General features: G+C 67.7%; 28 protein-coding genes (2 of these 28 running past the window's edge). 22 read left to right on the top strand and 6 right to left on the bottom strand.

The window, feature by feature from the left end; translation table 11 throughout:
- Positions 1–1,520, bottom strand: partial view of a hypothetical protein gene (locus HV826_RS01935; RefSeq protein ID WP_176415305.1) — the 5' portion only. Its footprint begins 49 nt before the window's first position; only the first 1,520 of its 1,569 coding nucleotides appear in the window; the start codon lies at positions 1,518–1,520; its stop codon lies off the left edge, out of view.
- A 174-nt stretch (positions 1,521–1,694) separates the two neighbouring features.
- On the opposite strand from HV826_RS01935, the gene HV826_RS01940 reads away from it, so the two are divergent.
- Positions 1,695–2,063, top strand: a complete 369-nt coding sequence (locus HV826_RS01940; RefSeq protein ID WP_176415306.1) for a metallothionein — start codon at positions 1,695–1,697, stop codon at positions 2,061–2,063.
- Here the strand turns inward: HV826_RS01940 and HV826_RS01945 are convergent.
- From HV826_RS01945 to nadA, 3 genes are all read right to left on the bottom strand, one after another.
- Positions 2,056–2,802, bottom strand: coding sequence for a class I SAM-dependent methyltransferase (locus HV826_RS01945; protein WP_176415307.1), 747 nt, complete (start codon positions 2,800–2,802; stop codon positions 2,056–2,058). The genes HV826_RS01940 and HV826_RS01945 overlap by 8 nt on opposite strands.
- Positions 2,803–2,928: 126 nt before the next feature.
- On the bottom strand, positions 2,929–3,528 hold the full coding sequence (locus HV826_RS01950) for a hypothetical protein (RefSeq protein WP_176415308.1): 600 nt from the start codon (positions 3,526–3,528) through the stop codon (positions 2,929–2,931).
- Between the two features lie 82 nt (positions 3,529–3,610).
- Entirely contained in the window at positions 3,611–4,543 is a 933-nt protein-coding gene (gene nadA / locus HV826_RS01955; RefSeq protein WP_176415309.1) for a quinolinate synthase NadA, read from the bottom strand.
- Between the two features lie 354 nt (positions 4,544–4,897).
- Here nadA and HV826_RS01960 point away from each other — a divergent pair, with 354 nt between their 5' ends.
- From HV826_RS01960 to HV826_RS02055, 20 genes are all read left to right on the top strand, one after another.
- On the top strand, positions 4,898–7,312 hold the full coding sequence (locus HV826_RS01960) for a hypothetical protein (RefSeq protein WP_176415310.1): 2,415 nt from the start codon (positions 4,898–4,900) through the stop codon (positions 7,310–7,312).
- Positions 7,309–8,097: a methyltransferase domain-containing protein gene (locus HV826_RS01965; protein WP_176415311.1), complete on the top strand. Its 789-nt coding sequence runs from the start codon at positions 7,309–7,311 to the stop codon at positions 8,095–8,097. Before HV826_RS01960 ends, HV826_RS01965 begins: the two co-directional genes overlap by 4 nt.
- Positions 8,094–11,006: an ATP-binding protein gene (locus tag HV826_RS01970; RefSeq protein ID WP_176415312.1), complete on the top strand. Its 2,913-nt coding sequence runs from the start codon at positions 8,094–8,096 to the stop codon at positions 11,004–11,006. Before HV826_RS01965 ends, HV826_RS01970 begins: the two co-directional genes overlap by 4 nt.
- 155 nt (positions 11,007–11,161) lie before the next feature.
- Positions 11,162–12,550: a peptide MFS transporter gene (locus HV826_RS01975; protein ID WP_176415313.1), complete on the top strand. Its 1,389-nt coding sequence runs from the start codon at positions 11,162–11,164 to the stop codon at positions 12,548–12,550.
- 1,088 nt (positions 12,551–13,638) lie between these two features.
- Complete coding sequence (locus HV826_RS01980) at positions 13,639–14,109, top strand: hypothetical protein (RefSeq protein WP_176415314.1); 471 nt, start codon at positions 13,639–13,641, stop codon at positions 14,107–14,109.
- Between the two features lie 21 nt (positions 14,110–14,130).
- On the top strand, positions 14,131–14,874 hold the full coding sequence (locus HV826_RS01985; protein WP_176415315.1) for a thioesterase II family protein: 744 nt from the start codon (positions 14,131–14,133) through the stop codon (positions 14,872–14,874).
- Positions 14,875–15,088: 214 nt separating this feature from the next.
- Positions 15,089–17,614 carry an amino acid adenylation domain-containing protein gene (locus tag HV826_RS01990; protein WP_368670819.1) on the top strand — a complete coding sequence of 842 codons (2,526 nt, stop codon included), beginning with the start codon at positions 15,089–15,091 and terminating at the stop codon, positions 17,612–17,614.
- 35 nt (positions 17,615–17,649) lie between these two features.
- Entirely contained in the window at positions 17,650–29,529 is an 11,880-nt protein-coding gene (locus tag HV826_RS01995; RefSeq protein WP_176415317.1) for a non-ribosomal peptide synthetase, read from the top strand.
- Between the two features lie 59 nt (positions 29,530–29,588).
- Positions 29,589–30,860, top strand: coding sequence for a coproporphyrinogen-III oxidase family protein (locus HV826_RS02000; protein ID WP_176415318.1), 1,272 nt, complete (start codon positions 29,589–29,591; stop codon positions 30,858–30,860).
- Between the two features lie 63 nt (positions 30,861–30,923).
- Positions 30,924–32,534: a B12-binding domain-containing radical SAM protein gene (locus HV826_RS02005; protein ID WP_176415319.1), complete on the top strand. Its 1,611-nt coding sequence runs from the start codon at positions 30,924–30,926 to the stop codon at positions 32,532–32,534.
- A gap of 42 nt (positions 32,535–32,576) precedes the next feature.
- Positions 32,577–36,710, top strand: coding sequence for a non-ribosomal peptide synthetase (locus HV826_RS02010; RefSeq protein WP_176415320.1), 4,134 nt, complete (start codon positions 32,577–32,579; stop codon positions 36,708–36,710).
- Between the two features lie 340 nt (positions 36,711–37,050).
- On the top strand, positions 37,051–37,299 hold the full coding sequence (locus HV826_RS02015; RefSeq protein ID WP_176415321.1) for an acyl carrier protein: 249 nt from the start codon (positions 37,051–37,053) through the stop codon (positions 37,297–37,299).
- Positions 37,296–38,057, top strand: a complete 762-nt coding sequence (locus HV826_RS02020; RefSeq protein WP_176415322.1) for a bifunctional 2-polyprenyl-6-hydroxyphenol methylase/3-demethylubiquinol 3-O-methyltransferase UbiG — start codon at positions 37,296–37,298, stop codon at positions 38,055–38,057. The genes HV826_RS02015 and HV826_RS02020 overlap by 4 nt, the downstream gene beginning before the upstream one ends.
- 18 nt (positions 38,058–38,075) lie before the next feature.
- Positions 38,076–39,338 (top strand): cytochrome P450, encoded by a 1,263-nt coding sequence (locus HV826_RS37955; RefSeq protein ID WP_176415323.1) that lies wholly within the window; start codon positions 38,076–38,078, stop codon positions 39,336–39,338.
- Positions 39,335–46,714, top strand: a complete 7,380-nt coding sequence (locus HV826_RS02030; RefSeq protein ID WP_176415324.1) for a non-ribosomal peptide synthetase/type I polyketide synthase — start codon at positions 39,335–39,337, stop codon at positions 46,712–46,714. The genes HV826_RS37955 and HV826_RS02030 overlap by 4 nt, the downstream gene beginning before the upstream one ends.
- 30 nt (positions 46,715–46,744) lie before the next feature.
- On the top strand, positions 46,745–48,124 hold the full coding sequence (locus HV826_RS02035; RefSeq protein WP_176415325.1) for a condensation domain-containing protein: 1,380 nt from the start codon (positions 46,745–46,747) through the stop codon (positions 48,122–48,124).
- A 212-nt stretch (positions 48,125–48,336) separates the two neighbouring features.
- Entirely contained in the window at positions 48,337–49,686 is a 1,350-nt protein-coding gene (locus tag HV826_RS02040) for an MFS transporter (RefSeq protein WP_176415326.1), read from the top strand.
- On the top strand, positions 49,683–50,396 hold the full coding sequence (locus HV826_RS02045) for a spermidine synthase (protein WP_176415327.1): 714 nt from the start codon (positions 49,683–49,685) through the stop codon (positions 50,394–50,396). The genes HV826_RS02040 and HV826_RS02045 overlap by 4 nt, the downstream gene beginning before the upstream one ends.
- Positions 50,393–51,133 carry a thioesterase II family protein gene (locus HV826_RS02050; RefSeq protein ID WP_176415328.1) on the top strand — a complete coding sequence of 247 codons (741 nt, stop codon included), beginning with the start codon at positions 50,393–50,395 and terminating at the stop codon, positions 51,131–51,133. The genes HV826_RS02045 and HV826_RS02050 overlap by 4 nt, the downstream gene beginning before the upstream one ends.
- A gap of 54 nt (positions 51,134–51,187) precedes the next feature.
- Positions 51,188–51,760 (top strand): DUF2087 domain-containing protein, encoded by a 573-nt coding sequence (locus tag HV826_RS02055; RefSeq protein ID WP_176415329.1) that lies wholly within the window; start codon positions 51,188–51,190, stop codon positions 51,758–51,760.
- Positions 51,761–52,020: 260 nt separating this feature from the next.
- On the opposite strand, the gene HV826_RS02060 is transcribed toward HV826_RS02055, so the two are convergent.
- Together HV826_RS02060 and uvrA are read right to left on the bottom strand one after the other, a co-directional pair.
- Positions 52,021–53,475 carry a POT family MFS transporter gene (locus HV826_RS02060; RefSeq protein ID WP_176415330.1) on the bottom strand — a complete coding sequence of 485 codons (1,455 nt, stop codon included), beginning with the start codon at positions 53,473–53,475 and terminating at the stop codon, positions 52,021–52,023.
- A 354-nt stretch (positions 53,476–53,829) separates the two neighbouring features.
- Positions 53,830–56,736, bottom strand: coding sequence for an excinuclease ABC subunit UvrA (gene uvrA, locus HV826_RS02065; RefSeq protein WP_176415331.1), 2,907 nt, complete (start codon positions 56,734–56,736; stop codon positions 53,830–53,832).
- A gap of 396 nt (positions 56,737–57,132) precedes the next feature.
- On the opposite strand from uvrA, the gene HV826_RS02070 reads away from it, so the two are divergent.
- A protein-coding gene (locus HV826_RS02070) for a choice-of-anchor D domain-containing protein (RefSeq protein ID WP_176415332.1) crosses the window boundary here: on the top strand, positions 57,133–57,671 show its 5' portion. It continues 2,407 nt past the right edge of the window; 539 of the gene's 2,946 nt are visible here — the first part of the coding sequence; it begins with the start codon at positions 57,133–57,135; its stop codon lies beyond the right edge, outside the window.

A 57,671-nucleotide genomic window follows, 5' to 3' on the forward strand; every position in this document is an offset into this window, starting at 1 on the left:
AGCTCGGACTGGAGTCGCGGACCGAACACTCGCGACGGCGGCGCGCCGCGCACGAGGAAGTGGTCGTACCAGACGCCCTGCCGCGCGTAGTCCAACTGCTGCGGCCGCCACTCGGAGGGGAAGGTGGGGGGCTCCTCGCCGGTGTAGCGCAGCGGGGAGTGCGGCGTGGACGCGAAGGTGAAGTTGGGCACGCCGCCGCGCGCCCGGGCCAGCACCGCCGCGCTGTGGATGAAGACGGGCTGTCGCACCACCCGGGAGCCGGGGTCGAACATCAACCCCATGACACGTGGGCGCGGGGCGGTGGCGGCCACCAGCGGCCCCCATTCGGCCTGCGCCTCGCGGGAGAAGGCGCGGTAGCCGCGCACCATGACGAAGGCCAGCACCACCGCGCACGCCAGGGCGGCGACGCGCAGGGGCCTCCGCCACGCGGGAATGGCCGCTGGGACGGTGGCCACCAGGAGCGCGGCGGCCAGGTGCGCGTAGCGCGTGTTGAGGTAGTAGACGTAGCCGCGGATGTCGAAGGGCAGCAGGAAGTAGAGCGCCAGGGCCAGCAGCCCCAACCCCATCAGCCGCGAGCGCGCCACCAGGCCCTGCGTATTGGCGCGCGCTGGCCGCAGCAGTCCCGCGGCCCAGCCCGCCACCGCCACCGCGCCCACGGCGTACAGCGCCCACCGGTCCGAGCCATCCCGGAAGGTGTTGGCGAGCACCTGGAAGAGCTCGGCGCGGTTCTGCTCGAAGGCCTTCCACGCCAGGTTCTGCGGAGAGAAGGTGGGGCCCCACGCCTTCCAGGGCACCCCGGGCTGGATGTCCGCGGGCTCGCCGAAGCGCAGCACCACCCAGCCGAGGAACAGCGCGACGCCGGGCACCACCCCCAGCAGCGCGGGCACGCGAGGCCGCAGCCGCGCGGCGAGCCCACTGGCTTGTGCGTCCTCGGTCACGCGCGTGGTGAGCAGCAGCCAGGGCAGCCCGAAGGCGAGGAATCCGAAGGCCTGCACGTGGAAGAGGAGCACCGCCACCAGGCACACCGCCAGCCCGCCGCCCCACGTCCGGCGGCGAGGCGTGTCCTCCAGCGTGCGCACGAAGAGGCCGCAGCACAGCAGCGTCAGCGGCAGCGCGGCGCAGTAGTTGATGAAGCCCCAGTTGAAGCTGTCGCCGTAGGCGAAGGGCAGCGCCAGCAGGGCGGGCCAGGTGGGCCGGCCCAGGCTGCGCAGCAGGAAGCCGAGGCTGAGCGGCAGCCCCACCACGTAGGCGGAGAGGAAGACGCGGTTGGCCAACTCCAGCGGCAGCAGCCAGTTGAGGCCGCTGACCAGGTAGTAGTAGCCCAGGTACGGCGTCAGCGCGTGACGCGCGGCGAACAGCTGCGGGTACAGCGTGGTGGGGTCATCCAGCCGGTGCAGGACGGAGATGAGGTACAGGTGCTGGGGCAGGTCCACCAGGGGCAGGTGGCGCGACACCCACAGGGGGAGCACCCCCAGGACGAGCGCGGCGGTATGGACGAGGCGGGAGTGTCGGGGCGTCACGGAAGGCGCGGACTGTACGCGGCGCCTCCCGGCACGGCGAGCCGCCCGTGCAGCCCGGCCAGCGCCTGTGTCCCAGGTAGACAAAGGTATGGCTGTCGGCCTTGGCAGGCAAGGAGGGCTGCGGTATAGGCGCCAGTCGAGCAGGGGCGCCTGGAGCGCCCCGAGGAGAGCACCATGACGCGCATCGGAACGTGGGTGGCCGGAGGGCTGATGGCCAGCGGCCTGCTCCTGGCACCGGGCGCGGCGGAGGCCTGCGAGGCCCACCGGCGTCCTGCCCCGGAAGTGACGCCCGCGAAGGCCACGCCGTCGGACGCCGAGCCCTCCACCCGCGGCGTGGAGCGCCCGTTGGATGTGCTGGACTCGCTCATGGCCGCCAAGTGCCAGTGCGGCAGCAAGGCGGACTGCACGTGCAAGAAGGGCTCGTGCGATTGCGGCAAGTGCAAGAAGCCGAAGCGGCGGGTGATGGACGCGCTGCGCGGCCAGCCCGCGAACCTGAAGCTCGACGAGGCGCGCTACGACGCGTCCGCGGGCATCTTCATCTAGGCGTCTGGGCGGAGCCCTTCTCCGCCTTCACCACCAGCAGCGACGGCAGGGCCACGCGCTCGAAGCGCACGAAGCCGGCCGCCGCGGCCTCCCGGCGCAATTCGGCCTCCCCCCGTGGATGCAGGCCCACGCCGCGGTGGAGCAGTGCCCGGGGCGCTCCCGGCGCCGCGTAGGTGCTGGCCACCCAGCGGCCTCCGGGCCGCAGCACGCGGTGGACCTCCATCATCATCCGGGGCAGGTCCGCGACGAAGGGCAGCGCGTCACTCATCAACACCGCGCCCAGCACCCCGTCCTGGAAGGGGATGTAGGGGGCTTCGGCGCGCAGGAAGTCCACGGCGACGCCGGCCTCGCGCACCTGGGCCACGCCTTCTTCCAGCATGGCGCGGGACACGTCGAGCGCGGCCACGGGCGGCGCGTCGGGCTCATGCGCCAGCCGCCGCGCGAGCTGTCCCGTGCCGCAGCCCACGTCCAGCACGGGGCCTCCGGGGGTGCCCAGGAGGCTGCGGTAGAGGACGAACTCGCTGTCGCCATCCAGCGGCTGACGGGTGAGGGCGCGCTGGAGCACGGGGCGCATGTAGCGCTCATAGGAGCGCGCCACCCAGCGCTGCTCCATGCCGCGCTGCAGCGGGCCGGACGCGGCGGGGTCCACCACCAGGTCGGCGACGCCCTCGGCCACCGGGTGGCTGGCGCCGCACGTCTGGCAGCGCAGCGGACCGAAGAAGAGTACCGGGGCGTCCACCTCCGGCTGGAGGGCGCCACGCCGGCACCGGGGACACCGCAGGAGAGGAACGAGCGCGCGCCGCATGGGGCCGGCAAGGGTACCGTCCCCCGTGCGGCGCGAGAACCTGTTTTCCGCCGGACGCCGTCAGGCCGAGGGCTGCGTGCGTGGCACGCGCTTGTCCTCGGCCACCAGCACCGGCCAGCCGCGGGCCATGGCCTCGCGGAAGAAGGCGGCCAGCTCCCGGCGGCTGTGATTCACCGCGCCCAGGAACGGGTCGATGAGGGACTCTTCGCCCAGGCTGCGCGTGGCCGCCAGCTCCACCGGCGTGCCGCAGCGCTCGCAGCGGATGGACACCTGACGCACCAGGGCCACCGGCACCGCGTACCGGGCGCCGCAGTCTCCGCACTTCCACACCAGGGCGCGCTCACCCGCCTCGCGGCGCGCCAGGTTCTCCAGCTCGTCCGCCAGCCGCAGCAGCGCCGGGAGGTCCTGGGGAGGTTGCGCGAAGACGGCGGACGGGCCGTAGCCCGCCTCGGGCGCGCCCAGCGACGGGGGCCGGTCCCCCTGCAACAAGGTGCGCAGCCTGTCCTTGGCGCGCGTGTCTCGGAACTCAGCGCCGGTGAGCGCACGCTCCACCGCCTCATGGACCGGAGGCAGCTCCGGCTCGAGGCGCTCATCGTCCGGCAACGCCTGGGGGAAGTTCACCAGTCGGTGCGCGGGGACTGCGAGGAATCGGAAGGCCACGGTGGCTCCATCGCATTGTGCTTCGTGGGGTGCAAGACGCGAGTTGGCAAATGTCCGCTGCCGCGGGTTATCCACGGACTGTCTACTGAGACCAGTCCAGCATGCGTTGCAGCGGCGCGCGAGCACCCTCGCGCAGGTCCTCGGGCATGGTCAGCTCGGGCGTGCGCTCCTTCATGCACCGCCAGAGCTTCTCCAGCGTGTTCAGCCGCATGTACGGGCACTCGTTGCACGCGCAGCCGTTGTCCGGCGGCGCGGGGATGAACGTCTTGTCCGGCGCGGCCCGCTTCATCTGGTGGATGATGCCCGCCTCCGTCACCACGATGAACTGCCGCTTCGGGCTACGCACCGCGTAATCCAGAATCGCCTTGGTGGAGCCAATGAAGTCCGCGTGGCGCAGCACCGCCTGCTCACACTCGGGGTGGGCCACCACTTCCGCCTCCGGGTACTCCACCTTCAGCTGCACCAGCTTCTTCTCGCTGAAGATTTCGTGGACGATGCAGCTGCCCGGCCACAGCACCATGTCGCGGCCCGTCTGCTTCATCACGTAGCGGCCCAGGTGCTGGTCCGGCGCGAAGAGAATCTGCCGGTCCTTCGGCACCTGGTTCACGATTTTCACCGCGTTGGACGACGTGCAGATGACGTCGCTCATGGCCTTCACCGCGGCGGAGCTGTTGACGTAGCTCACCACGAAGGCGTTCGGGTGTTTGTCCTTGAACGCCTTGAAGGCCCCCGGCGGGCACCGGTCCGACAGCGAGCAGCCCGCCTTGAGGTCCGGCAGCAGCACCTGCCGGGACGGGTTGAGGATTTTCGCCGTCTCCGCCATGAAATGGACGCCACAGAAGACGATGACGTCTGCCTTCGTGCGCGCCGCGGCCTGCGCCAGTGCCAGGCTGTCGCCCACGAAATCCGCGAGGTCCTGAACTTCGCTCTCCTGGTAATAGTGCGCCAGGATGACTGCGTTCATGGAACGCTTGAACTCCTGGATTTCCTTCGCGTAGTCGACTTCGGCGCCCATGGCACCTCCCGAGTCCCACATTTAACCGGGACTGGAAGTGCCGGCCAGGGTGCGGTTTGCCCCACTTCGTTCATGCCCGGGTGGTCGCGAATCAAGCGGGCGGCCCTTTTCCAACATCCGCCCTGTCCTCATGCTGGGGCACTCCCTTCCCCATGAGGTCCGGTAAGATGGTGAGCCGGGCCGGACGCCGCGCATGCGGTTCGGCCATTGCATCTGGGAACTTCGAACCACGGGGGGAATGTGAGGGGGCGCCGTCGGAAGGTCCGGCGGGGCGGTGGCGGCTGGCGGTCACATTCCGACCCGTGAAGTGGTTCATCCGGGAGCAGGCGGCTCTGACCCGGTGGAGGAGGACATATGACCGTGACGACGCGCGCAGTGCTGGTCGTGCATCCGGAGGCGGAGCGTCGAGGACGGCTCCGCGCCTTGCTGGATGGCTACGAAGTGCTCGAAGCCTCCAACCGGCAGGAGGCGGTCGAATTCCTCTCGAAATCCGCTCCCGCGCTGGTGTTGACGCATCCGGACATCTTTCCCCGGTTGTTGAAGGACCTGGAGCGCTACACGCCGCGCTCCATCCGCGCGGTGCTCTGCCCCAGGGACAACGCGCAGGCCCACCACAGCCTGGTGGACGTGGCCGCCGCGGGGCACATGTTCTTCACGCTGGAGGATGACCCCAGCCCGGCGCTGCGCCGCGCCGTCCAGGAGTTGCTGGAGCTGCGCGAGTCCGAGCGCCGCGAGCCGCACGGCGTCCTGGAGGCCTGCTTCACGGCGGATGGCACGACGTTCCGCGCGCGGCTGCTCGACGTGGCCACGGGGGGGCTGGGCCTGCGCCTGGAGTCCAGCGTGCGCATCGAGCGGCTCACGCCGGGCACGGAGCTGGAAGGGCTCCAGGTGCTGCGCGGCGACACGCTGGTGCTGCGCGCCGGCCACGCCACGGTGCGCATGGTGCGCCCGCTGCGCGCGCACGAAGGCCAGGGCTTCCACCTGGGCGTGTCGCTGGAGCGCCCCGTGGAGCACGCGCGCTCTTCCGCCGCGCCGCTGCTCAACGACTCGGTGCGCATCCGCGGCCTGCTGCGCCGCGCCGTGCGCGCGGGGGTGGGCTTCGGGCTGCGCACGCACGAAGGCAACCGGTTGGTGGACTTCTCCCGCGCGGAGGTGCTGCCGGAGGAGTCCCGCCTGGTGCTGAGCGAGCAGTCGCAGCCGGGCATGCTCTTCCATCCGGGCGACGTGGTGCGGCTGTGCCTGGACTTCGGCGGCGTGTGCCACGTGGGCACCACGGCGGTGCTGGCCTCGGAGCCGAACCAGGTGGAGGTGGCCCTGCCGCGCACGCTGAGCCTGCACCACCGCCGCAACAGCCTGCGCTTCCGCTCCTCGGCGGAGCGGCCCTTCGCGGTGTCCTTCAACTCGCCGCTGACGGGGGAGGCCATCGTCCGCCCGCTGCTGGACCTGCACACCGGCGGCTTCGCCTTTCCCTTCGACGCGGGCCGGGAGGCCTTCCCGCCGGGGCTGGTGCTGGACGACGTGATGCTGCAGCTGCCGGACGGCACGCGCTCGCGCTGCCGCGCGCAGGTGCAGGACACCGGGCAGCTCACGGTGACGGAGGAGGGCGCCAGCATGAGCCGCCCGCGCCGCTGCGGCCTGCGCATCCTGGAGCTGGCGCCGGAGGCCCGCGCCGCCATCCTGGACGCCTTCATCAAGGCGCGGTGTCCCGATGCGCGCGACGCCTCCGAGCTGCCCTTCTCCGACGTGTGGGACTTGTTCCGCTCCGCGGACGTCCGATTTCCCGACTACCCCTTCCACGAGACGGCGACGCCCGAGCCGCTGGTGGACGCGCACCAGCGGCTGGGCAACGGCATCCACGGCCTGTCCAAGGCCATCGTCTATCAGCGCGAGGGCCGGCTCTACGGCCACATCTCCGGGCTGCGCATCTACTCGCGCACCTGGCTGTCGCAGCACCTGGTGGTGCGGCCGGGCTACCACCGGCACGAATCCATCTCCCAGGAGCTGGTGGCGCTCGCGGCCGACTACGCGGAGAGCCTGGACGACGTGGAGTACCTGCGCGCGCTGTGGCGCTGCCGCAACCGGTGGACGTCGCGAATCTACGGCGCCATCGCCAGCCGGTTGGAGCGCCCGGGCTTGAGCTGCCTGCATGCCTTCACGCCGTGCCGGCTCCCCGTGGACGCCGCGCTGCCGCCGCCTCGGACGGATTTGCGCGTGCGCCCCGCGGAGACGTCCGATTTGCGCTGGCTGGAGCAGCACCTGCGGGAGACGCAGGACGTGGTGCGCCTGCGCAGCTCGGACCTGGTGGAGGGCGAGATGACCATGGGGACGCTGGGCGGGCGCTACTCGGACGCGCGGCTGCGGCGCTCGCGCGGCATCGCCCTGGTGGAGGGCAAGGACGGGCCCCAGGGCTTCGTCCTCATGGAGGACTCGTCGCCCGGGCTCTTCTGGGCGGAGTGGTACAACGCCTTCTCGCTCGTCATGGTGGAGCCGGATGCGGGGGAAGCGGATGCCGTGCGCCAGGCGCTGGTGACGCACGCGGTGGCGGACTCGGCCCGGCGGGGTCGCTCCACCGCGGAGTGCCTGGCTTCGGACGCGGACCTGCCCGCCCTGGAGACCCTGGGTTTCCACAACCTGGGCAAGGTGATGGAGTTCACGGCCCACCGCCGGCTCGTGCGTGATTGGAACGCCTACCTGCTCGCCGTCTTCGAGCGGCTGGCGGCCCATGGCCGGGGTGGTGGCCGGGTGGATGACAAGGACATCGCGGCATGACCTACCTGATGGAGTCGGCCCAGGAGGTGCACCGCCTGCAAGCGCAGGCGAGCGCCACCTCCTACGCGGACCGGCTGAGGCTCACCGGACTGAGGTCTGGGGACGCCGCACTGGATGTGGGCTGTGGTCCCGGCGTCATCACCTCGGAGCTGCTGGACGTGGTGGGGCCGCAAGGCCGCGTGGTGGGCATCGAGCCACAGGCCGAACACCTGGCGGCGGCCCGGGTGCTGCTGGCGGGCAGGCCCAATGTGGAGCTGCGTCAGGGCGCGCTGCCGGACACACGGCTGCCCGCCGACCACTTCGACTACGTCTGGTGCCAGTACGTCTTCGAGTACCTGGGAGAGCCGGGCCCCGCGCTCGCGGAGCTGGTGCGAGTCGTCCGGCCGGGTGGGCGCGTGGTGGTGGCGGACATCGACGGGGTGGGGCTGTGGAACTGGCCCTTTCCGGAGGACCTCCAGGCGGAGAGCCAGAAGCTGCTGGCCGCCCTGCGCGCGGCGCGCTTCGACCTGCACGCGGGCCGCAAGCTGTTCCACCTGTTCCGCAAGGCCGGGCTCGCGGACGTGCGCGTGCACATCTCCCCGTTCTACGTGGCGGCGGGCGCGGTGGACGCGCGGCTCCACGAGGACTGGGTCATTCGCTTCCGGACGCTGCGCCCGCTCGCTGAGCCCTTTTTCGGGGGCGCCGGCCCCTATGACGCATTCTGTGAACGCTTCCTCGCACTCCTGGACGACGCCGACACCCTCAAATATGCGATGGTGTTGACGACCGAAGGAGTGAAGCGTTGACCGTCCCCGCGGAACTGGCCTCCGCACCGTCAGCACCCGACACACCCGAGCTGAGTGTCCGGATGCTGCGCAGCGTGATGCTGTACTACGAGCGGACCTACGGCCGGGACCGGCTGGTGCGGGTGTGGCAGCGCGAGGAGCTGCCGCTGACGTTGGCGTACGTGGAGACGCTCACCAACTTCGTCTCCGTGGGGTTCACCGAGCGGCTCTTCGACGTGCTCGACAAGGACTCCGGCGATCCGGACTTCATGACGAAGGCGGGGCGCAGCATCGCCAGTCCGGAGGCGGTGGGCTTCCTCTATTACATGATGAAGGCGCTGGCCACGCCGCGCAGCGTCTACGAGCGCGCGCTGGAGCTGGACCACACGTACAACCGCGTGGGCGGCTTCCACATCGACACGCTCACCGACTCGCGGGTGCAGGTGCGCTACGTCAGCCGCATCCGCGAAAGAGATCGCAACTTCTGCCGCGCGCGCCAGGGCAACCTGTCCGCGTTCCCCGCCATCTGGAACCTGCCCCTGGCGGAGGTGAAGGAGCTGCGCTGTCAGGTGGATGGCGCGGACTGCTGCGAGTACGACATCCGCTGGCAGAGCCTGCCGCCCCTGGCGTGGCGCTACATCGTGGGGGGCATGGCGGGCATGGTGGCCGGCCTGCTGTCGGGCACGTTGAACCTGGCGCCGCCCATCTTCGCGGTCAGCTCCCTGGGCATGGTGGGTGTGGCGGCGGGGGCGTGGCTGGACACGCGCGCGGCCCTGCTGCGCAAGGACGAGAAGCTGTCTGAGCAGCACCAGGGACTGCAGACGTCCCTGGAGGACCTGCAGCTGCGCAACGAGGAGATCTTCGCCGCCAACAAGGCGCTTGAGGACCGCGTGGCCGAGCGGACGCAGGAGCTGTCCGAGGCCAATACGAAGTTGGAGGCGTCGCTCTCGCGGCAGCAGGAGCTGGACCGGCTCAAGAGCGAGTTCTTCGACAACGTGAGCCACGAGCTGCGCACGCCGCTCACGCTCATCCTGCTGACGCTGGAGGCGCTGGCGAAGCAGGCGGAGTCGCTGCCGTCAGAGGTTCCTCCGCTGGTGACGAACATGGAGCGCAGCGCGCAGCGCCTGCTGCGGCTCATCAACAACCTGCTGGACCTGGCGCAGTTGGAGTCGGGCAAGGCGCGGCTGCGCTACCAGCCGCTGGAGCTGTTCGGCTTCCTCAGCACCGTGGTGCCGCCCTTCCACACCATGGCGGACCGGCAGGGCGTGACGCTTCGGCTGGAGGGCGCCACGGTGACGCCCATCCATGTGGACCACGAGCGCATGGACATCGTCTTCCAGAACCTGCTGGGCAACGCGCTGAAGTTCACCCAGAAGGGCGGGGTGACGGTGCGCGTGCGCGAGGACGACTCGGACGTGCACATCGAGGTGGAGGACTCCGGCCAGGGCATTGCCCCGCAGGACATCCCCGTCATCTTCGACCGCTTCTCCCAGGCGGACAACAGCGGCACCCGGCGCTTTGGCGGCTCGGGCATTGGCCTGGCGCCGGTGAAGGAGACGCTGGAGCTGCACGCGGGCGGCATCTCCGTGACGAGCGAGCTGGGCCAGGGCTCCACCTTCCGTGTGCGGCTGCCCAAGGGCACGGCCCACATCCGCGAGGACCTGCGCGAGCGCCGCCAGGCCGTCATGCCCGTGCGCCGGGAGCGCCGCATCTCTGGGGCCTTCCCCTCGCTGGAGCCGACGGGCCAGGACGTCCTGGGCGCCGCGCCTCCGCCGGCCAGGGACCATGCGGGGCCGGGGCCCGAAGCGGCGCGCATCATGGTGGTGGAGGACGACCCGGAGATTCGGAGCTTCCTCGCCAGGATGCTGGCCCAGCACTATCGGGTGCTGGAGGCCATCAACGGCGATGACGGGCGGCAGCGCGCGCTGCGCGAGCGGCCGGACCTCATCGTGTCGGACGTGATGATGCCTGTCATGTCTGGCCTGCAGATGCTGGTCGCCCTGCGCAATGATCCGCAGACGGTGGACATCCCCGTCATCCTCCTCACCGCGCGTCAGGAGGTGTCAGCCAAGGTGGAGGGCCTGGGCACCGGGGCGAATGACTATCTGGGCAAGCCCTTCAGCCCGAACGAGCTGCTGGCGCGCATTGAAACCCAGCTGCGCCTGCGCGAGGCGGCGGTGCGCGCCGCGGAGAACGAGCGGCTGGCGGCCATCGGTCTGCTCACGTCCGGCTTCGCGCACGAGGTGCGCAACCCGCTCAACGGGCTGATGAACGCCCTGCTGCCGCTCAAGGATATGTTGACGGCCGGAGGCTCGGACGTGGAGCTGAGCAAGGCCATGCTGGAAGTCGTGGAGGAGTGCGGCCAGCGCATCCGCCACCTGGCCGAATCCCTGCTCTCCTTCACGCGGACCAGTGAGACGCCGGTGGTGCTGTCCCTGGATTCGTCGCTGGACTCCACGTTGAGCGTGCTGGCGTGGAAGGTGCCGCCGGGCGTCAAGGTGGAGCGCGCGTACCACTGTGGGGAACCGGTGCGAGGCAATCCGGGCGCCCTGAATCAGGTCTGGCTCAACCTCCTGGACAACGCCCTGCGCGCGGTGGGGGACAAGGGCCGCGTGCGCATCTCCACGGCCAACACGGCCGACGAGGCCATCGTCACCATTGGTGATGACGGGGTGGGCATCCGCCCGGAGGACATGGAGCGGCTCTTCCAGCCCTTCTTCTCCACCCGCGCGGCGGGCGAGGGGACAGGGTTGGGGTTGGCGCTCAGCCGCCGCATCATCATCCAGCACGGCGGGAACATCGCTCTGAGCAGTGCTCCAGGGGAGGGCACGCAGGTGGAGGTCCGCCTGCCGCTGCGCCCTGTGGCGCCCCGTGTCACGGGGGGCATGCCCGACCTCGCGTCCGAGCCGCGCGTCGGCCGCCTGGGCTGACGCGGGACGCAAAGGCCCCGCCCGGGCCCACGGCGTCCGGGCGGCAAAGAAGGGGAATTCCCCATCCACTCAGGTGTCCTCCTGGGCTCGGCCCTCGTGTCTGCTACAGTCACGTCACTTTTTCGTCGCACCTCTCCTTTCAAGGAAACCACGGCATGCAAGGCACCGTAGTCGCGGGCGATGCCCGCAAGGGGCACCCGCGAGGGCTCTACCTCCTGTTCTTCACTGAGATGTGGGAACGCATGTCGTATTACGGCATGCGGGGCCTGCTCGTGCTCTTCCTCACGAGCAAGGTCAACGGAGGCTTTGGCTGGTCCACCGCGGACGCGCTCAGTCTCTACGGCACCTATACGGGCCTGGTGTACCTGACGCCCATCGCCGGCGGCTTCATCGCGGACCGCTTCATGGGGCAGCGCCGGGCGGTGGTGCTCGGTGGCGTGTTGATGATGATAGGCCACCTCGTCCTGGCCCTGCCCAGCGTGACGATGTTCTACGCGGGCCTGGGCTTCCTCATCATCGGCAACGGCTTCTTCAAGCCGAACATCTCCACCATGGTGGGCGGGTTGTATGCGCCCGGTGACGGCCGCCGCGACAGCGCCTTCACCATCTTCTACATGGGCATCAACGTGGGCGCGGTGCTCGGCAACTTCATCTGCGGCACGCTGGGTGAGCGCGTGGGCTGGCACTGGGGCTTCGGCGCCGCCGGCGTGGGCATGCTCCTGGGCCTGATTGCCTTCCTGTCGCTGCAGCGCAAGCTGCTGGGGAACGTGGGCCTGGTGCCGGAGAAGATGGTGGCCGCCGCCGAGGCGAAGCCGGGCACCCCGGAGAAGTCGGGCTTCAGCCGCGACGAAATCGATCGCATCGTCGTGATTTTCATCATTGCCCTCTTCGTCGTCGCCTTCTGGACGGGCTTCGAGCAGGCCGGCGGGTTGATGAACTTGTACACGGACGCGAAGGTCAACCGCACCATCCTGGGCTGGGAGATGCCGACCACCTGGTTCCAGAACTTCAACGCCGTCTTCATCGTCGCGCTGGCGCCGATTTTCGCGGGCCTCTGGAGCAGGCTGGCAGCGCGGGGGAAGGACCCGAGCATCCCCGTGAAGATGGGCCTGGGCCTGATGTTCCTCTCCACCGGCTTCCTCTTCATGCTGGGGGCCTCCAGTGAGAGCGCGGCGTCGGGCAAGGCGGCTGCCTGGTGGGTGGTGATGGCCTATCTGTTCCACACGATGGGGGAGCTGTGCCTGTCGCCCGTCGGCCTCTCCATGGTGACCAAGGTCGCGCCAGCGCGCATCGTCTCCGCGATGATGGGCGTTTGGTTCCTGGCGAACGCGGCGGCGAGCAAGCTGGCCGGCGTCCTCGGTGGCTACTCCGAGCAGATGGGCGAGTTTGGCGTGTTCCGCGCCATTGCCATCGCGACGGGCGCCGCCGGCGCCGTGCTGCTCCTCGTCGCGCCCATCCTCAAGCGAATGATGCACGGCACGGACGAAGTGAAGCCCGCCGCGCCGACCTCCGAGTCGCAGGGCGGCTCGGTGGCGGCGGCCTGAGCCGCTGCCCCAGCATCAGTGACTGACGTCGACACGCCGGCGTACCTCAGGGTACGCCGGCGTTCGTGTTTGTGCGCCCACCGCGGGCTTGGGGCACAGGACTGAAGCGCGCCGCGGGCCCGGGAAGCAGAGGCTCACGTCTCCGTGGCCGGGCACGCCTGCGCCTCAATGGGCACCCGGGCCTGCCGCGATGGCTGCCATTCTGTTGTGGCCTCGTCGACGGGGAGGTGGCTTTCTCCAGGGCGATGCACGACGCATCGCGTCGCTGTCGTCATGGGGGATGGATGGGGCGGCGGAGGCCATCGCGCGCGAGAACGCATCAGGCCTGGGCCAAGGCCGACGCGGGGCTGGTGGGTGACGAGACGCGTGCCTGGCTGACCTGGCATCGGCGCAGCCTGCCCCATTCGAAAATTCCATGCGGGCGTTGCTCATCCATCCGGCGTGGTCTTCACGGACGACGCTCGTCCGCTCCTGCGCACAGGAGGCACGAGCTCTCTTTCTGGCGCTTCGGCGGCGTCACCACCAAGACGTCACCAGGTGTTGCCATGACCGGGCTCGTCGCGCATGGCCCGAATTGAAAATTTATGGTTTCTCCATCCAGGGAGAATTCCTGACGGTGTGCGTTGTGAGTGGTTGGCTTCGTTTTCGCGATTCTGTTCGAGCCCGCTTGAGAGTGTAATGGCAACTGGATTTGGCATAAGGGTTTACCGCTAGTGTCTTTGAGTGGAATTGGCACAGTGGGACTGTTGGCGGGCATGTCTGTGGATTGGCGATTTTCAGGTTGCGCTGCGGGGTATGCATTGGCTATCTTTGGACAGACTCCCCCCGCCCTTGATGAACGCCTTGCGGCGTGAGTTGCCCGCGGTGTGTCTTGCGTCTGGTTGGCTTTGTCGCCGCGGTTCTGTCCTGTCCAGATGGGTGAGGTAGTGGCAAACGAAAAGACCGACAGCCCGGTTGAAGACCACGACGAGTTTGTCTTCCCGTGGAATATATTTGAATCACGACGGGATTCCTTGGCTGTGCCCTGGACGTGTGTTCGTTCGCGACCGCGTTGGGAAAAGAAGCTGTGTCGCCTCCTGCGCGCTCGGATGATTCCGTACTACATGCCGGTGGTGATTCGGCAGACGTACAGCGGGCGCAAGCTTCGCGACTCCTCGCTTCCTCTCTTCCCTGGCTTTGTCTTCGTCAAGGGCAGTCACACCAAGGGGGCGTTCAAGGATACGGGGTGTGTCGCGAGCGTCCTGAGCCCTACCTCTCAGATGGGCATCGCGGAGCTTGATAGCCAGATCAGGTCGGTACGTCTCATGCTCGGTCTGGGACGGCCCGTGGTCCTGACTACGAAGTACGAAGTCGGAGAAAAGCTTACGATTGATTCCGGGCCGCTGCGGGGTGTTTCGGGCACGGTCACCTCGACAGCGAACGCAAAAAGGCTCGTGCTCTGGGTCGACATGCTGGGGGTTGGTGCCGCCGTCGAGCTTGGTTGCGATACGACTCTGGCGAGGTCGGGCGCCGGACCGACCCGTGACTTCCAGCTGAGTTCGGCGAGTTCCACGGGGTAGGACCGCTCGGAGGCCGCCACAATGAGTTCTACTTGGTTCCCATTCCGACTCAAGCGTCCCGCACCCGAGCTGCGGTTGGTGTGCTTGCCACCAGCGGGGAAGGGCGGCAGTGTCTTCCGCACCTGGCAGGCGTCGGCGCCAGACTCAATGGAAGTGCTTGCAGTGCAGCTCCCGGGCCGGGAGACGCGCATGCAGGAGCCGCCCATCGACGACGTCGAGTCCTTGGCGGACAAGATCTCCGAAGCGCTGATCCCCTTTTTGCGGCAGCCGATCGCCTTGTTCGGTCATTGCTACGGGGCGGTCGTTGCTTTCGAGGTGGCGCGGCGCCTCCCCGAGGACTTCGTTAGCCTCCTCGGCGTCTCGAGCTGCAAGGCGCCTCACCTGCTGACTCCGGCAGGCTGGTCCACGGAGCGCCGCTCCAACGTGGAGACCGTACGCGAGGCATACGGCGACGCCGTGGCGGACCTGCCCACGGAGCTCCTCGACGAACTCATGCCAGGACTGCTCGCCGACCTGGTCGCGCTGGACCATTACAGTTGCGATCAGTCGCTCAAGCTCACCTGTCCGATACATGTCTTCGTGTGGGAGCAGGACCACACCGTTCGCTCCGCGGACGCACAGGCGTGGGCGCAGTACACCCAGTCAAGGTTCACGAGCACGTTGCTGAACGCCAACCGGGAGGTCCTGGCGCCTCAAGGCGAGGCGATCGCGAAGGCGATCTTCAGCGACCTGGCTCAGGGCGGGGAAGGGCCTCGGCTGGAGTAGGTATCGGCTCGGCCTCCGAGCCGGAAGCCCGGTGCCGCGAGGCAGCCCTCGGAACCGCTCAGGTCACTGACGGCTCTGGCGCGTGAGGCTCGCTTCAGATGCGTGCTGGAGAACTTTCCATTGCTTGCGCGCAGGGGCGAGTGTGGGGGGCGGCGCCGTCGCCGGCCGCCACCCCGGCTGTCAACAACGTGCTGGCACTTCGGCTGGAGGGGCTGTGTTGAACCTTCCGATGGACAAGCCGCGCCCGCCAGAAGGCCGCCGATGCGGCGCGATGATTCTCCGACGCCTCGATGCGCGAACCGAGGACCGGCTGCGACATCTGGCGCTCTCAGAGGGCTGCGGCGCGGAGACGGTGCTCCTCGCGGCCTGGCTGTGTCTGCTGTCGCGCTGGAGCGGTGAGACGTGCGTCGTCGTCGGTCTGCCAACCCATGCCCTCACCCGGCAGGAGCCGAGCCAACGAGCCAACTCCTGCTCCGACACGAGCATGCTCCGTGGTGACCTCTCGGACGATCCCAGCTTCCGTGCGTTCCTGAGGCAAATCGGGGACGCCGTCCCGGTGGGGCGTACGCGCCTGGAGGGCCCTGTCGAACTGCTCGCGGCTGGGCTCGCTCCTGACGCCAACGTGTCGCGTTGCGAGGTGCTGTTCGCCAGCCAGGACACGTCGGTCGAGGCGCCGCGGTTCGCTCCGCGGCATGACCTCGCGCTCATCGCGAGCGAGGCGGCCGGCCAACGAAGCTTCCGGTTCGAATATGCCGCCGAGCTCTTCACAGATGGAACGATTGATGGCCTGGCCGACCAGTTCCTCGTGCTCTTGCGCGGCGTGGTCGAGGCGCCGGACACGCGCGTCTCTTGCCTGCCGCTGCTCGACGCGCGAGAACGCGCTGCGCTCGAGTCCTTGTGGCGCGAGGCCCAGGTCGGCGCGCCGCCCCGGCAGTGCCTGCATGAGGTCGTCTCCGAGCGGGCCCGCCACAGCCCGGAGGCGATCGCGCTCATCTGCGGGGAAGAGCAGCTCTGCTATGGTGAGCTGGACCGGCGCGCGGATTGCCTCGCTGGCGCGCTGACGGCGCTGGGGGCCGGACCGGATGTCCTCATCGGCCTCTGTGCCGAGCGCTCGATCGAAATGATCGTTGGCATCCTCGCCATCCTCAAAGCAGGCAGCGCGTACCTTCCGCTCGATCCGGACCTCCCGCGAGACCGGCTTGCGTTCATGCTCGAGGACGCCAGGCCGCCGGTCGTCCTTACCCAGCGTCGTCTCGGCGAACGGCTCCCGGAGAGCGCCGCGACGCTCCTCTGCCTCGACGAGCTCCCCGAGGGGCTTCCGTCCGCGCCGCCGAAGACGACGACGCCGAAGAACCTGGCCTATTGCATCTACACGTCCGGCTCCACGGGAAGACCCAAGGGGGTCCTCGTCAGTCACGCCAACGTGACGCGGCTGTTGGCCACGACGCGCGACCACTTCTGCTTTGGTGCGCGTGACGTCTGGACCCTCTTCCACTCGTTCGCGTTCGACTTCTCCGTATGGGAGCTGTTCGGCTGTCTGGCGTACGGCGGGCGGCTCGTCATCGTGCCTTTGAACGTGGTGCGGTCCCCGGACCTGTTCTTCGCGTTGCTCGCCCGGCACGCGGTGACGGTCCTCAACATGACCCCCTCGGCGTTCCGGCAGTTCATCACGGTCGCTGCGGAGCGACCGAAGCTCGCGTCGCTGCGGGTGGTGATCTTCGGCGGCGAGGCGCTCTATCCAGCCTCGCTGTCGGCATGGACCACCCAGTATGGCTGGGACCGGCCTTCCCTCGTGAACATGTACGGCATCACGGAGACGACCGTTCACGTCAGCTTCCGGCGGCTGACCGCGGACGATGCCAGGATGCCATCGAAGAGCCCCATCGGCGTGCCGCTTCCTGACCTGGGGATTACGCTCCTCGATGCCGCGCAGACCCCGGTGCCGCGCGGGATTCCAGGCGAGATGTACGTGCGGGGAGCGGGCGTCACCCGCGGATACCTGAACCTGCCCGAGTTGACCGAGCGACGCTTCATCCCCGACCCCTACAGCGGGGCGGGGGACGGGCGGCTCTATCGAACCGGCGATCTGGCCCGGCTGACGTGCGGCGGCGAACTGGAGTATCTCGGCCGCTGCGATGAGCAGGTGAAGCTCCGCGGCTACCGGATCGAACTCGGCGAGATCGAGGCGTGCCTGACCTCGATTCATCCCGTCGCCGAGGCCGTCGCCGGTCTCGTCGGTGACGCCGCCGGCGACAAGAAGATCGTCGCCTGGATCACGGCGAAGGAAGGCCAGCGCCTCGACCGCGCGCGAATCCGGCAGGAGGCAGCGAGCGTTCTGCCGCACTACATGCTCCCGGCCCGCCTGGTCGCGGTGCCGGCGCTGCCCCTGAACGGCAACGGGAAGATCGACCGTCGCCGCCTGCTCGAATGGGTCGATGACGCACGCTCTGACGAGGTCCGGTTCGAGCCGCCGACCAGTGAACTCGAAATCGAGCTCGCGGTGCTCTGGGAACGCGTGCTGGACGTACGGCCGGTTGGAGCCTCGGACAACTTCGTGGACCTCGGCGGCGACTCGCTCCGAGCGATACATCTCGTTCGCGCCGCGCGGGAGCGCAGCATCACGTTCACCATCACCGAGCTGATGGCGGCGAAGTGTCTGGCGGAGCTCGCCGCGATCGCGCGCGTTCACGACGGCCCCGTCGGGCGCGCCCGGCGCGACGTCGAAATGGAGCGCCGATGACGGCACAGACAAACGCGGCCAGTCCAAGGACGTATGTGGTCCTCGTCAACGACGAGGCCGAATACTCGATCTGGCCCACGAACAAGCCGCTGCCGAACGGGTGGCGTGACGCGGGGCGGACGGGCACCAGGTCGGAGTGCCTCGCGTACGTCGATGAGGTGAGCGCCGATGAACCAGCGGGCGCCGCCGAGGCGGCCGAGTTCGTCGAGCCGGTGACCGCCGCTGAGCGGCAGGCCTGCGCCGTGGTCGCGGAGGTGCTCGGAATCGAGCGTGTCGGCGTCAACGACAACTTCTTCGTGCGCGGCGGCACCTCGCTGCTCGCGATCCGCCTCCTGGAGAAGCTCCGCGCGGTCGGATTGCAGGTGAGCCCCAAGGACGTGTTCGAGGCCGGAGACGTGGGAGAGCTGGCGCGGCGGCTGCAACCCCTGCGGAAGCTCCACGAGGCGCCGCCGAACAAAATCCCACCCGACGCGCAGCGGATCACCCCAGAGATGCTGACGCTGGTGGCGCTGGAGCAGGACTCGATCGACGAGATCGTGGCGCTGGTGCCCGGGGGCGCGAGCAATGTTCAGGACATCTACCCGCTCACTCCGTTGCAGGAGGGGTTCGTCTTCCAGCACCTGGCGTCGGAGGTCGACCCGTATCTGACCTCCCTCGTCCTTCACTTCGACGCGGAGCAGGACCTGGCGCGCTTCACGCGAGGGCTTGACGAGTTCGTCGCGCGGCATGACATCCTCCGTACATCGGTCGTGTGGCACATTCGCCCGCGCCCCGTGCAGGTCGTCTGGCGCCGCGCGACGCTCTCGACTCATCGGCGCGAGTCGGTCACGACAGAGGAAGAACTCCTGGCCATCGGTGCGGCGCAGGCGACCGGGTTCGATCTGCAGCGGGCGCCCCTCATGCGCGCCACGGAGGCACCGAACCCACAGGGGGGCTGGAGCCTCCTGCTGGTACTTCACCACGTCATCGACGACGACGTGCTGCTCAGGAACCTCGCCAGCGAGTTCCACGCCCGGGCCGCGGGCCGGAGCCTTCCGGCGCCCGCCCCGTTTCGGAACTTCGTCTCATACCTGTCGAGTCGTGACCCGAAGGCGAGCGAGTCTTTCTGGCGGGAACAGCTCGAGGGGCTCCGTGAGTCGACGAACCCAATCCGCGGCCGCCGCGCGAGGCCAGCCACCCGTGGGAGCGTGCTGGGACGCGACCTGACCGAGCGGGTCCGCGAGACCAGCCGCGCATGCGCCGTGGTCCCCGCGGCGCTCATGCACCTGGCGTATGCCGTCGTCCTCGCCCGGCGTGGCGGGACTGACGACGTCGTGTTCGGGACCGTCCTGAACGGACGTTCGGCGCCGGTCGTGGGGCTGGAAGCAACGGCCGGCATGTTCCTCAGCACGCTGCCGGTCCGCGTCCGCCTCGACCAGGGAAGCGTGCGGGGCGCGCTCTCTCTCATGCACGCGCTGCTCGCGGAGCTGCCCGCGCATGACCATGTGCCGCTGCCCATGATTCAGAGCTGGTCGAGCATTCCGCCCTCAGCCCCGCTGTTCTCGGCGCTCCTGAACACCAGGCACGCGACGGACGACGGGACGGATCGCCTCTTCCATGGGGACCTCGGCGTGCGGGACGGCCGCGCAGGCGAGGCAACGCACTACCCCTTCGCGCTGAGCATCAACGACGTCGCCGACGGCTATCAACTGGTCCTGCAGACCGTCGCTGACGATGGCGAGGCCGTCCTGGCCAGGTTCGAGCAGGTCCTGGCGTGCATCGTCGCGGACGTGGAGCAACCGGTTACGGCCGTGCTCCCTGGGACGGCGCTCGAGGCGTCCGTGCGGCGGAGCCTGGCGTTCTGGCGGTCAAGGCTCGCGGGGGCGCCCCAGGCGATTGACATGCCGACTGACCGCGCACGAGACGGCGCGCGGAGTTACCAGGCTGGACTGATGGGGTTTCAGGTCGCCCCGGCGCTTGAGAAGAAGCTCGCCGAGTTCAACGTCGAGCGCGACGCGACGCCATACGTGACGCTCCTCTCCGCCTTCGTTGCCCTGCTGTATCGCTACACGCACCAGGAAGACATGGTCATCGGCTCGCCGGTGGCTCCTGGCCAGTCTGGCGGTGCATTGCCGCTCCGGCTAGGCGTGCGCGGCGAGGACTCCTTCACGGCGCTCGTGCAGAAGGTGCGCGAGACGGTGCTTGAGGCGCTCGAACACCCAGTGGCGCTGGAAGACCTCGTGCGCGAAGTCGGCACGGATCCGCTCTTCCAGGTCACGTTCGCGTTGCAGCCGCTGCGGCTGGAGCACACCTCGGCGATGTTCGACCTCATCCTGACGTTGGGTGACGAGGGGGAGGGGCTGGAGGGGAGCGTCAACTACGCGTCGGCGCTGTTCGACGCCGGGACGGCGGAACGGCTGGCGAAGCACTACCTGGCGCTGCTGGAGTCCATGCTGGCCGAGCCGGAGCGGGCGATTGGGGAGCAGCCGCTCATCTCCGAGGACGAGCGGCGCGGGCTGCTGGAGGCGGGCCGGGGGCCCGTCACCGAACTGCCGAGCGGGAGCATCGCGGAGGTCTTCGAGTCGGTCGTGGCGGGTGGGCCGGAGGCGATTGCGGTCGTGTGCGCGAGCGCGGAGGGGCGGCCGTCGGTGACGTACGGCGAGTTGAACCGGCGGGCCAACCAGCTGGCGCGCTACCTGCGAGAGGCGAGCCCCACCCGGCTGGCGCGCGTCGGGATTGCGATGGAGCGCTCGCTGGCGTCGCTGGTGTCGACCCTGGCGGTGCTCAAGGCTGGAGCGGCCTATGTCCCCCTGGACCCGCACGCTCCCGCCGAGCGCCTGCGGTTCATCATCAACGACACGGACCTCGACCTGATTCTCACCGATGGCGCGGTGGGGCTGGACGGGGGCGGCCGGCCAACGGTGGACGTGCGTGAGCGCGGGGCGGCGATTGACGCGTTGCCGGGCGAGGACCTGGCGCGTCACGGGGGAGCGGATGACCTCGCGTATATCATGTACACGTCGGGCTCGACGGGGCGGCCCAAGGGCGTATGCGTGCGCCAGCGCGGCGTGGTGCGGTTGGTATGCAATACCAACTACTTCGCGGGGGCAGGGGGCCTGCGATTCACACACCTGAGCCCGACGACGTTCGACGCGGCGACGTTCGAAATCTGGGGAAGTCTGCTCAATGGGGCGACGATGGTGCTGCTGGAGGGTCGGCAGCTGTCGCTCGACGCCCTCGCCGGGGCGCTGGAGCGCGAGCGTGCGGAGGTCGTCTGGCTGACCACGGGGCTGTTCAAGTTGCTGGTCGAGCATCGGCTCGATGCCCTGAAGCACGTGAGGTACCTTGCCACCGGCGGTGACGTGGCGCCGCTGGCGCAGGTGTCGAAGGTGCTCGCGGCGCTGCCGGGGTGCACGCTGGTCAACGGGTACGGCCCGACCGAGAACACCACGTTTTCGACGACGTTCCAGGTGCCAGCCGGCCACGCCTGCACCCGTCCGCTGCCCATCGGCAAGCCCATCGCCAATAGCAGCGCCTTCGTGGTGGACGCGCGCGGGGAGCTCGTCCCATGTGGCGTGGTCGGGGAGCTGTACGTCGGTGGGGCAGGGGTGGCGGGGGGCTACTGGAACCAGCCGGAGCTGACGGCGGAGCGCTTCGTCACGTCGCCGTCGCTCGGCGCCGGTCCGCTGTATCGAACTGGCGACCTCGCGAGGTGGCGTGCGGACGGCAACCTCGACTTCCTGGGCCGCGCGGACCAGCAAGTCAAGATTCGCGGCTTCCGCATCGAGCCCGCGGAGATAGAAGCGGTGCTGGCGGAGCGCGCGGGTGTTCGAGAAGTGGTGGTCGTGGCACGTGAGGACGCGCTCGGCCAACGCGGGCTGGTTGCATACTGTGTCGCCGCGAATGACGTGTCGCCGGGCGAGTTGCGCGCCGTGGCCGAGCAGTATCTGCCGGACTACATGATCCCGGCCGTGTTCGTGACGCTTCCCTCGCTCCCGCTGCTGCCGAGCGGAAAAGTGGATCGGCGGGCGCTGCCGGCACCGGACGCTGCGCGCCGCACTGGTGCTCCGGCGTACGTCCCACCGCAGTCAGCGCTGGAGGAGTCGATCGCCGCGATCTGGCGGGAGGTCCTCCACCTGGAACGCGTCGGGTGCACCGACAACTTCTCAGACCTCGGCGGTCATTCACTCAACGCGATGCTGATGGCGGCACGCGTTCGCAAGGAGCTCGGTGTCGACGTCCTGCTCCGAGACCTGCTCGCGCGTCCAACCATCCGGCAGCAGGCGGACTTCTTCGCGGCGGCCGGCGCGGGACGGACGAAGCGGGCACGGAGTGCGCAGGCCGCGGTGGCGGCGCCGACGCCGCGGCAGCGACGGACGTACGTCCTGAGCGAGCTCGACGCAGGTACTCGCTACAACAGGCCGCGCGCCTGCCACATCGACGGGGAACTGGATGTGGGCGGGCTGGAAGAGGCGCTGCGTGCGTTGATCCGGCGGCACGAGGTGTTGCGGACCTCTTTCGAGGAGCGGGACGGTGGGATCGTCAAGCTCGTGCATGAGGAGGTGCCGTTCTCTGTCGGAGTGGCTCAGCCCGCGCGTGAGCCGGAGGAGCTCGTGCGGCCGTTCGATTTGAGCACCGCCCCCCTGATGCGGGTGGAGCTCGGCGCACGGGGCGGCTCCGCCGCGCTGCTGATGGTGGACGTGCACCGGATCGCCGCCGAGCCGGCGTTGCTCGCGGACCTGGATGCCGTGCTGGCGGCGCACGGGCTGCTCCCGATTCAGGTCGGGGAGCGCTCAATTGACGAGGGGGCGGACGCGTATGAACGAAGCTACCCGCTCGCGCCCCAGCAGCGGCAACTGTGGTTCCTGCACGAGCTGAACGGCGCGAACAGCGTCTACAACATGATTGCCGCCGTCGAGGTGACGGGAGTCATCGACGCTGGCGCGTTCGCGTCGGCCGTGAATCAGGTCATTTCGCGGCACGACGGCCTGCGCACGACGTTCGAGCTGCGCGATGGCGGGCCGGTCCAGATCGCCCATGACACTCTTCAGGGAGTGTTTTCCTACGACGACCTGCGCGCGTTGCCGGCCTCGTCGCGCAGGGATGCCGCAATGGCAGTCGTGCAGCAGGAAGCCGCGCGCACGTTTGACCTGGTGCGTGGGCCGCTCATCCGGCTCAGGGTGAGCCAGACCGCGGATGACAAGGCGGTCGTCGTCTCGACCATGCATCACATCGTCTCCGACGGCTGGTCGGTCAGCTTGTTCCTGACCGAACTCATGGAAGGCTATGAGGCGCACGCGCGCGGCGCGCAGCCAGGCCATCGGGCGCTGGGAGCTCAGTACACGGACTACGTCACCTGGCGCGCGCAGTTGCCGGTGCGGCAGAGTCTTGAGTTCTGGAAGGCGAAGCTCGCGGGGGCGCCCCAGGAGATCGACCTGCCGACCGACCGCGCAAGAGACGGCGCGCGGAGTCATCAAGGAGGACTCGCGGGGTTCCAGGTCGCTCCGACGCTGGAGAAGCGGCTCGCCGAGTTCAACGTCGAGCGTGACGTGACGTCGTACGTGACGCTCTTGTCCGCCTTCGTTGCCCTGCTGCATCGCTATACACGTCAGGAAGACATGGTCATCGGTTCGCCGGTGGCGAATCGTCAGCACGGCGTTTTCCACGGTACGATGGGCTACTTCGTCAGCACGCTGCCGCTCCGCGTGAGTGTGCGCGGCGAAGAGTCGTTCACGGACCTCGTGCGAAGGGTCCGCGAGGTCGTTCTCGACGCGCTTGAGCATCAGGACGTGTCGCTGGAAGAGATTGTGAGTGAGCTCCAGCCCGACCGGGAGCCGGGCAGGAACCCTTTGTTCCAGGTGATGTTCGCCCTCCAGAACCTCCCGGCCGTAGGGGCCGTGAAGGGCCTCGAACTGCAGCCGCTGCGGCTGGAGCACACCTCGGCGATGTTCGACCTCATCCTGACGTTGGGTGACGAGGGGGAGGGGCTGGAGGGGAGCGTCAACTACGCGTCGGCGCTGTTCGACGCCGGGACGGCGGAACGGCTGGCGAAGCACTACCTGGCGCTGCTGGAGTCCATGCTGGCCGAGCCGGAGCGGGCGATTGGGGAGCAGCCGCTCATCTCCGAGGACGAGCGGCGCGGGCTGCTGGAGGCGGGCCGGGGGCCCGTCACCGAACTGCCGAGCGGGAGCATCGCGGAGGTCTTCGAGTCGGTCGTGGCGGGTGGGCCGGAGGCGATTGCGGTCGTGTGCGCGAACGCGGAGGGGCGGCCGTCGGTGACGTACGGCGAGTTGAACCGGCGGGCCAACCAGCTGGCGCGCTACCTGCGAGAGGCGAGCCCCACCCGGCTGGCGCGCGTCGGGATTGCGATGGAGCGCTCGCTGGCGTCGCTGGTGTCGACCCTGGCGGTGCTCAAGGCTGGAGCGGCCTATGTCCCCCTGGACCCGCACGCTCCCGCCGAGCGCCTGCGGTTCATCATCAACGACACGGACCTCGACCTGATTCTCACCGATGGCGCGGTGGGGCTGGACGGGGGCGGCCGGCCAACGGTGGACGTGCGTGAGCGCGGGGCGGCGATTGACGCGTTGCCGGGCGAGGACCTGGCGCGTCACGGGGGAGCGGATGACCTCGCGTATATCATGTACACGTCGGGCTCGACGGGGCGGCCCAAGGGCGTATGCGTGCGCCAGCGCGGCGTGGTGCGGTTGGTATGCAATACCAACTACTTCGCGGGGGCAGGGGGCCTGCGATTCACACACCTGAGCCCGACGACGTTCGACGCGGCGACGTTCGAAATCTGGGGAAGTCTGCTCAATGGGGCGACGATGGTGCTGCTGGAGGGTCGGCAGCTGTCGCTCGACGCCCTCGCCGGGGCGCTGGAGCGCGAGCGTGCGGAGGTCGTCTGGCTGACCACGGGGCTGTTCAAGTTGCTGGTCGAGCATCGGCTCGATGCCCTGAAGCACGTGAGGTACCTTGCCACCGGCGGTGACGTGGCGCCGCTGGCGCAGGTGTCGAAGGTGCTCGCGGCGCTGCCGGGGTGCACGCTGGTCAACGGGTACGGCCCGACCGAGAACACCACGTTTTCGACGACGTTCCAGGTGCCAGCCGGCCACGCCTGCACCCGTCCGCTGCCCATCGGCAAGCCCATCGCCAATAGCAGCGCCTTCGTGGTGGACGCGCGCGGGGAGCTCGTCCCATGTGGCGTGGTCGGGGAGCTGTACGTCGGTGGGGCAGGGGTGGCGGGGGGCTACTGGAACCAGCCGGAGCTGACGGCGGAGCGCTTCGTCACGTCGCCGTCGCTCGGCGCCGGTCCGCTGTATCGAACTGGCGACCTCGCGAGGTGGCGTGCGGACGGCAACCTCGACTTCCTGGGCCGCGCGGACCAGCAAGTCAAGATTCGCGGCTTCCGCATCGAGCCCGCGGAGATAGAAGCGGTGCTGCGCCAGCATGCACGGGTGACCGATGCGGTCGTCTGCGTCTGGCAGTCGTCAGACGACGACCCCAAGCGTCTCGTCGCCTACGTGGTCGCCAGGAGCGGTGCCACGGTTGGCGCGAGCGAGCTCCGCAGCTACCTGGAACAGCGCGTGCCCGAGTACATGGTGCCGGCGAACTACGTGTTCCTGGAGGTGCTGCCTCTCAACGCGCATCAGAAGGTCGACCGACGGGCCCTCCCTCCACCAGACGACTCGCAGGTGGCGTTTTCGGCTCCCGCGACAGCGGAGGAGGCGCTGCTCTGTCGCATCTGGGCGGAGCTGCTCGGGCTTGAGCGCCTGGGGACGCGCGACGACTTCCTGGAGCGAGGAGGCGACTCGCTGCTGGCCTTGCAGGCGGCGATGCGCGCCCGCAAGGAGGGCTTCGAGGTCGACCCGGATGTGTTCCTGCGGCAGCGCACGGTGCAGGCGAGTGCACCCCGCATGGTGCGCTGCGCTCTCCCGCCGCGAACTCCCAGCGCAGCCGATGCCGACGGTCGCAGCCTGCCACTGTCGGCGTCCCAGCAAGCGATGCTCGTGCACTCCCTGGTGAGCGGGGCCCCGGACCTCTACCTCCAGCACATCGAGGTGCCGCTGTCGGGGCCCGTCGACGCGGAGCTCATGCGAGACGCCCTGGCCACGCTGGTGTCACGTCATCCCGCGCTGCGCGCGAGCTTCGCGCTCGACGACGAGGGCATCGGCCACCAGCGCGTCCACGATGACGTCCAGGTCGCGTTCTCGTTCGCCGACCTCAGCGGCCTGGAGCCTGCGGCGCGGCGCCAGCACCTCGCGGTCCTCCGCGAACAGGACCGGCGACAAGGCAGCGTGCTGAGCTCGCCAGCGCTGGTCCGGTTCCGTCTGTTCAAGGATGCCGAGGACGCGTACCAGCTTGCCATCGTCCATCACCACATCGTGCTCGATGGCTGGAGCCTGTCGATCCTCCTCAAGGACCTGGACGACCTGTACCATGCGCGCTTGCTCGGTCGCCAGGAGCCCCGTCTGGCCGAGCCACCCCCAAGCATCCAGTCCTACGCGAAGTGGTGCGCCGAACGTGCCACCGACGCCCTGGAGGCGTTCTGGCGCGCCGAACTGGCTGGCTTCGAGGAGGCCACGACGTTCGACTCCGTGGCCCGGACACCGGAGCCCGGCGCGGCCTTCGACCATCAAGAGTGTCACGCGCGGCTGGACAGCTCCGAGGTGAGGCCCCTCTCACTGTTTGCGACCCGCCATGGGCTGACCTTGAGCACCCTGTTCCAGGGCGCCCTGGCGTATGTGCTGAGCCGCCTCTGTGGACGCGACGAGGTCATGTTTGGAGTGACCGTGTCGGGTCGACACGCGTCGTGCCCGCAGGCAGACGAGCGCGTGGGGCTCCTGATCAATACGCTGCCGGCCCGGACGAAGCTGTCGCCTGAGGCTTCCGTGCTGGCCTGGCTGAGCGCGCAGCAGCACCGCCTCGGATTGATGCGCGAGCACGGCACCGTCACCCAGGCGCAGCTTCGCGCGTGCAGCGACCTGCTCCCCGGAGCCGGGCCCTTCAAGCTGTTCGACTGCGTGCTCGTCTTCGAGAACTTTCCCGCGCCTGTGACCAGCAGCGGCTCGCGCTTCGAGTTCGGCGAGATGCGCTTCTCGGTCCCGCTGCATCTCCCGGTCGTCATCGCGGTGATCCCAACAGGGGGCACGATCCGGCTGCAGTGCAGCTATGACGGGCGGCTGTTCGACGAGGCGTTGGCGCAGCAACTCCTTCAGGCCCTCCGGCACGTCGTCTCCGAGTTCGTGCGGTGCGGGAGTCAGGGGCGGCTGCGAGACCTGCGGTTCCCGACGGTCGCGGAGACCGCGCTGCTGACCCGGTGGAACGACACCGCGACGGCGGGCCCCGGGGATGATGTCTTTGACCTGGTCGCTCGGCGGGCTGGTGCGCAGCCGGAGGCGGTCGCGATCCAGGCGGGCTCACGTCGCGTCACGTATGCCGAACTGCATCGTGATGCCGAGGCACTGGCGCGGCGGCTCCGCCACGCCGGTGTCCAGGCCGGGGACAGGGTGGGCCTGCACTTCGAACGCTCGCCCGAACTGGTGACGGCGATGTTGGCGGTCCTTCGTGCGCGCGCGTGCTTCGTGCCGCTGAGCACCACTGAGCCGATGAAGCGCGTCGACCTGAAGATCGCCGACGCTGCACCGGCGCTCGTCCTCACGTCCCAGGCGCTGCATGGGCGACTTGAAGGCGTGGAGTGCCTCTGCGTCGACGTGGCCGCCCCCGCAGTTGACACCGTGCTGGTCGCCGAACGCGCTCCGGTGGGGGCGGACGCGCCCGCGTACGTGATCTACACGTCGGGATCGACAGGGGCTCCCAAGGGCGTCGTCGTCTCTCGTGGTGCGCTGACGAACTACTCCGTCGCCGCGGCGGACAACTTCGCGCTCACGCCAGGCGATCGCGCGCTCCAGTTCGCCTCTGTCACGTTCGACGCATTCCTCGAGGAGGTCTTTCCGACCCTGCTCGCCGGCGCCACGCTGGTCCTACGAGACGACGTGTCGGCCGCCGACTTCCACCGCTTCTCCGAGCTCTGCGTCTCGAATGAGATCTCCGTCGTCAATCTGCCGACCGTGTTCTGGGAGGGGTGGATCAACGAGATCGACTCGCTGCCGGAGTGCGTCCGCCTGGTCGTGATCGGCGGTGACGCCGCCGCGATGGCGTCGGTGTCGCGTTGGCGCAAGGTCGCCTCGCCGCAGGTTCGGCTCCTCAACACCTATGGGCCCACGGAGGGCACCATCGTGGCGACGGCGCTCGACGTGGGGGCGTGGGACGCCACGGGTTTCCACGGCCCCTCGATTCCAATCGGAACCCCGGTGGCCAACGTCCAGGCATGGGTATGCGACCCGTGGGGGGGACCGCAACCACCGGGAGTCCCCGGTGAACTCATCATCGCTGGCGCTGGCGTGGCCATTGGCTACCTGGGCGATCCACAACAGACGCAGGCGAAGTTCATCGCGTCCGAGCCCGGTGCTCCCTTCAAGGGGCGTGCCTATCGCACGGGGGACCGCGCCCGGTGGACGAGGGATGGCGTCCTGGAGTTCCTGGGGCGGTTCGATGACCAGGTGAAGGTCAACGGCTTCCGCGTCGAGGTGAGGGAAGTGGAGGCCCTGCTCGCGCGCCACCCGAACGTGAAGGCCGCCGCCGTCAAGGCATTCCGGCGCGGCACCGCAGTGAGCCTCGTCGGCTATGTGGCCGAGCATCGCAGACTGGAACCCGCGGAGTACCGTGCCTATCTGCGCGAGCACCTCCCGGAGTACATGTGTACCAGCGAGATCGTCTCGTTGGCGCACCTGCCAATGACGTCGAGCGGCAAGGTCGACAAGCACTCCCTTGCCATGCCTGCCGCCAGGCCTGGAGCCGCGGTCTCCTCACGGGTTGGCAATGACCTCGAGGAGCTCACAGTCTCGGTGTTCAGCGACGTGCTCGGCACGGAGGTCACGCTCGACGCGGACTTCTTCGCGTTGGGAGGGACCTCCATCCTCGCGACCCTCGTCGCGTCACGCCTGCGCAAGCTCGTCGCCATGGAGGTGCCGGTTCGATGGTTGCTTGAGCATCCGACCGCGCGCGGACTGGCTCGCGCCCTCTCCGGTGCTCGTCGCGGAGACGGGCACCTCGCCCACGCGTGTGCGATTCCGCTGAAGTCCAGGGGCGACAAGGCACCCGTGTTCTTCGTGCCGGGGGTGTTCGGCTCGGTGGTCTACCTGAGCGCGCTCGCGAGGGCCTTCCCCGAGCATCGTCCGTTGTACGCGCTCCAGGCTCCCGGGCTGGACGGAGGAGCACCCCTCACAAGCATCGACGCGCTGGCGGAACACTACTGGCACGCCCTGCGGGCAATCCAGCCGGATGGCCCCTACCTGCTGGCCGGCCACTCCTTCGGCGGGACGGTGGCGTACGCGCTTGCTCGGCGCATCGTAGAGAGCGGCGCCTCCGTCGCGCATCTCTTCCTGGTGGACGGACAGGCTCCCACGCGGAGCCGCTGGGAAGAGCACCGTCGTGCTGACCTGCTGGCGGAGTTCGCCACGGCCTTCGGTGAATTCCTCGGGGTCGGAGCACCCGTGACCGCTGTGGAGATGGACGGCCTGGACGACGAGTCCGCCCTCGCGCTGGTGCGTCGACGGCTTGAGGAGGCGGGACTGGCCGGGGGCGGCGTTGACCTCGATACGCTGCGACGCTTCTTCGCGGTGTTCGACGCGAACATGCGCGCCCCAGTGGGTGAGCTGGACACGCCTCTCGCCGTCCACGCGACGCTGATCAAGGGAGCCCAGAGCGCGGCGCGGCAAGTGACGAACTCGAGCAGCTACGGGTGGACCGAGCGCTTCTCGCGTGAGCTCGAGGTGGTCACGATCCCGGGCGACCACTTCTCGATTTTGACAGCGCCGCTCGTGCGGCGACTGGTCGATGCGCTCGAGCAGCGGCTCCGGGGCGCCGGCGCGGAATAGGGACTTCGCGCCCCACGCGCGGTGGTGGGGCGTCACGAGACCTTTTCAAAGGAGGGACGATGGATACCAGCGATCTCAAGAAGCTGTCTGTTCGATACCACCCATCCGTGGAGGTGGGGAAGACGTCTGGCGTCCGGACGTGCAGACGCGACAGTCGCATCGCGATCTACATTCACATCCCGTTCTGCGCGACGCGGTGCCACTTCTGCACGTTTGCGATTGTCACGGGCAAGAGCGTCACCCACGACATCATGGAGGACTACCTCGAAGCCCTCAAGAAGGAGATGGCGCACTACGCCGCGATCCTCAAGGAGCAGCGTGTTCGGATCGAGACGATCCAGATTGGCGGCGGCACGCCCACGATCCTTGGAACCGGTCAGCTACAGCACCTGTTCGACTTCGTGCTCGAGACGTTCGATTGCTCGGAGCTCCACGAGATCATCGTGGAGGGCTTTCCGACCACCATCACGAAGGACAAGGTCGAAGTGCTGTCGCGTATCGATCGACTCAAGCTCAACATTGGCATCCAGACCTTCAACGAGAACAACCTCGCCGACGTGGGCCGGCGGCACTCGCTCACCGACGCGGTCTCGACGGTGAGGCTCGCGAAGGACGCGAACATCAAGTCGGTGGGGGTCGACATCATCTTCGGGTTGCCCGGCAGCACTACCGACGACGTCATCAATGACGTGAAGACGATCTCGATGCTGGGCGTGGACCATCTCGCCCTCTACCCGCTGTGGGTCTACGAGAGCACGCCGGTCGATCGCAAGATCCAGCGAGGAGCCTTGGTGCGCACGCGCTTCGATGGGCTTCAGCAGCAGATGGCCGCGGGGCAGGCGTTGCTCGTCGCGAACGGCTACGAGCGCTACACGGCGTTTCACTACACGACCTCGGACGCCCACCAGCATCAGTACGGCCTGTGGCAGATGCGTGCGCGTGAGTGGATTGGCTTCGGCATGGCCGCGATGAGCTACATGAATGGCGAGATCGTGCTGAACGAAAAGGTTCTCAGGCGCTACATCGAGAAGGTCCGCGGCGGCCTCGTCGATACCGGCTCGGGGCAGCGGTTCTCGTCCGACGAGGAGATGCGCTTCGCGCTGCAGTATGGCTTGCGGCTTCGCGACTACCCGACAGCGCAGTTCAGGGACGCGTTCGGTTGCGACGTCCAAGAGGTCTATGGGCAGGAACTCCGGTACCTATCCGAGCTGGGCCTCATCACGTTTGACGAACGGCAAATCAACCTCACGCCGGACGGCATCCTGCAGCTCGGCTCCATTGAGAAGTACATCACGAGGGAGATTGCCTCGATTCCGTCCGAGCACCATTGACAAGACCCTGCGGGAGAGGCGGCTGGCCACGGAACGCCACCTCCAGACAAGGAAGGTCTCGCGATGAAGGAAACGGTTGATTGTTTGGTCATCGGCCATCATCAGATGCACTTCCCGACTTTCGTCGAGAGCATCCGACAGCTCGGTGAGGACTCGGGCGCGTTCAGGGACATCTGCACCAGCTTCTACGAGGAAGATGGTGAGGTCGTCTCGTGCACGGACTACTTCAACCGGTATCACCGGTCGCCGGACGAGTCGGAGTTCAATTACGACAACATCTTCAGCGCGACGATCGCCTATCTGTGCACGTTCTTGCGTCGGCGCGGCCTGACCTGCGCCTACCTCAATTCGTACCGCGAGGGCCGCGCCGACCTGATCGAGAAGCTCCAGAGCCATCACGTCCGTACCGTGGCGGTGACGACCACCTACTATGTCGTCGCCCTCCCGATCTCCGACATCATCGAGACGATCAGGCGCTACTCGCCGGACACGAAGATCATCCTGGGCGGTCCGTTCATCACGACCCAGAACAAGATTCACGATCATGAGTCCTTCCTGTTCACCCTGGAGCAGCTCGGAGCCGACTATTACGTCGTGAGCTCGCAGGGAGAGCAGGCGCTCGTCAATATCATCAAATCGGTCATCGACGGGGCATCTGCTGCCGGCATCGCGAACTGCATCTATCGAGATGGTGGCAAGTTCGTCGCCAACGCCCTTGAGACCGAGTCCAGCGAACTCGGCCACAACGTCGTCGATTGGTCCCTGTTCGAGAACGACGTGGGCCACCGGGGACGGAAGATGGTCAATGTCCGGACCGCGGTCTCCTGCCCGTACGCCTGCACCTTCTGCAGCTTTCCGATCCACGCAGGGTCGTACAAGTACCTCGAGCCGACCCTGGTCGCGCGCGAGCTCGACGAGCTCGAGCGACTTGAGGTCAGGAGTGTGACGTTCGTCGACGACACCTTCAATGTCCCGCTGGGGAGGTACCGTGAGTTGCTGCGACTTCTCAAGGAGCGACGATACCGGTTCAAGTGGGACTGCAACCTCAGGCTCCAGCAGATCGACGAGGAGACCATCGGCCTCATGCGCGAGGCCGGGTGCCATGGGGTGTTTCTCGGCATCGAGTCCGGCAGCGCCACGATCCTCGGGAACATGAACAAGAAGTCCCGTGTCGAGGCATACCGGCGCGGCATCAAGGTGCTGCGCCAGCACGGAATCATGAGCTACGCCTCTTTCATCGTCGGCTTCCCCGGAGAGACGGAGAGCACGATCCGCGAGACGATCGACCTCATTGAAACGGCGCAGCCGGACTTCTTTCGAGCGCAGCTCTGGTACTACGACACGTCGACGCCCATCCACAAGCAGGCGGCGAACTACAATCTGACGAACTCTCAGTTCGAGTGGTCGCACAGCACGATGACGTCGCGAGAGGCCCAGTGGTGGGTCGACTACCTTCATCGTCACATCGAGAACTCGGTGTGGTTGCCACAGAATGACTTCGACTATCCGAGCCTGTTCAACCTGCTCAGTCGAGGCTGGAGCGTCGAGCGCATCAAGGGGATGCTGCGAGCGTTCAACGCCAAGGTCCGGGCAGGGCTGTTGTCACCCGCGCCGCCGGCTGGTGCCGCGAGCATGAACTCGGAACTCCTCGCGCGCGCGGAGCTGAAGTTCTGAAGGGAATCGACATCGCCAACCCCGAGCCCCAGGTCCGTACGCATGAACGAGATGTTGTCGGCAGAAGCGATCAAGAACAAACAGACGACATACTGGCGCAACCGGAGCGTGGACGCGCTCACGTGCGCGTCGTTGATCCAGTATCTGTCCGTCGATCGCCCCTCTCCTGGGCGACGCCGAGCCCGTGTCGGACTGGAGATCAGTGACGAGGCATCCGGGAACCTGCTCCGGATCGCGGGCGGCTCGGACATGGCCGTCTACATCCTGTTCGTCACCGTGTTCAAGGCCGCCGTGGCGCGGTTTACCGGTGAGCCGCGGGTGTCGTTGCTGTCGCCAACCTACCGCGAACCCGCCACGCGCGCGCTGGCGTCATCACGGGGGGGCGCCGACTACGTCCTCCTCCAGGATCAGGTCGACCTGGGAGGAGGGCTGAGGGAGAACGGCGCCATCACGCAGCGCACCGTGATTGGCGCCTACTCGAATCAGGATTACTTCGCGGCCGAGCTCACCGGTGCCTCCCGTGACCTCGTCGATGCTCATGTCTTGATTTCGTCCCAGGCACTCCATGACCGCACGGACCTGTCCGACCGGTCGCCCCTTGTCGCCCACGTTTCACGGCGAGGGACGAGGCTGGAGGCGGAGCTGGTGCTCGATCCGGATGTGGTCGAGCAGCGGCTGGCCGAGTCGTTCGCGCGCTACCTTTCGCTCCTGGTCGACCGGAGCAGTCGCGAGACGTCCAGGGCGTTCAACGACATCGAGTGGCTCGCGGATGCGGACGCGGCGCGGCTGGCCGCGTTTTCGCAGGGCACCGTGCGTCCCATCGAGGACTGCGCGCTTCACGAGCTGTTCGAGTGGCAGGCGGGGAAGACCCCTTTGGCGACCGCGCTGAGCTGCGGCGACCAGCGCGTCACCTATGCCGAGCTCAACGCCATGAGCGAGCGCGCCGCGCGGGGGCTTGTCGCCCGTGGCGTCAAGCCGGGCGACTTCGTCGTGCTGCTGTACAGCCGAAGCGTGGAGATGGTCGCGGCGATCCTGGCGGTCGGAAAGGCAGGTGCCGCCTTCGTGCCGGTCGGCTCCGACCTGCCGGCCGCCCGCGTCGCCGCGATCCTCGACCAGGCATCGCCACGCTGCGTGCTGACCAACCTGGAGCGAAGCAAGGTGCCGGGCGGGGCCTTGGTGCTGACGGTGGATGAGGCAAGTGCCTCGGGTGACGATGCCATCGCGCTCCCTCCGTCGCGCGAGTTCGCCCGCGACGGCATCGCGTATGCCATCTTCACCTCGGGGTCGACCGGAACGCCCAAAGGCGTCTTGATTGAGCATCGGGGCATCGTCAACGCCGTCACCTGCTGGACCGCGGCGCATGGGGTCTCGCCGGGGCACCGCATGTTGCAGGTGTTCTCGTCCGCCTTCGACGGGTTTGTCCTGACCTTCTTCTCGTCGCTCGCCGGGGGGGCCACGACGGTGCTGGTGAAGGACAACGAGGCCCGCACGCCCTCTGCGCTCGTGCGGCACATCCGCCAGCATGCAATCACGCATAGCTGCCTCACTCCGGCCCTGTTTCACGGAATCCTGGAAGAGGCCTCGGAGGCGGATCTGTCCTCACTCGTGGGCGTGGCGCTGGCGGGAGATGTCACGCGGCGGGCAACGGTTGCGCTGTGCCGCTCGTTGAACCCTCGGGTGGCTCTGTCCAACGGCTACGGCCCGACGGAGAACTCGGTGGTCTCGACCTTCCATCCGAACATGGAGGTCGAGTCGGTGCAGGTGATTGGGAAGCCGGTCGGCAACGTCGGGCTCTACATCCTCGACGCCGCGCTTCGGCCAGTTCCGCCGGGGGTCTTCGGGCAGATCGCGTTGAGCGGGCCGGGGCTGGCGCGAGGATACCTGAACGACCCGGAGCGGACCGCCGAGCGCTTCGTGACGTGGCGAGGTCAGCGGATCTATCTGTCCGGCGACGTTGGCCGGTGGCGTCCAGATGGCACGGTCGAGTTCCGTGGTCGCTCGGACGATCAGGTCAAGCTGCGCGGGTATCGCATCGAGCTCGAGGACATCCGGCGTCAGCTCCTGCTGCACGACGGCGTGAAGGAGGCGGTCGTCTTTGTCGACGAGGCTGTCCCCGACGCGGCCCTGGTCGCGTGCTTCACCGCGTCCGATGCCGTCAACGTGGACGCGCTGCGTGAGCACCTGCGGGCGCGTCTGCCGGAGTACATGGTGCCCGCCGAGGTGGTGCGGCTCGACGAGATACCGCTGACGCAGGCCGGGAAGTACGACCTCGTCGAGGTCAGGGCGCGCGCAAGGAGTCAACGAGCACGCTCGAATGACGAGCAGCCGTCCACCGACGTTGAGCGACGCCTCGCGGTGATGTGGTCGAAGCTTCTCGAGCTCGACAACATCGCCGTGAACAAGAGCTTCTTCGCGCTGGGGGGCCACTCCCTGAAGGCCACCCGGCTATTGGCCCGCATCCACGCCGAGTTCGGGGTCACGTTGTCTCTGGATGAGGTGTTCCGCTCGAACACGGTCCGGAAGCTGGCGGCGGTCATCGAGCGCGAACGTGAGCCCCTGAATACGGCGATCCAGACGGTTGGCGACAGGGCAGGGTATCCGCTGTCGCCGGCGCAGCAGCGCATGCTGGTGCTCGCGGCCGATGATGCGTTGCAGATGAGCTACAGCGTGCCCGTCGTGTTCGAGCTCGCGGGCGAGCTCGACGTCGCCTGGCTGGAGGCGTCGCTCAACGCGGTGGTGAAGCGGCATGACGGCCTCCGGACGTACTTCGTCTGGGAGGAGAGCGGTGTGTCGCAGGCGATCGAGCGCGAGTGCACGCTCTCCATTCGCCGGCAGACGGTCGCGGCGACCGACGACCTTTCCGACGCGCTACGTGCGCTGAGGACTCGCTTCGACCTGTCACGAGCTCCGTTGTTGGCGGTGACGCTCGTGGATGCGGCGGACCGCGGCCGGTACTTGTTCTTCGAATTCCATCACGTCATCGTCGATGAGACGTCGCTGGGCATCTTCTTCCGAGAGCTGCAGTCGGCCTACAACAGAGGCGAGCTCGGGCCGGTGCCGTCGCTGCGCTACGTCGACTACGCCACGTGGCAGCGAGACCAACAGCGGGCCTCGCCGTACATGGCGCAGCTCGCCTACTGGAAGGACAAGCTGGCCAGGGCGCGGCTCGGGCCAGTCGCGCTGCCCTTCACGGAGGGCTCTGACGGATGCGAGACCGGCCGTGGCGACCAGCATGTCGTCTGCGTCGACGAGCAACTGGCGAATTCGATTCGGGAGCTGTGCCGGCGCGAGGAGTTGACGCTGTTCATGTTGTTCGCGGGCTCGTTCGCCCTCCATCTCCACCGGCTGACCAGACAGGACGAAATCGTCATCGGCAGCCCGATCTCCGAGCGGTCGCGGCCCGAGACGCACGGCGTGATAGGGCTGTTCCTGAACACGCTGCCGCTGCTCTACCGGTTCGATGAGCGCGCCGCGGTCGGTCAGTTCTTGCAGACCGTCAAGAAGGAGTTGCTGCGCGACATGGCGAACGCGGACGCGCAACTCGAGGACATCTTGCGGAGCCTCGCGGTGGCGCGTACGGTCGACAACCGCTCTGTCTTCAACGTGATGGTCGCGATGATTGAGGATGGGGCCGAAACGCTGCGGCTCGGAGATACGAAGGCCAGAGCGATTGACGTCCACAACGGGACCGCGAAGTTCGATCTGCTGCTGGAGGTTCGCGCGACGGATGGCGACCTCCGCCTGGTGTTCGAGTACGCGCGCGAACGCCTTCACGCGTCCACGGTCGAGGCGCTCGGCCGCGGGTTCGTGGCGCTGCTGCAGCGGATTGTCGCCGCGCCTGACGTGGCCCTCGCTGGCCTCGGCGTGCTCGACGACGGCGAGCCCTGGCGCATTGACGCCAGCCCGCCCACTGTCAGCGAGGACGACACGCGCGCCGTACTGGAGGACGGCGCGCTCGCGAACGAGCTGGTCCGCACCTGGGCGAACGTCCTGAAGATCTCGCCTGATGGGATTGGCAGGAACGACAGCTTCTTCATGCTCGGTGGCGACTCTCTTGCCGTGACGGTCGTCGCGAAGGCAGTGAGAGAGTGGGGCTATCCGGTCAAGCTTCGCGAGCTGTTCGCGAACGACACAATCGCGAAGCTCTGCGCGCTGCTCGGCGACCGGCGGGTGTGAGCCCCTGAGGTCGTTCGTCGTCGGGGGATATCGTGCTTGCCATTGATTCACCCGCGCGCGCCTCGTCCCCGATGCCGTTGGCTATCAGGGCGAGCAGCACCTCTTGCACGCCGGAGCGACGTCCGGAGGCGCGGGGTGACGAGCTGGACAGGAGGCAGTTCACGGAGCTCTCGCTGGTGTCGGACCGACGGTTGTCGCTCATTGCCCGACGCCAGTGCTCGCTCGCCATCAACGGGGATTCGCGGCCGGCTCGACTGGCGGAGGGCTCATCGCGACCCGTGGGCGGCGTGCCGGTTGGCTGGCAGCAAGTCAGGACAGGACACGGAAGCAGGAGACGAAAATGGAAGCGGCCTTGAGAGAAATCTGGTGCAAGCTGCTCGGAGTCGACTCGGTCTCGAGTTCAAGCAACTTCTTCATTGAAGGTGGGGACTCCGCGAAGCTCGTCGCGCTCGCGATGGAGATTCGTAAGGAGTTCTCAATCGAGATGCCCCTCATGTCTATCTTCGAGGCCCAGAGCTTCGGGAACCTGAGCGCCGAAGTCAGCAGGCGGATGTCGCAGACGTGCACGAATGGGAGCATCGACCGATGAGCGACGTCCAGTACGACCAGTTCCTATCCCGCATCTACGACGACGCACCGTACTTCGGCCAGGCGAGATCGCGTGAGCCCGAGCTGTTCAACGGGTTCTACTTCAAGCACCTGCGCGACAAGACCCGCCGAGTCCTCGAGTTCGGCTCTGGGACCGGCATGCTCACCGTGCCACTGGCACGCGCTGGGTTCCTGGTGGACAGCGTCGACATCTCGTCGTCCATGCAGGAGGTCCTGGCAGGAAAGCTCCGCGCGGAGGATTCCTCGGTCGCGAAGCGGGTGCGGCAGTTCACCGCGGACGCACTGTCGTACCTCGGCGAGGAGCCGTACGACTCGATTGTCATGCCCGAGGGGCTCGTGATCGCGCTCCCCGACCGCGCGCTACAGATTGCATTGTTTGAGAGCTGCCACAGGAACCTGCGCAAGGGCGGGCGCATCTATGCCGATTTCGTCCAGCCACGGTACAAGGTGGTCTACGAACAGAAGCTCCAGGAGCACACGCGCTTCCGGACGCGCGATGGTGACGAATACCTGCTGTCGGTGACGTTTCGGAATGACCGACACTCGCAGGTCGAGGAGTGGGATGCGGTGTTCGCCAGGAAAGGCGCGCCGGAGCGCATCGCCGTCACGGTCAGCTTCCGATTCCTGTTCCATTCCGAGCTCCAGTTCATGCTGGAGCGTTGCGGCTTCAAGGTGATTGAAATTGACGTGAACCATGCGGGCGGCCTGGGGTTCGCGGTGATCGCCGAGAAGGTCTGACCTGAGAGCGAGATCCTCGTGCAGCCATTCGACCTTTTGGACGTCGACACCTTCTCGCGCGGTACCCCGTTCGGGGCGCTGGCCCGGCTACGCCGACAGTCGCCGGTCTCCTGGCACGAGCTTCCCTCCGCGGCGCGCGTTGCAGGGGCGCGTCCGGATGGCTTCTGGCTCGTCACCACCTATCGCGACATCGTCGAGGTCTCGAAGGACACGACGACCTATGTCTCGAACAAGGGGATTGTGCTCGCGGATGCTCCAGAGCCGCCGTTGCCGCCACAGTTCATGATGAGCCGGGACGGCTTCGCTCACCTCGATCCGCCAAAACACCCGATCTACCGCAAGATCATCGCTCCGCTGTTCACGCCCGCAGCCGTCGCCGAACGCGAGCAGCGCATCCGGGCTCACGCCGCTGCCACCCTTGACCGCGCGATGGCGATGCGTGACCTCGACTTCGTGCGTGAGGTCGCGGAAGCATTCCCGATTCGCGTCGTCTACGGTGACGTGCTGGGGTTTCCGGCTGATGATCTCGACCGGGCACGCGTCTGGGGTGACGTGCTCATCCGTGCCGCGGGCCTGCCTCCGACAGACAAGGAATACGAGTCGGTCGGCAGCCAGGCGATGAGGGCCCTCTACGAGGTCTACGATTATGGGCTCGAAGCGATGCATTCGCGCCGCCGCAGCCCTCGGCCCGACGTGCTCAGTGCGCTCGCGAACGCGACGGGGCCTGAGGGCGAGCCAGTTCCCGATGACATGTTCCTGAGCTACTTCTGGTCGCTGGTCACAGGCGCGTACGATACGACGGCGAGCACGATTGCTGGTGGCCTGCTCGCGCTCTCCGAGTTCCCCCAGGAGCGCGAGAAGCTCTTCGCCGATCCGACCCTCGTCCCGGCCGCGGTCGAGGAGATGCTCCGGTGGGTGACTCCGGTCGTCTACTTCCGGAGGACCGTGTCCAAGGACACCGTGCTCGATGGGCACTCAATCAAGGAGGGCCAGCGTGTCGTCATGTGCTACGCGGCGGCCAATCGGGATGAAGAAGAGTTTCCGGAGCCCGACGTCTTCGACATCACGCGGACTCCAAACCGGCATCTATCGTTCGGATATGGCCCCCATTTTTGTCTCGGGGCGCGCCTCGCCCGCGTGGAGATCGGAATCCTGCTCGAGGAGATGATCCGTCGAAGGGTCATCGTCCATGTGCGCGGCGACGTCCTTCATGCGCGTTCGAACTTCATCAACCGCATCAAGCAGATGCCGGTCGCGTTGACCGGCAGCGTTCTAACATGACTCGGACCTCGCTCTCCCAGATGTCGACCTGTGAAGGCTGCAATGACGATGAGCGGTACTGGGCGACCCGCCTGGCGGGTGAGCTTCCGGTCCTCGAGCTGCCGACAGATCGAACGCGCCCACCGGTGAAAGGAGCGACGGAGGGGCGAGCGGAGCTGCTCGTCTCGCCGTCGGTTGTGGCCGCGCTCGATGCGCTCGCCACGCGCACCGGCACCGAACTCCGTTCGGTGGTCCTGTCCACGTTTCTCGTCTTCCTTTCCCGGATGTCCGGGCATGAGGAGCTCGTCACCCTCTTGCTCGCAGGCGACGGTGAGACCGAACCGTTGCCGCTGCGAACGGCCGTGCCCGGGGAGGCGGCGCTCGAGGACCTCACGACGGCGGTGAGCCGCGACGTCGCGGAAGCCATTCAGCATCGTCGAGTCTCCCTCGCGGCGCTCGCCCAGCGCATGAACGCCGCCGCCGACGTGAGCCGTGCGCCCTTCACGTCCGTCGGATTCAGCTTCGGCGAGCCGACCTCGGGCGAGCCGCCGGCCGAAGTGCAGAACTGGCTTGAACTCTTGTTGCGCGTGACGCGAGAAGGCCCGGCGCTGCGATGCGAGTTTCGCTACGACGCGACGCTGTTCGATGACGAAACGATGCACCGCTGGATGGGCGTGTTCGAGCTCCTGCTCGACGGTGCGGCGACGCATCCTTCTTCAAAGGTAGGCGCGCTGGCGGTGTTGACGGAAGGAGAGCGACGGCTGCTGTCGTCGTGGAATCAAACCAGCGTTGAGCTGGACGTCGAGCGGTGCGTCCACGAGCTCTTCGAGGCACAGGTTGTTCGGGACCCGGGCGCGGTCGCGGTCGTGGTCGACGGCGACGACGCCGCTGGCGAGACGATCACGTACGGAGCTCTCGACCGGCGGGCCGAAGCGATCGCCCAATCGTTGCGGGAAGCGGGCGTCGGGCGGGGGACCTTGGTCGGGTTGCTCATCGACCGGTCGGTCGATTTGATCGCGGGTCTTCTCGGTGTGTTGAAAGCAGGCGCCGGCTACGTCCCGTTGGATCCGGCGCATCCCGTGGAACGGCTCCGCTTCGTCGCCGCGGACACGAACATCCCGGTGCTGCTCTCGTCCCGGGGGTTCGCGTTTTCCGCCGAGCTCGGCGTGCCGAGGATCGTGGACGTCGAGGATGCGGCGGAGCAGGGCGCCGCGGAGGCGACGTCGCGTCCACGTGACGAGCGGTCCGCGACACCCGCTGACACGGCGTACGTCATCTTCACGTCGGGCTCCACAGGCAAGCCGAAGGGAGTGGTGGTCCCGCACCGCTCGGTCGTCAACCTGGTCTTGAGCATGCGCGAGTGCCCCGGCATGACGGCTCGCGACGTCGCGCTTGCGGTCGCGACGTTGACGTTCGACCTCGCCGTCACGGAGGTGATCCTTCCGCTCACGGTCGGCGCGAAGATCGTCCTGGTAAAGCGTCATGCGGTGACGGACGGCGCTCGCCTTCTCCAGATCGTACGCGAGCGCGAGGTCTCGTTCGTGGTTGCGACGCCGTCGACCTGGCGCCTCCTCCTCGGGGCCGGCTGGGAAGGGGGCGGCGGTGTCACCGCGGTATGCGGTGGTGAGGCGATGCCCCCGGATCTCGCCGAGGCACTCCTGCCCCGCGCGGGAAGCGTCTGGAATGCGTACGGGCCCACCGAGACGACCGTGTGGTCCACGTTCTGGCGCGTCGAACTCGGCCGGATGCTCATCGGCCGTCCGATCGCCAATACGCAGATTCACATCCTCGACCCGAGGATGAACCTCGTGCCCGTCGGCGTGGTTGGCGAGATTTACATTGGAGGAGAGGGCGTCACCAATGGCTACCTGAATCGCCCCGAGCTTACCGAGCGGCGCTTCGTGCCCGACCCGTTCCGCGAGGGCAGGGACGCGAAGCTGTATCGAACCGGGGACCTCGGCCGGTACTTGCCCGACGGACGGCTCGAGTGTCTGGGCCGGAATGACAACCAGGTAAAGCTCCGCGGATATCGGATCGAGCTCGGGGAGATCGAAGACACGTTGACGAACCATCCCCGCCTCCGCCAGGCGGCGGTGATTGTCAGAGAGGACCACCCCGGGGATCGTCGCCTCGTGGGCTATTACGTCGACGAACGCGGCGGCTCGGTGTCGGAGGCGGACATCCGGGCCCACCTGAAGCGGACGCTCCCCGAATACATGGTTCCGCAGCGCTTCGTCCGGCTCGAGGAGATGCCGCTCACGCCGAACGGGAAGATTGACCGGAAGGCCCTGCCAAGGCCGCTCGGGAGGCGGCCCGACATGGGAACGGACTTCGTCGAGCCCTCGACGCAGACCGAACGGACGCTCGCGGGGGTCTTCGCCTTCGTGCTCGGCATCGACCAGGTCGGTGCCAGGGACGGCTTCTTCGACCTCGGAGGCTCCTCGCTGCTCGCGATGCGTGCCGTTTCACTGCTGGAGAAGGAGCACGGGCTGAATGTGCCCGTGCTCAAGCTCTTTCAGCACCCGAGGCTCGGTGACCTGGCGCGGTGGCTCGACGAGCAGCGCGGCACGGCATCGGGCGGCGCGTCGCGGCGGCGCGGGCGCCGGCATGCGACATCGGAGCCACGCGCGCCAGTCGCGATCGTCGGCATGTCCGGCCGTTTTCCGGGGGCCCGCGACGTGGAGGAGCTCTGGCGCAACGTCTCGGCCGGTAAAGACTCGGTCTCACGGTTCTCGGACGCGGAGCTCGACCCCGAGGTGGCCGCCGCCGCGCGACGCGATCCACGCTACGTCAAGGCGCGTGGCATCATCGAGGGCGCCGACACGTTCGACGCCGCGTTCTTCGGCATCACGCCGGCCGAAGCGACGCTCATGGACCCGCAGCAGCGCGTCTTCCTCGAGGCGTCGTGGTCCGCCCTGGAACATGCCGGGTACACCCCCGAGGGCTACGACGGAAGAATCGGGGTCTTCGGCGGCGTCTACCAGAATTCGTACTACGCCACCAAGGTCCTCGCGAGGCCCGACCTCGTCGAGCAACTCGGCGCATTCCAGGTCATGTTCCTCAATGACAAGGACTACGTCGCGACCCGGACCGCGTACAAGCTCGACCTCACGGGCCCCGCGATTGGCGTCCACACCGCGTGCTCCACGTCGCTCGTCGCCGTCTGTGAAGCCGTGCGCAGCCTCCGCGCCGGAGACTGCGACATGGCGATCGCGGGCGGCGTTTCAATCACCGTTCCGGTGAGGAGCGGGCATGTCTACCAAGAGGGCGCGATGCTCTCGAGAGACGGGCGCTGCCAGCCGTTCGACGCGTCCGCGACCGGCACCCTGTTCAGCGACGGCGCGGCGCTGGTCGTTCTCAAGCGGCTCGACGATGCGTTGGCCGACGGTGACACGATCTACGCCGTCGTTCGGGGGGTGGGCATCAACAACGACGGCGGCCGCAAGGCGAGCTTCACGGCGCCGAGCGCCGACGGTCAGGCGGCGGCGATCACGAGCGCACTCGAGGACGGCGGCGTCGCTGCCCGTTCAATCTCCTACGTAGAGGCCCACGGAACGGCGACGCCGCTTGGGGACCCCATCGAGGTCGAGGCCCTGACGAAGGCGTTTCGAGCGACGACGAACGACCGGGGATTCTGTGCGCTTGGCTCGATCAAGAGCAACGTCGGGCACCTCGTCACGGCGGCGGGGACCGCCGGGCTGATCAAGGCGGCGTTCTCGCTCTTCCATCGAAAGCTCGCCCCAAGCCTTCACTTCACGCGGCCGAACCCCAACATCGACTTCGCGAACAGCCCATTCTTCGTCCAGACAGAGCTCGCTGGTTGGACCGGTGAACGGCCGCTCCGGGCGGGCGTCAGCTCGTTCGGCGTCGGCGGCACGAACGCGCACGTCATCGTCGAGGAGCCTCCGGAGCGGCCGGACCGGGCGTCGTCGCGACCTGCGCACCTCCTGCTTGTCTCTGCGCGGAGCACATCGGCGCTGGACGTGGCGAAGCGCGAGCTTTCGCGTCATCTGCGGGACAACCTCGAGCTGGATGTCGCCGACGTCGCGTACACGCTCCAGGTTGGCCGCCGCGGCTTCCGTGAACGGTCGATTGTCGTTGCGAAGGACCGCGAGGAGGCCATCTCGAAGCTGAGCTCACCGGGCGTCGCGACTCGCTCGGTGCCGAGCCTGCCCGCGCGCCTCGCATTCATGTTCCCAGGTCAAGGCGCCCAGTATGTCGGCATGGGCTCTGGGCTCTACCGGAGCGAGCCCTCGTTTCGCGCCGTGGTCGACCTGTGCGCCCGCATCCTCGAGCCGTTGCTCGGTCGCGACCTGCGCGAGGTGATGTTCGCCAGCGGCGGGGACACGCGGGCCGCGGAGTTGTTGCGCGCGACGCAGTTCACCCAGCCCGCCCTCTTCGTCATTGAATACGCGCTCGCGCAGCTTTGGCGCATGTGGGGGGTCATCCCTGAGGCGATGATCGGACACAGTGTTGGCGAGTTCGTGTGCGCGACGCTCGCGGGGGTGATGTCTGTCGAAGACGCGCTTCGCCTCGTCGCGGAGCGCGGACGGCTGATGCAGTCGCTTCCGCCTGGCGGCATGCTCTCCGTGCGCCTCGCCGCGGAGCGGGTGCGCCCGCGCTTGCGCCACCCCGAGTTGGCCATCGCATCGGTGAACGGGCCGTCGCTGTGCGTCGTGGCGGGCCCGAGCGGGCCCCTCCGGGAGCTCGAACGTGAGCTCGCGAACGAAGGCGTCGTCTGCCGCGCGCTCCAGACTTCACACGCGTTCCATTCGCCGATGATGGACCCCGTCGTCGAGCCGTTCGCCGAGTTCGTCTCGAAGGTCGCGTTGTCGAAGCCGACCACGCCGTTCGTCTCCGCGGTGACGGGGCGTCTCATCGAGCCAGGCGAGGCCACGAGCCCCATGTACTGGGCTCGGCATCTGCGCGAGAGCGTCCATTTCGCGGAGGGCATTCGCACCCTTTGGGAGACGCCAGGGCGCCTCCTCCTGGAAGTCGGGCCGCGCACGACGCTCGCGACGCTCGCGCGGCAACAGGTCACGGACCGAGCCCTGCAGATCGCCGTCTCGTCGCTCGGCGACACCGCCGAGGGCGACGCTGAATACGCGGCGCTGCTCAACGCCGCAGGCCACCTCTGGCTGTCGGGCATCTCTCCGGCGTGGTCCGAGCTCCACGGCGAAGAGCGCGGAAGACGCGTGCCCTTGCCCACCTATCCGTTCGAGCGGCGGAGGTTCTGGATCGAGGGGGCGCCACCAGCTTCGGAGGTCGTGATGGCGCCATCGTACCGAGAAGGAGACACCGCCGTGACTCGCGCAACAGAGCCGACGCCCGAAGCTTCCAGAACCCCGCCGAGCGCCCCGAGTCCAGCGCGTCTCGGTGCAATCACGGCCACGGTGAAGCAGCTCATCGAGGAGTCCTCGGGAGTCGAGGTCGGTGCATCAGAGGACAACACGAGCTTCGTCGAGCTCGGTCTTGACTCGCTGTTCCTGACGCAGATCGCGCTGACGATTGAAAAGCGCTTCGGCGTGGAGACGACGTTGTGGCACTTGCTCGAGGAGCATCCCACCTTGGGGGCGCTGGCGCGTCACATTGAAGCGAGCCTGCCGAGCGAACCGGAGGGAGCCGCGGCCACCGTCCAGCCGGCCCTGCCGGGGCAAGGCGACGTCGCACCCGCGGTGGTGCTCAAGCCCGTGTCGGCGGTTGCGCCCGCCGTGCCTGCCTCCGCGCCGGCGGTGACGTTCGAGCCGGGAACCGTGCAGTACTTCCTCGAACAGCAACTTCGTCTGATCTCACAACAGCTCGCCCTCCTCGGAGGGGCGCCGCTCGCGACGCACGCCGCGGCGCCGGCCATCGCCGCCTCCCAGCTGGAGATTGGCGCTCCAGCCGACGCGCGGGCCGACCAGCCCGCGGTCACCCTGCTCGGCACGCCGTTGGCGAACGACGTCGGGGCCACGCGCGAGGTCTACGACGCGAAGAGGGCGTTCGGCGCGGCCGCACGCATCACGCTCACCACCAACCAGGAGCCCACGCCGAATCAACGGGCGCGTCTGGAGGCGCTCGTGCGGCGGTACTGCGCGAAGACGAAGGGATCCAAGCGCTTCACCGAAGAGAACCGCGGCTTCATGGCCGACCCGCGTGTGGTCACCGGGTTTCGGCCGAACATCAAGGAGATGGTCTACCCCATCGTGGTCGAACGCTCGCTCGGGTCACGGCTATGGGACGTCGATGGGAACGAATACGTCGACGTGCTCTGCGGCTTCGGCTCGAATTTCTTCGGCTGGTCACCGCCGTTCATCCTCGACGCGGTGCGCGAGCAGCTCGAGCGCGGCATCGAACTGGGCCCCCAGCACCCACTGACGGGCGAGGTGGCGCGCCTCCTCTGTGAAATCACCGGGTTTGAACGCGCGGCGTTCTGCAACACCGGTTCCGAGGCGGTGATGGGGGCCCTCCGCATCGCCCGGACCGTCACGGGCCGACGGATGGTCGCCTCGTTCAATAGCTCGTACCACGGCGTCAACGACGAGGTGATTGTCCGGGGCACGAAGAAGGGGCGCGCGATACCCGCGGCACCGGGAATCATGCCGTCGACCGCCGAGAACATCATGGTGCTCGACTACGGTACGCCTGAAACGCTGGAGACGTTGCGCGCGAACGCGGGCGTGCTGGCAGCGGTTCTGGTCGAGCCGGTGCAGAGCCGGCGGCCGGAGTTTCAGCCTCGCGAATTTCTGCAGGAGGTCCGGAGGATCACCGCCGCATCGGGCTGCGCGCTCATCTTCGACGAGGTCGTCACCGGATTCCGGATCGCGCCGGGCGGAGCGCAGGAGCACTTCGGCGTGCGCGCGGATCTCGCTACGTACGGCAAGGTCATTGGCGGCGGCATGCCGATTGGCGTGATCGCCGGCCTGCGCCGGTTCATGGACGCGCTGGACGGGGGGGCGTGGCGGTTCGGCGACGACTCCAAACCGACCGCGGGCGTGACGTACTTCGCCGGCACTTTTGTCCGCCATCCCTTGGCGCTCGCCGCCGCGAGGGCATCGCTCCTTCACCTCAGGGCGCGCGGGCCGGAGTTGCAGCGAGCGTGCAACGACAGGACCGAGCGCCTCGCCTCGGAGCTCAACGCGTTCTTCACGGAGGTCGAGGCGCCGCTCGAAATCCGTCACTTCGGCTCGGTCTGGAAGACGTGCTACCTGGAGAATCAACCCTTCGGCGACCTCTTGTTCATCTACCTGCGGGACCGGGGGTTGCACATCCTGGACGGCTTCGCCTCGTTCCTCGGCGAAGCGCATACCGATGCCGACGTCGACTTCATCGTGCGCGTCTTCAGGGAGTCAGTGCTGGAGATGCAGGAAGCCGGCTTCCTGCCGGCGCCCGCGCGACGCGCAGCGGCTGTGATGTGAACCGGTGCCTCCGGGGCTGAAGGAAGAGTCATGACACACACACGCCCAGAGAAGAACGACCTCCCGCTGTCGCCGGTGCAGCAGGGGATGTACTTCCATCACCTGCACAAGAAGAACCGGGTCTACGTGGAGCAGATGCTGTGCGACGTCAATGGGCCAATCGAGGTGGAGCTGGTCGACCGTTGTCTGAGCAAGCTCGTCGAGGCTCACGAATGTCTGCGCACCGTGTTCGTCAACGACGGTCTCGACGGGCCCCGGCAGGTGGTCCTGCCTTATCGTCAGCGGCCCTTGCGGTATCGCGACCTCTCTGGGCTGCCGGACCCGGACGGCGCGTTCGAGTCCCATGTCGCGGAGGACATGGAACGGAACTTCGACCTCGCTGTCGAGACGTCGCGCTGCGAACTCGTGAAACTCGGCCCCGATCGGCACGCGTTCCTCTGGTCCTACTCCCACCTGATCGCGGACGCTTGGACGGGCAGGCTCCTCCAGGATCAGTTCTGCGAGACGTATCGCAGCGCCAGTGAGCGCATCGAACAGACGGAGCTCCCGCGCGTGCCGTACCGGCTGTACCTCGACTGGATCGAACGTCAGGACGAGCGCAAGGCGGGAGCGTATTGGACGAAGTACCTGGAGGGTCACACCTGTCGCGCGGGCGCCGCGCTTCCCGCTCCTGACGTCGACGTTCACAAGGTCACGGTCACCGTCGAATGGGGTCCAAGCGCGCGTGAGCTCCTCGGCGCATTGGCACGGCGTCACCGCTCCACGGTCAATCACATCCTGCTCGCCGCCTGGGGAGCGTACGTGCTCGATCACTTCCAGAAGGCAGAAGCGATCTTCGGCTGCGTGGTGTCGGGGAGGATGATTCGACTGGGAGACGTGGAGAAGATGGGCGGGCTGTTCGTGAACACGGTTCCGATGCGCGTGCGCGAAACCGACACAGTGGCCAGGACAATCTCTCAGATACGGCAACACGCGATTCTGTCGTCGGAGTTCGCTTACATGTCGCTGAGCGACATCATGGCGTACGGCCACACGACACCGTCGAGCCTGCTGACGGTCGTGAACTTCTCGATTGACCGCGTCGACCTGGACCACGGCCAGGCCCTGTCGCTTCCTTTTCACGTGCGCAACATTCGTTTCAACGAGCAGGCGCACTACGACGCGTACCTGGATGTCTACATCACCGAGCGCGATCTGAAGATCGCCATTCATCACGACCCGCGGAGGCACAGCTTCGACGCGGCCGTGGTCCAGGTCGCGCTCATGCGGATTCTGGAGCAGTTCAACGTGAACGTCGAGGCATCGCTTGGCGATGTGGCCCTCCGCGTAATGGACAGCGAGCTGCCGGCGTGTGGGGCGCTCGATTTCGGAGCGCCAGAGCGGCGGGGACCGTCGTCAGGTACCTCGTAGTCGTCGGGGACTCGAAGGTCCCCGCACAGGTCACCCCCTTCGGCTCGCCCGCATCGTCTCATGGCGAGCGACGACGGGGTCAGCTCCGACGTGTCCATGCCTGCGTCGGCGCTTCGAGCTGTGATGGGACGTGACAAGAAGCGCCGGTGCCACGGTCCGCCGGGCGTGCCGTACCGGAGCTCGACATGGGCTCTGACCCAAGTAGGACTTCAATGCCTCGGACATCGACATCGCCGCCAGGGCTCGGCCGCGACTTCTGGCTCTATCGCCTGGGGCAACTCGCCTCCGTCATCGGGGACAGTTGCAACAAGCTCGCGTTGGCGTGGTGGATCCTCGATGAGACCGGCTCGGCCGCGACGATGGCGACGATCGTCGCGCCTGTCACGTTCGTGCAGCTCTTGCTCATCCCCTTGTTCGGTCCGATCGGAGACAGGTTCAGCCGCAAGCAGGTCGCCCTGCTCGGCGATGCCTGGCGGTTGGGCACCGCCCTGCTCCTCGGCATCATGGCGCTCCGCGGTTACTTCAATCTGCCCCTCATTGTTGTCGTCTCCCTGCTGCACGGCGTGGGCTCGGCGCTCTTCATGTCGGTGTCGCAGAGCATCATTCCGCAGTTGGTCAGTCGTGAGAACGTCGAGATTGCCATCCAGAAGGATCAGGCGATCATGCCGCTCGGGACCATCCTCGGTGGCGTGGTTGGCGGGGGCGTGGTGTCCTGGCTCGGGCCGGCCGGCGCGCTACTGATTGACGCGGGCACCTATTTCGTCGCGACCGCGGCGACGGCGTCCATCGTCGCCGTGACGAAGGTGCAAAGCGCTGAGTCAGCGGACCGGCAGTTATATAGTGTCCGAGCCTGGTTCCAGGAGCTCAAGGAGGGGGTCCGCGTCGTGACCTCCATCCCGATCGAGCTCGGCGTCGCCGTGCTCGCCGGGCTCCTGAACCTCGCCATCGCACCGCTCGACATCTCACTGGCCTACTTCGTCAAGGAAGCGCAGAACCAGCCGGCCTGGATGCTGGGACTGCTCGAGACGAGCATGAGCGTCGGCGCGATCCTCGGCGCGATGGCGCTGGGTACGGTGCAGCGCTGGGTTCGCCGGAGCACGGTCGTCTTCATCGGCCTCGCGGCGAGCGGCGTCGCGATCATGGTGCTCCCCTGGGCTCGCGGCGTCGTGCTCCCTTCGCTGATGCTCCTCGTGTTCGGGATGGCGGTCATCGCGGCGAACATCCCCTTGAAGTCGCAGACGACGCTCGCGATGCCTGACGCGTTCCGATCTCGCGCGGTCTCCGTGCGCATCTTCATTGGTGCGATCGCGGCGCCGGCGGGGATCGCCGTGACTGGCTGGCTCATCGCGACCTTCGGTCTGGAGATGACGCTCGTTGTTTCCGGTGGCGCCGTCCTGGCGCTGTCGTTCGCCGTCTTCCTGATCCCCAACTACCGGGTCTTCTTCGACGCCGACGCGGCCGTGACGTCCCGGTTCTACGTAGAGCACTATCCCGCGGCCTTCAGTGGACGGGGTGATGAGGACTCAGCGCGAAATCGCGGAGTCATGGAGACGCATGAATGAGATTCTCCTTCGAGCATTCGCTGCCAACCGTGCTTGTCCGCGTGGACCGGGCGACGGGCGAGTACGTTCTCCAGAGGCGAGAGGAGGCTGACGGCGACGCTGTCTACGAGCTGATCCTCAATGGCAAGCTCTTGATGGATTCGGCGGAGCACCGAAGTGAGGAGGCGCTCGCGGAGATTGGTTTGCGTGAATGCCGCGAAGGTGGCGAGCTCCACGTGCTGGTCGGCGGGCTCGGCTTCGGCTTCACGCTGCAGGCGCTGCTGCGCGATTCACGGGTGGCGCGGGCCGTCGTGGTCGAGCTGGAGCCCATGCTGGTGTCGTTCCTCGCGCGCCCCGACGTCCGCGCCGAGCTGCCGGTCCCCGACCTCTCGAATCCGCGGGTGCTCGTGCGTGAGGGAAACGTTCGGGATTCGATTGTCGAGGCGAGCGGCGAGTACGACCTGATGCTCCTCGACGTGGACAACGGTCCAGAGTCGCTCTCGGCGGTCGGGAACCACGACCTCTACTCGGAGGCCGGCCTCCGCCAATGTTGGGAGGCCCTCCGGCCCGGCGGCGTGCTGGCCATCTGGTCCTCGGAGCCAGCTCCCCGATGCCTGGACCGCCTGGAGACGTGCTTCGAAGGCGTGCGCCAGTGGATCGTTCCTGTTGACCGCGGGGCTCGGCGGATTGACTACCGGATTCTCACGGGGCGTCGAGCGGACGGGCGATGACGGCGAACCCTTGGATCGGCGCGTACGAGGCGCGTTCGTCCGCGCGGCTGCGGTTGTTCTGTTTCCCGTTCGCTGGCGGAAGCGCCTCCGCGTACCGGGGCTGGTCGGCGGCGCTGCCTCCCGATGTCGAGGTGTGCCCCGTCCAGTTGCCAGGCCGCGAAGAGCGATTCGCCGAGCCGGCGTTTCGCACGATTCGCGAGCTGGTGCCGGTGCTCGCGGAGCGCCTCGACAGGCTGCTCGACCTGCCGTTCGCGTTCTATGGACACAGCATGGGGGCGCTCGTCGCGTTCGAGCTGGCGCACGAGCTGCGTGCCCGTGGACGGGCGGGGCCGCTCGCGCTTTTCCCCGCGGCGCACCAGGCTCCGACGGTTCCACTGCTGGACGCGCTCTCGGCGCGCACGGACGCCGAGGTGGTCGCCTACGTGAAGAGGATGAGCAACCGGCCCGAACTCGACGAGTACCCTGAGCTCCTGCGGCTCCTCTTGCCGACGCTCCGGTGCGACCTGTCGCTGTGCGATACGTATGTTCATGAGCGCCGGTCTCCGCTCGCGTGCCCCATCACCGTGTTCGGAGGGCGCGAGGATGAGATCTCCTGTGCGGAACTCGAGGCGTGGCGCGCCGAGACGACGGGAGCGTTCGACGTCGAGCTGTTGCCGGATGGACACTTCTTTCTGACCACGTCGCGCGGCCTCCTGTTGCAACGCTTGTCTTGCGCGCTTGACTTGCTTGTCCGCTGAGGCGTGATTGACGGCTTTCAGGCGCGATGGTACCCGTAGCGCATGGCGGGGGACGTGGATCTCGAAGAGGTGAGTGTTCTACTGCGGAGCCTTGCCGACTCGACGCGGCTCCGCATGATTGCCGCGCTCATTGACGCGCCGCGGACGCTCTCGGAGCTGACGTCGCTGCTCTCGATTGATATCGAGAGCGCGGCCCATCAGCTCCGGAAGCTCGAGAGCGCTGGTCTGCTCGTCGCGACCACTGACTCGAAGGTCCGCTTCATCGCGGATCTCAGTCGGCTGCAGCGCGTGGCGATACAGCTCTCACCACCGAAGCGGGTGCGTGGCGCCGCGACGGCCGCCGAGGTCGACAGCGAGACCCGCGGCGTGTTGAGCGCGTTCTTCAATGGCCCTCGCCTGAACGCGCTCCCGGTGCAGCGGCGCAAGAAGGAGCTGGTGCTCGAGGAGCTCCTCCGCCGAATCCCGGCGCAAGAGGAGTACCGGGAGGCCGAGCTCAATCAGATGATCGGCGCGATCTTTGATGACTTCTGCAGCGTGCGTCGCGAGTGGGTCATGGCCGGATACATGGCGCGCGATCGTGGTGTGTACCGGCTGGCGGCGCGCGGGCGCGCGGTCCTCTCAGTCTAGCCTGCCGGTCCGGATGCCGCCGCCGTCCTTGCGGCGGTGGTGTTCGTGACAACGGCAACGGGGCAGGGGCCCGGGCGCAGCCCTTCGCGGGGCCCCCGGGAGCCTGCGTGGCGGCCAGGCGCGTGCGCTGCGCGCATGGGCGGCACGCGCAACTGGCGCCCATGCGCGGTGCCGTGGGCGCCCTGGAACACGTGAGCGCCGGCGCGCCCGGCTTCGGGTGCGCCGGCGTTGCATGCCTCCTGACGCGGGGGCTCGGCGCCCTACGCGGACTTCGCCGAGTCCGGCGTCACACCGGCGGCGGTGCGCTCCTCGGTGGGGATGGGCGCGGACGTCTGGTAGTAGTCGCGGACCACGTAGCGGCGGGCCACCAGGGCCATGCCCACGGCGGCCAGCAGCGCGAAGCCGGCATAGAAGAAGAACTGCCCGGAGCCGGTGAAGACGTTCAGCTTGGAGCTGATGGCCACCGCCACGTTGGCCAGCGTGTTCGTCACCAGCCACACGCTCTGGATGGTGCCCTTCATCTCCCGCGGGGCCTGCGTGTACGCGAACTCCAGGCCCGTGGTGGACATCAGGATTTCGCCCAGCGTCAGCACGATGTACGGGAGAATCTGCCACGCGATGTTCAGCGTCGTGCCGCCCTCCATGGTCACCTGGAAGATGCCGGCGATGATGAATGACAGCGCGCCCACCACCAGCCCCAGGGGCATGCGCCGCAGCGGCGTCAGCTCCCAGCCGAAGCGCTGGAAGGCCGGGTAGACGACGGCCGTCAGGAAGGGGATGAGCAGCATCACCAGCAGCGGGTTGACGAACTGCATCTGGCTGGCCTGGAAGGTGAACGGCCCCACCTGCGGGTCCATGGCCCGGGCCTGCACCACCCACGTCGAAGCCTTCTGGTCGAAGAGCATCCAGAAGAAGGGCACGAAGGGGAGCAGCAGCGCGCTCACCTTGAACACCGCCTTCACGCCGTCCACGGCCTCCTCGGGGTGCTCCCGCTTCGCGCCGTCCAGCCAGCCGCCGCCCTGGCCCCGGTTGCGCAGCGCGCTGGCCACCACCTTGAGGAAGCTGTGCGGGTTGGCGCCCGTGGCCGGCACCCGGACGTACTTGTGACGGCCCAGCCAGAAGATGAACGTCGCGATGAACATCAGCACCCCGGGGATGCCGAAGGCCACCGACGGCCCGAAGTGCGTGAGCAGCAGGGGGATGAACAGCGACGCGAAGAACGAGCCGAAGTTGATGGTCCAGTAGAAGATGGCGAAGACCTTCTTCACCAGGTGGCTGTTGGACTCGTTGAACTGGTCCCCCACCATGGCCGCCACGCAGGGTTTGATTCCGCCACTGCCAATGGCGATGAGCGCCAGGCCCGTGAAGAACCCCGGGACGCTGTCCTCGAAGACGGCGAGGCACGCGTGGCCCAGGCAGTACACCAGGCTCAGCCCCAGGATGATGCGGTACTTCCCGAAGAAGCGATCCGCCAGGTAGCCGCCGATGAGCGGGAAGAAGTACACGCCCGCCATGAACGTGTGCATCAGGCTCTTCGCTTCGGCCTCGCGCAGCGCGGTGTCCGGTATCTGCGTGCGCAGCAGGTAGTCGATGAGGAACACCGTGAGGATGTTCCGCATCCCGTAGAAGCTGAAGCGCTCACACGCCTCGTTGCCGATGATGAAGGGGATTTGCGGCGGGAACTTGCTGCGCTGCGCGGCGGTTGCCTGGGCCATACGACGGGGTGCTCCCTGGTGACGAAAGGTGGGGGCTCCTAGATTCCGAGAAGCCGCACCCTACCCAACGCGCCGCCGGGACTCCACCGAACGGATGGGCCCCGCCGCGCCACCCGGCGCTTCCCTGGCCGCACCCACGCCGGAAATCTCCCGCCCGACTGCCTGCGTCATTCCGGTGGGCGTGTGTGTTTATTGATACAACTCAAGTTGCCTGGCTGGGTTTGACAGGAATTGGAATGCCCCTATCATTTCACATGATGTCTTTCCTCCAAGGTGGTGCGGGGGGATGGGGGTGAATGAAGGCACCCCCGCCCCCCCGCTCCATTTTCCCAGGAGGCATTGCGCGGTGCGTCGTCAGCCCCGCGCGCCCTTCTTCACGGGCGCGGGCGCCGGGTCGTCCACGCGCACGCCCACGCGGGCCCTGCGGGCCTTGGTGAGCACGTGGCCCAGGTAGCGGCCGGTGTGGCTGCCTTCGACCTCGGCGACCTGCTCGGGCGTGCCGGCGGCCAGAATCAGGCCACCGCCCGCGCCGCCCTCGGGGCCCAGGTCGATGATCCAATCCGCGCTCTTGATGACGTCCAGGTTGTGCTCGATGACGAGCACGCTGTTGCCCGCCTCCACCAGCCGGTTGAGCACGGCCAGCAGCTTGCGGATGTCCTCGAAGTGCAGGCCGGTGGTGGGCTCGTCGAGGATGTAGAGGGTGCGGCCGGTGGCCACGCGCGCCAGCTCGCGGGCCAGCTTGATGCGCTGGGCCTCGCCGCCGGACAGGGTGGGGGAGGGCTGTCCCAGGCGGATGTAGCCCAGGCCGACGTCATGGAGCGTCTGCAGCACGCGCATGATGTCGCGGTGCGCGCCGAAGTGCTCCATCGCCTCGCGCACGCTCATGTCGAGCACCTCGGCGACGTTCTTCCCCTTGTAGCGCACGCGCAGGGTGGCCTCGTTGAAGCGCTTGCCGGCGCACACCTCGCAGGGCACGTAGACGTCCGCCAGGAAGTGCATCTCCACCAGCTTCACGCCGTCGCCCTCGCACGCCTCGCAGCGGCCGCCCTTGATGTTGAAGCTGAAGCGGCCCGGCCCGTAGCCGAACGCGCGCGCCTCGGGCGTCATCGCGAACACCTCGCGGATGTTGTCGAAGAGCTTGGTGTACGTGGCCGGGTTGCTGCGCGGGGTGCGGCCAATGGGGCGCTGGTCGATGTCGATGACCTTGTCCAGGTGCTCCATGCCCAGCACGGCCTTGTGCTTGCCGGGGGACTCGCGGCGCTCGTAGAGGTGCCGCGCCAGGGCGGGGAAGAGAATCTCGTTGATGAGCGTGGACTTGCCCGCGCCGGACACGCCGGTGATCGCGCTGAAGACGCCCAGCGGAATCTCCGCGTCCACGTTCTTCAGGTTGTTCTCCTTCGCCCCCTGGATGACCAGCTTGCGCTTCGGGTCAGGCTCGCGGCGCTCCTGGGGGACCTCGATTTCCTTCCGCCCGGAGAGGTACGCGCCGGTGGAGCTGGCCTCGTTCGCCATGACCTCCGCGGGCGTGCCCTGGGCCACCACCTGGCCGCCCAGCTCGCCCGCGCCCGGCCCGAAGTCCACCAGCCAGTCCGCCTCCTCCATCGTCTCCTCGTCGTGCTCCACGACGATGACGGAGTTGCCCAGGTCCCTCAGGCGCTTGAGCGTCAGCAGCAGCTTGCCGTTGTCGCGCTGGTGCAGGCCGATGGAGGGCTCATCCAGGATGTAGATGACGCCCGTCAGCTCGCTGCCCATCTGCGACGCCAGCCGGATGCGCTGGCTCTCACCGCCCGACAGCGTGGACGCGGTCCGGTCCAGCATCAGGTAGCCCAGGCCCACGTCCACCAGGAAGGACAGGCGGCTGCGAATCTCCTTCAAGAGCTCGGTGGCGATCTTCCGCTCGTGCGCGGACAGGGCCATGTCGCCCAGGAAGCCCAGCGAGTCGGAGATGGTCAGCCGGCTCAGCTCGACGATGCTGCGCCCGTGCACCTTCACCGCGCGGCTCTCCGGCTTCAGACGCTCGCCCTTGCAGGACGGGCAGGGCTTGTCGCTGAAGTACTTCTGGAGCTCGGTGCGGCGCGCCTCGGAGGTGGTCGTCTTGAAGTTGCGCATCATGCGCTCGACCAGGCCCTCCCACTCCATCTTGTACTTGCCGCCCTCGCCCCACGCGACGGTGAAGGACTTGCCGCCCGCGCCGTACATCAGCGTGTCCTTCTCTCGCCTGGTCAGCTTCGCGTAGGGCACGTCCAGGTCAATCTTGAAGGCCTTGGCCAGGCTCTCCACGAAGTCGGCCGTCCAGCCCTCGCCGCGGTTCATGCTGCCGGCCCACGGTTCAATGGCGCCGTCGCGGATGCTGCGTGACGTGTCCGGGACGATGAGGTCCGGGTCCATCTCCGGCTTGGTGCCCAGGCCGTTGCAGTCCGTGCACATGCCCAGGGGGTTGTTGAAGGAGAAGGACGCGGGCGTCAAATCACCGAAGGACAGGCCGCACTTGGAGCAGGCGTTGAGCTCGGACATCACCCGGTCGGAGGCGAGCGTGCCCTTCTCGTCGGTGATGATGAGCGTGCCCTTGCCTTCGCGCAGGGCCGTCTCCACGGAGTCGGTGAGGCGCGTCTTCACGTCCGGCTTGAGCACCACGCGGTCAATGACGAGCGCGATGTCGTGCTTGGACTTCTTGTCCAGCTCGATGCGCTCCTCCAGGCTCTTGAGCGCGCCGTCGATGCGGGCGCGGGAGAAGCCTCGCTTCTGGGCCTCGGCGAGCAGGTCCTTGTGCTCGCCCTTGCGGTTCGTCACCAGCGGCGCCAGCACCTGGAGCTTGGTGCCCGCGGGGGCCTTGAGGATTTCGTCGACAATCTGCTGCGCGCTCTGCTTGCCCACCTTCACGCCACAGGTGGGGCAGTGCTGCACCCCGATGGAGGCGTAGAGCACGCGCAGGTAGTCGTGCACTTCCGTGACGGTGCCCACCGTGGAGCGGGGGTTGTTGCTGGCCGCCTTCTGCTCGATGGAGATGGTGGGCGACAGGCCGCGGATGGTGTCGTACTTCGGCTTCTCCATCTGTCCCAGGAACTGCCGGGCATAGGCGGAGAGGCTCTCCACGTAGCGGCGCTGGCCTTCCGCATAGAGAGTGTCGAAGGCGAGCGAGCTCTTGCCCGAACCGGACACGCCGGTGAAGACGACGAGCTTCTTCTTGGGAATGTCCAAGGAGACGTTCTTGAGGTTGTGCTCCTTGGCGCCTCTGAGGGAAATGACGTCGGGCTCGGACATGGGCGGGCGATCTACCACTGAATATGCGTTCCGGTAGGGGGAAACACGTTGGAACCCATCTGGATGCAGGGAAACGTCCTGGGTTGCGCGCTGCATCCCACATCTGGCGACCTCTCAGGCGAGGAGGCCCGGCTGCCTGCCCCGCCCGGACGGAGGATTCGTCTGTGTGGCACCTGGAGTTCCTGAAGGAATTTCAGGAGTGTCCTGCGAGAGGACACCCACATTTCCCGGGTGGGCGCTGGCGTTTCCCTGCGAGGCCAGCGGGTTGCCGCGTCGGAGCCCCCCTCACCACTCTGTGGGCGGACCGGGCACCGGGGTTGCAGAGGGCCCCCCGCTGAGCCGTGAGGTGAACCAGGGTGTTTTCCTGGCGTCTCCCGGTGGGGCGGGGAGGACGTTATGCGCGGGGCGTTTGGGCTGGTGGCGTTGGTGGTGGCGATGGTGACAGGGGTCGCGTGTGAGCGGCCCGCCTCTCAAAAAGCGAAGAGCGCCTTTGTTGTCCGGCCGGAGATTGTGGACTTCGGCCCCGCGGCGCTGGGGCATACCAAGACGTTCAAGCTGCGAATCGCCAACGCGGGCCGGGCCTCCTATCGCGTGGAAGGCGCCGTCTCCAGCGTGCCCAACGTGGACATTCCCCCCTTCGAGCCCTTCACCCTGTCCGCGGGGGGGGAACAGGACATTGAAATCCACTTCCTGCCGCGGGTGGAGGGCGAGATTCAGGGCGTGGTGGAGATCCTCACCGACGCGGAGGTCGGCGGGCGCGTGCCGGTGTCGGGCCGCGGCGTGAAGGCCTTCCTCGAGGTGCCCTCGGAGGCGCTCGACTTCGGCAACGTGGCCATGGGCCTGGTGGAGATGCGCGAGGTGACGGTGCGCAACCCATCGGACGTGGACAGTCCGCTGACGCTGTCGGTGCAGGGCGCGGACGCCGACCAGTTCAC

The organism is Myxococcus sp. AM010 (genome assembly GCF_013372585.1).
GTDB classification, from domain to species: Bacteria; Myxococcota; Myxococcia; order Myxococcales; family Myxococcaceae; genus Myxococcus; species Myxococcus vastator.

Excerpts from the sequence above, each read along its gene's own strand:
- HV826_RS01940 (WP_176415306.1), top strand. The coding sequence starts at position 1,695 with ATGACGCGCATCGGAACGTGGGTGGCCGGAGGGCTGATGGCCAGCGGC.
- nadA (WP_176415309.1), bottom strand. The coding sequence starts at position 4,543 with ATGGGCGCCGAAGTCGACTACGCGAAGGAAATCCAGGAGTTCAAGCGT.
- HV826_RS01960 (WP_176415310.1), top strand. The coding sequence starts at position 4,898 with ATGACCGTGACGACGCGCGCAGTGCTGGTCGTGCATCCGGAGGCGGAG.
- HV826_RS01965 (WP_176415311.1), top strand. The coding sequence starts at position 7,309 with ATGACCTACCTGATGGAGTCGGCCCAGGAGGTGCACCGCCTGCAAGCG.
- HV826_RS01975 (WP_176415313.1), top strand. The coding sequence starts at position 11,162 with ATGCAAGGCACCGTAGTCGCGGGCGATGCCCGCAAGGGGCACCCGCGA.
- HV826_RS01980 (WP_176415314.1), top strand. The coding sequence starts at position 13,639 with ATGATTCCGTACTACATGCCGGTGGTGATTCGGCAGACGTACAGCGGG.
- HV826_RS01985 (WP_176415315.1), top strand. The coding sequence starts at position 14,131 with ATGAGTTCTACTTGGTTCCCATTCCGACTCAAGCGTCCCGCACCCGAG.
- HV826_RS02000 (WP_176415318.1), top strand. The coding sequence starts at position 29,589 with ATGGATACCAGCGATCTCAAGAAGCTGTCTGTTCGATACCACCCATCC.
- HV826_RS02005 (WP_176415319.1), top strand. The coding sequence starts at position 30,924 with ATGAAGGAAACGGTTGATTGTTTGGTCATCGGCCATCATCAGATGCAC.
- HV826_RS02010 (WP_176415320.1), top strand. The coding sequence starts at position 32,577 with ATGAACGAGATGTTGTCGGCAGAAGCGATCAAGAACAAACAGACGACA.
- HV826_RS02015 (WP_176415321.1), top strand. The coding sequence starts at position 37,051 with ATGGAAGCGGCCTTGAGAGAAATCTGGTGCAAGCTGCTCGGAGTCGAC.
- HV826_RS02020 (WP_176415322.1), top strand. The coding sequence starts at position 37,296 with ATGAGCGACGTCCAGTACGACCAGTTCCTATCCCGCATCTACGACGAC.
- HV826_RS02030 (WP_176415324.1), top strand. The coding sequence starts at position 39,335 with ATGACTCGGACCTCGCTCTCCCAGATGTCGACCTGTGAAGGCTGCAAT.
- HV826_RS02035 (WP_176415325.1), top strand. The coding sequence starts at position 46,745 with ATGACACACACACGCCCAGAGAAGAACGACCTCCCGCTGTCGCCGGTG.
- HV826_RS02040 (WP_176415326.1), top strand. The coding sequence starts at position 48,337 with ATGCCTCGGACATCGACATCGCCGCCAGGGCTCGGCCGCGACTTCTGG.
- HV826_RS02045 (WP_176415327.1), top strand. The coding sequence starts at position 49,683 with ATGAGATTCTCCTTCGAGCATTCGCTGCCAACCGTGCTTGTCCGCGTG.
- HV826_RS02050 (WP_176415328.1), top strand. The coding sequence starts at position 50,393 with ATGACGGCGAACCCTTGGATCGGCGCGTACGAGGCGCGTTCGTCCGCG.
- HV826_RS02060 (WP_176415330.1), bottom strand. The coding sequence starts at position 53,475 with ATGGCCCAGGCAACCGCCGCGCAGCGCAGCAAGTTCCCGCCGCAAATC.
- uvrA (WP_176415331.1), bottom strand. The coding sequence starts at position 56,736 with ATGTCCGAGCCCGACGTCATTTCCCTCAGAGGCGCCAAGGAGCACAAC.